Below are 57671 nucleotides of genomic sequence, written 5' to 3'. Positions count from 1 at the left end.
CATCAGTTTGGAGTAAATCTTCAGTATGCGGTTCAGCCTAGTCCAGATGGACTGGCACAGGCATTTATTATTGGAGAAGAATTTATCGGTGATGAACCGGTAGCAATGGTTCTTGGTGACAATATTTTTGCAGGCCATGGGTTAAAGAAGAGATTAAAGGCTGCGGTTGAAAATGCAGAAACAGGAAAGGGTGCGACAGTATTTGGTTACTATGTAGATGATCCGGAACGTTTCGGAATCGTAGAGTTTGATAAAAATGGAAAGGCTATTTCTATCGAGGAGAAGCCAGAACATCCAAAGAGTAATTACTGTGTAACTGGTCTGTATTTCTATGATAACCGTGTTGTAGAGTATGCAAAGAACTTAAAACCAAGTGCCAGAGGCGAACTTGAGATTACAGATTTAAACCGTATCTATTTAGAAGATAACAGCTTAAATGTAGAACTTCTTGGACAGGGATTCACATGGTTAGATACTGGAACACACGAATCTTTAGTGGATGCAACGAACTTTATCAAGACAGTAGAGCAGCATCAGCACAGAAAGATTGCCTGCTTAGAAGAAATTGCCTACTTAAATGGATGGATCTCTAAAGAGAAAGTTCTGAAAGTTTATGAAGTCTTAAAGAAAAACCAGTATGGACAATATCTGAAAGACGTACTGGATGGAAAATACCAGGAACATTTGTATTAAGAAAGAGGGCAGAAGAATGACAATTATCGTGACCGGAGGAGCCGGATTTATTGGAAGTAACTTTGTATTTCATATGTTAGATAAATATCCTGACTATAGAATTGTATGCGTGGACAAGCTTACATATGCAGGAAACTTATCTACTTTAGCACCAGTAATGGATAACCCGAATTTCCGTTTCTGCAAGATTGATATCTGTGATAGAGAAGCAATCTATAAATTATTTGAAGAAGAACATCCAGACATGGTTGTAAACTTTGCAGCAGAGTCTCATGTAGACCGTTCTATCGAGAATCCAGAGATTTTCTTAGACACAAATATTAAAGGAACTGCTGTTATGATGGATGCTTGCCGTAAATACGGTATCCAGAGATACCATCAGGTAAGTACTGACGAAGTTTATGGAGATCTTCCATTAGACAGACCAGACTTATTCTTTACAGAGGAGACACCAATCCACACAAGTTCTCCATACAGCAGCTCCAAGGCAGCAGCAGACTTATTAGTTCTTGCTTATCACAGAACTTACGGACTGCCTGTAACTATCAGTCGCTGTTCTAATAACTATGGTCCATACCATTTCCCAGAGAAGTTAATTCCGTTAATGATCGCCAATGCTTTAGTAGATAAGCCATTACCTGTTTATGGCGAAGGATTAAATGTTCGTGACTGGTTATATGTCGAAGATCATTGTCGTGCGATTGACTTAATCATTCATAACGGACGTGTTGGAGAAGTTTATAATGTCGGCGGTCATAATGAAATGAAGAACATCGACATTGTAAAGATTATCTGTAAAGAACTTGGAAAGCCAGAAAGTCTGATTACTCATGTAACAGACCGTAAAGGTCATGATATGCGTTACGCTATCGACCCAACAAAGATTCACAACGAATTAGGTTGGTTACCAGAAACAAAATTTGAAGACGGAATCAAAAAGACAATTCAGTGGTATTTAGATAACAAGGAATGGTGGGAGACAATCATTTCCGGTGAATATCAGAACTACTACGAGAAAATGTACGGAAACAGATAAGAATATTAGGAGCGATAAGAAATGAAAGTATTTGTAACAGGCGTGGCAGGCCAGCTTGGTCATGATGTCATGAATGAATTAAGTAAAAGAGGTTATGAAGGAATCGGCTCTGACATCGCTCCAGAATATTCTGGAGTGCAGGACGGAAGTGCCGTTACAACAATGCCTTATGTTTCTTTAGACATTACAGATAAAGAAGCAGTAGAAAAAGTTCTCACAGAACAGAAACCAGATGTTGTTGTCCACTGTGCAGCATGGACGGCAGTAGACCTCGCAGAAGATGATGATAAAGTAGAAAAAGTTCGTGCTATCAATGCTGGTGGAACAGAAAACATCGCTAAAGTCTGCAAAAAACTTGACTCCAAAATGGTTTACATTTCTACAGACTATGTGTTTGACGGACAGGGTACAGAACCGTGGTTACCAGACTGTACTGACTACAAACCATTAAACGTCTACGGTCAGACAAAGTTAGAAGGTGAGCAGGCAGTAAGCGGTAACCTCGATAAATATTTCATTGTCCGCATTGCATGGGTATTTGGAGTAAATGGAAAGAACTTCATCAAAACAATGCTTAACGTAGGAAAAACACACGATACCGTTCGTGTCGTATCCGACCAGATTGGAACACCAACCTACACTTACGATTTAGCAAGACTTCTCGTAGACATGATTGAAACCGATAAATACGGTTACTATCACGCAACCAACGAAGGCGGCTATATTTCCTGGTATGATTTCACCTGTGAGATTTTCAAACAGGCAGGATATACCACAAACGTAGTACCTGTGACCACAGAAGAATATGGCTTATCCAAAGCAGCCCGCCCATTCAACAGCAGACTCGATAAATCCAAACTTGTAGAAGCAGGATTTACCCCATTACCAACATGGCAGGATGCATTGAGCAGATATTTACAAGAGATTGAATACTAAAGATTTGAAATAAAAAAAGGAAGTAATAAAAAATGGGACAAATAAAAGTGACAAAGGCTCCAATCGAGGGATTATATGTAATTGAGCCTACCGTTCATGGAGATGATCGTGGATATTTTATGGAGACTTACAATCTTAATGATATGAAAGAAGCAGGTCTTGATATGAATTTTGTACAGGACAATCAAAGTATGAGTACAAAAGGTGTGTTACGAGGACTTCATTTTCAGAAACAGTATCCACAGGGAAAGCTTGTGCGAGCAATAAAAGGTCGTGTCTTTGATGTGGCTGTAGATCTTCGCTCTGATAGCAAAACTTATGGTCAGTGGTATGGAGTAGAACTTACTGAAGAAAATAAAAAACAGTTTTACATTTCAGAAGGATTTGCTCATGGATTTTTAGTATTAAGCGACACGGCAGAATTCTGTTATAAATGTACAGATTTTTATCATCCGGGTGATGAAGGTGGTCTTGCATGGAATGATCCAGAAATTGGAATAGAATGGCCGGATTTAGTGGGAAGATATAATGGAACGTCATCTGCAGAAGGATATATGCTGAAAGATGGAACAAAACTAAATTTATCGGACAAAGATCAGAAATGGGTTGGATTAAAAGATACGTTTAAATTTTAAGAACTAATATATGTGAGGAAGAAATTTATGATTATTACAAAGACACCTTTTAGAATGTCATTTTTTGGCGGTGGAACTGATATGCCATCATTTTTTCAGGAAAATGGAGGCTCTGTATTGTCAACAACATTTGATAAATATTGTTATGTAAATGTGAGACATTTACCACGCTTTTTTGATTATTCCACAGAGCTTTCTTATTCAAAAACAGAGAGAGTTACAGATGTTGAAGATATTCAGCATCCGGCAATTAGAAATGCAATGAAGTTTTTGGATATGCATGAAATTCGTTTAACATATGAAGCAGATTTACCGGCTCGTTCTGGCTTAGGAACGAGTAGCTCTTTTGCAGTTGGTATGTTGAATGCTTTTTACGCATTAAAAGGGAAGTATGCTGATAAGAAAAAACTTGCAGATGAAGCAATTTATTTGGAGAGAGAATTGTGCCAGGAAGCTGGCGGTTGGCAAGACCAGATAGCAGCATCATTTGGAGGTTTTAATCGTATTAACTTTACAGATGAAGGCTATGAAGTACTTCCTTTAATTATTTCTCCAGAGAGAAAAAAACAGCTTAATCAAAACTTGATGATGTTCTTTACTGGATTCACACGTTTTTCATCAGATGTTCAGAAAGCAAATGCAGCAGGAAAAGTAGACAAGACAGCACAGCTTAAAGAAATGCTTTCTTTAGTAGATGATGCGGAAAAGGTATTAACAGATAAAACAGTCGATTTAGATGAATTTGGACGCATGTTAGATCATACATGGAAATTAAAAAGACAAACTGGAAATGCAGTTTCTACAAGCAATATAGATATTCTGTATGAAAAAGGAATCAAAGCTGGCGCATTAGGAGGAAAATTACTTGGTGCAGGCGGAGGCGGTTTCTTAGTTTTTTATGTACAACCAGAAAAACAAGCAGAAGTTAGAGAAGCAATGAAGGAATTGATGTATATTCCATTTTCTTTTGAAGATGGAGGAACAAGAGTTATCCATTATACTCCAGAATCATATGAACCATTAGTGTAAGGAGAAACATAACATGAAAGTTGTAATTATGGCTGGCGGAAAGGGAACAAGAATTTCTTCAGTTGCCAGTGACATTCCAAAACCTATGATAAAAATTGAAGGCAAACCTGTTTTGGAACATGAGATTGAATGCTTACGAGATCAGGGTTTCAAAGACATTATTCTTACCGTAAGTCATCTGGGTAATATAATAATGGACTATTTTGGTGATGGAAGCAGTATTTCTCCGGTAACAGGTAAGAGTTTTGGTGTAAACATTGAGTATTATTTTGAAAAAGAACCTTTAGGAAATGCTGGTGCTTTATTTAAAATCAAAGACAAGTTGACAGAAGACTTTCTTCTTTTAAATGCTGATGCAATGTTTGATGTGGATTTTAACAGATTTGTTGAATTCCATAAATCTCATGGTGGAATGGTTACGTTATTTACACATCCTAATAGTCATCCGTATGATAGTGGTCTGATTATAGCAGATGAAAATGGGACTGTACAGAAGTGGCTGGCAAAAGAAGATGAGAGACCAACTTATTATAAAAACAGAGTCAATGCTGGTCTTCATGTAATTTCACCAGAAATTTTGAAACAAGAAATTGACACTCCTAAAATTGATTTGGATAGACAGCTTTTAAAACCTTTATCTGGAACTGGTAAGATGTTTTGTTATGATAGCCCTGAATATGTAAAAGATATGGGAACACCAGATAGATACTATGCAGTGTGTGAAGATTTTAAAGCCGGAAATGTTCAGGGAAAAAACTTAAAAAATAAACAGAAGGCTATTTTTCTTGATAGAGATGGAACAATTAACAAATATGTTGGATTTTTGAGAAATATAGATGAGTTTGAATTACTTGATGGTGTATCGGAAGCAATTAAAAAAATAAATGAATCGGGATATTTGACGGTTGTAGTGACAAATCAACCAGTGATTGCTCGTGGGGAAGTAAGTTTTGAGGAATTGGAGAAAATCCACAACAAAATGGAAACTTTATTAGGCAAAGATGGTGCGTATATAGATGGATTATATTATTGCCCACATCATCCACACAAAGGATATGAAGGTGAAAGGCCTGAATTAAAGGTAGAGTGTGAATGTAGAAAACCGAAGCCTGGTATGCTGATAAAAGCAGCAGAAGATTTTAACATAGATTTAGAGAAATCTTGGATGATAGGTGATGGTGAAAATGATGTTCTGGCAGGAAAAAATGCTGGATGTAAAACAGTATTAATTGGTAGTCAAGATTATCAACAGGATTATACTGTTTCATCATTAAAAGAGTTTGTAGATAAAATGTTGTAATTGGAAAAAGGAGTTTTAAAGCAATGAGAAAACTAGAAGAAAGATTACAGAAACACATTGATTTATTAGTAGAAAGATACCCTGTATTAAAGAGTATTGAACAGTCTATTATTGACGCATATTTAGTTATGGAAGAATGTTATGAAAACGGTGGGAAACTGTTGATTGCAGGAAATGGAGGGTCAGCAGCGGATTCAGAGCATATAGCTGGTGAATTAATGAAAAGATTTAAAACTCCTCGTCCGGTAAAAAAAGAATTTGCAGATAAACTTATTGAGATTGATCCAGAGAGAGGATCACAACTTGCAAATAATCTGGAGTGTTCGCTGATGGCGATTCCATTAGTAGCACATGAAGCGTTAACTACAGCATATATTAATGATGTTGATGGTTTAGGTGTATTTGCACAGCAGTTATTTGGATTTGGAAAAGAAGGAGATGTATTCTTAGGAATTTCCACATCTGGAAATAGTAAAAATGTGTTGCCTGCTACTGTAGTTGCACGTGCATTAGGAATTAAAGTTGTTGGACTTACGGGAGAAAAAGGTGGCGAATTAGCCAAGGTAGCGGATGTGGCTGTGAAAGCTCCAGCAACAGAAACATATATGGTTCAAGAATTACATTTGCCAATTTATCATTGTTGGTGTCTTATGCTTGAAGATAAATTTTTTGGAGCGTAAACAAAATGAATAAAACAAAAAAAATATTATTTGTTATGCCGAGGTTGCCATTTCCGGCAACTTCGGGTAGAAAAACTTCCTTATATCATTATTGCCGGATATTATCTGAAGAATTGGGATATAGACTAATAGTTGCAGCTTTTCTTGAAAAAGGAGATGACCCTCAATTAAGACCAGAATTTATTGATAGACTGGAAATATTGCCAAAACCATCAGCAACGACAAAGATTAAAAATATTTTTGTGGATTCTGTATTATTGAAGAAAAAGCCAATGCAGGTTTCATTATATTGGAATCCAAATGCTAAGGTTGTGATTGATAAAATAGTGAAGGAAGAACAACCGGATATAATTATTGGTGATATGGTCAGAAGTACAGAATATATTAAGAATTATCCGATATACCGTATTGCAGATTTAGATGATCGTATTTCATTACGTTATCAACGACAGCTTGATTATGATATTTCAGGTATAAATCCATATGGAGCTTTTTTAAATACTGTTCCTGAAATTATTCAGAAGATTATGTTATGGAAACCATTGAAGGTTTATGTGGTAAAAAATGAAATTAAATTGCTAAAAAAATATGAGTTGGAAATTGCAAAGCAGTGTGATAAGACTGTTTTAGTGGCTCAAAAAGAGGTTGATGCACTTAATAAAGAATTACATGAAGATAAAGCATACGCTATTCCTATTGGGGTAGATGTTAATTATTTTTCGTACAGAGAAAATTTTTCTGAAGAAAATTATATCGGTTTTTTAGGGGCAATGAGTGTAGCACATAATGAAAATGCAGTTAGACATTTTATTGCGGATATTTTACCGCAAATAGTAAAGGAAAGACCAGAGGCTAAGTTTTTAGTTATAGGTGGTGGAGCTTCAGAAGATTTGAGAAAACTTGAATCAGATCATGTACATTTTACTGGAAGAGTAGATGATGTACGAGATTATCTGGAAAAATGTAAGGTATTTGTATGTCCCATGACGTTTGGTAGTGGAATTAAAACAAAAAATCTTGAGGCTATGGCAATGGGAATAGCGACTATTACAACAACAATAGGTGCAGAAAATATCGATGCAGAGAATATGCAAGAGTGGATTATGGTTGATAATAGTGATGAGTTTGCAGAATCGGTTGTAAAGCTATTAGAAGATGATGCTTTTAGACATTATATCGGTGAAAGTGGGAATAAATTTATAAATCAAAATTATACATGGAATGTAACGAAAAATAAATTTGACAAATTGTTAAAAACGATAAAATAACGTTAATCATAAAGTAAAGCATGAAAGGAATTACATATTTGGGAAGCAAGGGTATGTATAGAAATATGAAAATAGGAATATGGGGATATTATGGTTTTGATAACCTTGGAGATGATTTGATTCTTGATACAATGTTATCATGGATTCGTGACATAGATAAAACAGCAGAAGTAAGTGTATTTATAAAAAAAGATCAGGAGGAACAGATACTAAAAAAAAATAATATAAAAAGACAAGAAAAAAGAACAATATCAGCGGCATTGAAATTTGCGTGGAATGAGGCTGATCTGTTTATTATAGGAGGTGGAGGAATTTTTCCCTCATGGACAGCCTCAAGACTAATGTTTTATTCAATGATTGCATTTATAATGAAAATCAAAAAAAAGAAGTGTATATGTCTTGGCGTTGGGGTTGAAGAAAAAAATCTCTTGAGAAAAAGTAACCGTTTTTGGCTGGAAATTTTAACTCGAATGGTAGATAGTTTTACAATTAGAGAATTAAAATTAAGAGAAGATGATGAAATCAAGCCTATTAAAAGTGAAAAATACATTCAGCCAACAGCGGATATTGTGTTTTCACGTTTTGTAAAAAAATTACAGAAAGAGAATAAAAGATTCAATATTTTTTTGGCGGATATATTTGATATATTTCCAGATTTGGATAAAGAAGTATTTGAAAAAGAAATTGTTGAAATTGTCCAACAAATCATTAGTATGGGGTATGAAGTATATTTGATTCCATTTACAAACACAAAAGATCAAAAATTTGATGATATGATTTGCGGCAAAGTGAATTCTAAACATTGTCATAGTATAGAATATTCGAAAGATATAGATAAAATTACTGATGAAATTGCTAAGGGTCAATTTTCTTTATGTATGAGATTTCATGCTATTGTGCTGTCAACAATATATGATATTCCGATGTGTTCAATATCGTATGGTGATAAGAGTAGTAAATTAATGGCTCGCATAAACATGAAAGAATATAATATTGATTTTGGTGATAATAATGGAATCCAAAAAAAATATATTAATTTAGATTCAAAAAACGTGATGAAAAAAATATGTATGATGATTAAAGATGAAAAAGAGATTCGTGAAAAGTTAGTAAAACAAAGTGATATATTAAAAAAAGAATCTTTAGAAAACTATTATATTTTAAAAGAATATATGGAGTAATGATTTATGAAAGTATTGATAGATGATGGACTGAGAATACAATTAGGAACAGGCATTGGAAATTATTGTCTGTATTTATATAAATCTTTAAAAAATAGAGGATGTAATGTTGAATTGAGTGATTATAAGGCAACATCTAAAAATCGAAAGTTAAAAAGATTACAATATATGAGATACATAAATAGTTCTCAATTTAGAAGAAAAATAGAAGGGTATGATATTGTTCATTTCGCAGGGCAATTTTTACCTATGAAAAAAGTAAAAGGTGTAAAATATGTGGTTACGGTTCATGATTTAACATCTTTTATTCATCCGGAAACAATGTCTTTTTTTACGGCATTAACATCAAGATTAAAAATAAAAAGAATTATGAAAAATGCTGATGCTATAGTAACTGTTTCAAATTCTGTCAAAAAAGAAATGACAGAATATTTTCCAAGATATTCACAAAAAGTAACGCCAATATATCCGGGAAATTATGATAATATAAAGAAAATAGATAATATGGATCAATTTGATAATGAAAATTTGAAAAATGTGGAAAATAATCCGTTTTTCTTATTTGTTGGAACGATTGAAAAAAGAAAAAATGTAGGTTTAATAATTGACTCTTTTATAAAGTTAAAAGAAAAAACAAAAGAGGCACATAATTATAAGTTAGTGCTTGCAGGTAGGCCAGGTTTTGGATATGAAGAATTTTTTAAAGTAGCACAAGAATCTAAATTCTCACAGGATATTATATTTACAGGGTATACATCAAATGATGATTGTAGCCGATTATATTGTAGGGCAGCAGCATATATTTTTCCTACAGTATATGAGGGATTTGGTTCAACACAATTAGAATGTATGTATTGTCATACACCAATTATTTTAAGTGACATTCCAACAAATCGTGAAATATCAAAAAATTATGGCCTTTTCTTTTCTTTAGAAAGTATAGATTCGTTGGTTGAACAGATGATGGTGATTGTAAATGGAAAATATGATTATGAGAAACACAATAGGTTAGCAGACGAATATTTAAAGAATTTTGATTGGGATGATATAGCGGATGAATATGTCAAGTTATACGAGGAGATAGAAAATAAAAAATGAAAGAAAAATCGGTATTTATAATTCTTCTGAATTATAAAGGATATGAAGATACAACAGCGTGTATAAACAGTCTTAGAAAAGTTAGTTATCAAAATTATCATATTATTGTAGTCGATAATTGTTCTGATGATGGATCTTATGAGAGATTAAAAGAAGAAAATCCAGATTGCATAGTAAAGTTGGCTGAAGAAAATAATGGATTTTCGGCAGGAAATAATATAGGTATTCGTTATGCTATGGATCATGGAGCAGATTATATTATGTTGTTAAATAACGATACAGAAGTTAAGCCTGATTTCTTGGAAAAGATGGTAAATGTTGCAGATGATAACATAGTAGTAACGCCATCCATTTACTTTTATTCAGAACCCAATGAGATATGGTATGCGGATGGAAGAATAAATTATTCAAGATGTACAGTGAGTAATGGAAATGACAAAGAAAGTAAATACTGTAATTATGCATCGGGCTGTTGTCTATTGATGCCACGAAAGGTTATTGGAAAAGTAGGATACTGGGCAGAAGAATATTTTATGTATTATGAGGATATGGATTATTCAATTAGAATACTCCAAAATGGATTCAAGATTTTTTATAATAAGGATGCTGTTGTATATCATAAAGTAGGTAGAACAGCAGGGAGAAAGTCAGAACTTAGCATTTATTATAATGTCAGAAATCGTTTTTACATAATGAAGAAGTATAATTTTGAAAAAAGATGTTGGATATATACTTTATTTACGAGAATTGTTCGTGGAATAGAGGGAATAATAAAAAATTCCAATGAGGCTATTACATTTCAAGCTCTGTTAGATTATAAGAAAGGATACATGGGAAAAAGAAAGGAAATCTAAAATGCAATTGATGGTAAAAAAAAGCACCATAGAAAAAAATATTCAAAATATTTTTATAATTTTTATGCTAATAATGAGTGTTTTAGTAACATTTTACGACGGAAGCTTAAATATGATATTTTACTATACTATTCTGGGTATATGTTGTTACTTTTTCATGTTTAAGAATCATTGTACGATAAAAAAGAAAATTTATCCAATATTACTATATGGTATGCTAACAATCGGAAGTACCTTTTTTAACGGATTTATTGGAAGTGATTATGCACTTGTCCAAATGCTTTGGAGGACATTAAGAATTTTTTGTACAATTTTAGTTGGGTATTATTATTCAGAATATTCAGATGAGAAAAGCCGAAAAAAAATGTATTATATTATTTATATTTTAATACTGATTTCTGTTGCATATGGATTTTATCAAAATATTGCAGGAATTGGTTGGGGTTATAATAGTAGGATGGATTCTTTTTTTGGACATCCAATAACATATGGAAGTATACTAATATTTGGGTTTTGGATGACGCTGTATTTGTTTAAATCTGTATTGGTAAGGGGAGTATTTAATATATATATTATTATGGGACTACTTTCTACTAGAAGTAGATCTGCATGGATAGCGTTAGCTTTGATGGTGGTATTATTTCTTATTAAAAGTAGTTCTGATAAACTTGATAAGAAAAAAATCTTTTTTTTAATATTTTGTATTGCTGCTGGGATTGTTTTCACATTTACACCACAGTTTGAAACAATTTATGAGTTTATTTTTTCAAGATTTTCTGGAACAATGGAAAGTGCATCAGCTACACAAAGACTAGGAAGTTATGCGTATATTTTTATGCGTTTAATAGGTGGAAATCCAATTCATATATTTTTTGGATATGGTGAAGGAGCAGCTAACAGTGTAATGGAAATGACAACGATTACCTTAGCATCCTTTGCAACAACAGATTGCCAATATTTAACGATCTTATATAATTATGGATTACTTGGACTGTTAATGATAATTTTATTTGCAATTAAAATTGTTAAAAATTATTTTAAAACTGCTTGTGATCCTGAACAGGAAATGCTAATTCTTTCAATATTAGGTGGCGGTTATGTTACAGCTATTTTTTATGATATATATGGATGGTTAAGTATATCAACATTATTAATGTTATTTATTGGCATATATTATGGAAAGGAAAAGTAAGTATATGAAATCCAAATATATATTGAAAAAAATTAAGAAAGAAATTATATTGTCGAGATTAAATGCGGAATGGAAAAAAGAAAACAAACATAATCATACTTCTATAGGGAAAATATGTAATTTGGATTGCATTACTGTTGAAAAAGAAAGCTATGGAGTATTAAATGTTAATAATTTTGATCATGATCCATCAAATATGGTTGGACTGGAAATTGGGAATTATTGTTCAATAGCTGATGATGTTAATTTTTTATTGGCAGGCGAACATAATATGAGTTATATATCAACGTTTCCGTTTATGAGATATACACCAGACCAAAAAGTATTAAGTGACAGTTTATCGAAAGGAAAAATAATTATAGAAGATGATGTTTGGATTGGCTATGGTGCTACAATATTATCGGGAGTTACAGTTGGTCAGGGGGCAGTTATTGCCACCAGAGCAGTAGTAACCAAAAACGTTCCAGAGTATGCCATAGTTGGCGGAGTACCAGCCAAAGTTATTAAATACAGATTTAGTCCAGAAATGATTAAAGTGATGCGTAATATAGATTATTCTAAAATAGATTTTAGTGTGGTAAAAAATAATCCGGATTTATTCAATTATTCAATTGAAGAGACACCTGTAAATGAAATAAAAGAAAGATTAATTAAAATGGGAGTTTACAAGGATACCGATGAATAATAGTAAGAAAACAATAACAAGCATTATAGGAGTGACTTTAAGTAATTGTACGACCATATTATCTGGTATTGTAATAGGTTTCCTTATACCTAAAATATTGAGCGTAGATAGTTATGGATTGTATAAAACATTTACTTTGTATACAACATATATTGGATTTTTTAGTCTGGGAATTATTGATGGAATTGTTCTTGATTATGGTGGTTACAATTTTGAACAATTGAATAAAGAAAAGTTCCGGAGCTTTTTCAAATGGTATATGTTTGTACATTTTATTGGATTTATTGTACTGGCAATAATTAGCTTTTTCCTAAAAAATGGTGATTTTAAATTTATTATTTTGTTATTAGGAATAGATATGATAGCGGTGAATGTAACGGGGTATTATCAACAAATATCACAATTTACGCAGCGGTTTCGTGAATATTCTATTAGAAAAGTATTACAATCGGCGAGTAACATAGTTATTGTTTTACTTATGTTTGGATATTATTATACTCAAAAAAGCGAAATTGGATATCAGATTTACGTCTTTGCATTGGTGTTGGTAAATGTATTATTGACCGTATGGTATGTATATACATATCGAAGTATTTCCTTTGGAAAATCAGAAAGGATGAGTGATATGAGAGGAGAAGTCATTCATCTTATAAAAATAGGTTTTCCATTATTATTTGCAAATCTATGTGCTACGCTGATTTTAACATTAGACAGACAGTTCGTAAATATTTTATTTGATACTTCAACATATGCTGTATATGCTTTTGCCTATAACATGCTTTCACTGGTTACAGTAGCAACATCTGCTATAGCAACAGTTCTTTATCCTACATTAAAAAGATCTACAAAGGAAAGTATGGTTGAGAATTATCCAAGACTTATAGCACTTATGCTTTTATTAGTATTTGCTGCAAATGCAGTATATTTTCCTTTATGCTGGTTTGTAAAATGGTTTTTACCTAAATATAACGATTCCTTAGTGATTTTTAGAATAATATTTCCAGGACTTGCAATAAGTTCCGCTGTGACGGTTGTAATGCACAACTATTATAAAGTATTGGGAAAAAATCTACGTTATTTTTTTAAGAGCTTAATTGTATTGGGAATATCAGCTTTAGCAAATGGAATTGCGTATGTCACTTTTAAGACACCGGCATCTATATCAGTTGCATCCATAATTACAATGGTTATATGGTATGTATTTATAGAACAATACTTTGTTAAAGAAATAGGATATAGAAGATGGAAAAATCTTATATATTTATTATTTATGATTACGATTTTTTATGCATCAAGTGCGATTTCAAATATATGGTTAGGATTTTTGATTTACATTGTTGTGTATAGTGCGGTTACATATTTACTTTTTAAAAATGTTATAATTTCAAGTCTAAGAAAAGTATTTGAAAGGAAGGTATGATACTGGAACAATAAGAAGGGAATGAGAAAATATTTTATCAATGATTTTGTTAAACATGAAGGAGCCATTATCTTATGTTCCTTTGTGTTTAACCTTGGCAATGTTGGGACTTATGCCTATTAGTATTGTGCTATGGAAAAATAAGAAATTAACATTATGTAGTATTATATGGTGGTATTGTATGCTGGCATATGTATTAATAGTAATTATGATAACTATTTTTTCCAGAGAGCCAGGTTCAAGAAAAGGTATAGATTTACAACTTTTTGCTACATGGGGAGCTTCTACGCAAGCAAAAGCGTATGTTATAGAAAATATTTTTATGTTTATACCATTTGGCATGTTAAGAGCCATTAGAAAAAAGAAAAATTCCAAAACGAAAGAAATATTCATATATATAACGGCATCTTGTCTTATAGAAGGAATCCAGTTAATTACTGGTAGAGGATATTGCCAGTTAGATGATGTTATTATGAATATTCTTGGAGGAATATTGGGATATATTTTTATAAAATTTTTGAATACTATTTGGAGAAAAATGTGTGAAAGGAACTAAAATTAATGGAAGCTTTATATTGGTTAGGGGGACAATTCCAAAACCTGCTTGATCCGGGAACTGCACTGGGGGCTTTTTTAATAAGTTGTTTGGCGGGGTGGACATGCTCTTTTATAGCTGGTGCAAAGTGGAAAGAACATACGATGAAAAAGAATAAAATTACCAGTGGTGAAATTAAAGGCTCAATTCATCAGGATATGCATACTCAAGCACAGGGAGATTCAAGTGTTATACGGAAGACTTCAAAAAAGAATGAGATTAATGTTAAAAAGGTTGATGGTGATGTTTGGCAGGATTCAGAAAAATAAAAAGAAGAATAATATTTCTGCAGACATAGTTAATGGGAACATCATACAGGATTCATCTGTAGAAAATAATTATATAACGATTAATGATCCAGCGATTGCAATTCGTAATATAGGAAAAAATTCTGAAAAATTGACAAAATGTTTTGAGAGCATAAGAGCATCATTAGCTTCACAGCATAAATTATATCCGTATTATGAAACTGGAATCCAGGAAATCAATGGTAAAAATTTTTTATATAGTAGACCACTTGTTCCAGAAGCTAAAACAAAATATCCAAATCGGATAAAGGGAAGATTTAAAATTGCGGATGAAGAAGTAGCTGGAAAATACTCGTTGAAAGAAATGGCACGAAGAGCATATATTTCGCAAAAGCCTGTTGAGTTAGAACCAGTTGAAATGATAAAAATGCTTGGTGAGGAAATAGATCCATATCAAGATGGCTTTTTAGAAGAAGTAAAAAATACTAATTTCAGATTAGTGCCTGAAAAATTACCGGAAGCAATTTCGTGTATATTAAAGGTAGATGGCTCTGACTTGGAATATGATGTGATGATGAAGATTCAACCAGTTGATCCAGATAAACATATTTTATGTATCGCAAATGAAAATGACAATGATGGTTTGAAAATTATAATCGTATACAGTTTAGTGGATAGAAAAATATCACTTACTTATAGATTGAGTTTTGGTACATGGAGTGATGTGAGAAAATTTACGCTATTCCAGATGACTGCATTAAAAGGCTCAGTAATAAAAATAGAAACAAAGGAAGAAAAAGAAGAATTATTCAAAGCAACATTGCAAGAACCGCTTAGTTCAGAAAGTATTGAAGAGTTAAAAGGAGATTTGGAGTTAATAAAAAATGTAATTTTGGTAGAATCAGAATTTGGAGTATCATTCAGTATTTCTGATGGCTTTGATAATGATGATCAGGAGATGCTTTATTTTCTGGCTAATAGTATTAGGAAAATTCCACAGGAAATGCAATGGACTTCATATAATGCAGAGGCAAGATTGACTCCTGCAACAGAAGTAGATACAAAAGATTTATTTAAGCCAGAGTTTTCTATTAAGTATACAGAAATTGTTAATATCAAAATTCAACAGTTATGGATTAAAGACATTAAAATCAGTAATGAATTGAAATGTTGTAGATTTGCGAATCCAGATCAAGCGTACAAAGATTTTATAGCAGCACAGCAGTCAGAGGATAAACGAATCAAGATTGATTTAGTGCCAGCAGATAAAGAGAGAAAGGCATCACGAATAGCTGTATTTGAATAATGAAACAACCTTTACTTCAGACATTTATATGGAAATTATTGAATTGTGTGAATAGAAAATATGTTCCGGAAATTCTGAAATTTACAGTTGTTTCCAGAGTAGCTTATATGAAAGAAAAGATATACATAATCTCCAGAAATATTATATTATATGTGATTGGATTGACATGGTGATGCGGATTAAGTGAATATTTTGAAGAAAACGTGAATGGAATAGTGAAAATATTTGTTAAATTCACCCTAAAATAATAAATAGATTGAACTTAGAATATATGGGATGTATAATTATAGAAAATGAGGAAGGAAAACTGTAATGGCAGAAAAACTAAATATAGATGAACAGATAGAGGAAGCTAGGTTGTCATTGGAAAGAGTTAATAACTGGATTAATAGTTGCGATTCTAAAGCTAGTATAATATTAGCTTTAATAGGTGTATTATTGACTATTATCTTTACTAGCGATAGCTTAAGTGCTATGGGGGAACTATTTAATAAGTTATTTTTAGAGAATAAGATTAGCACATGGTTATATTTGTGTTTTTTTACTGTATCAATTGGTATTTTAGTATATGGTATTGTTCATTTAGTGTTTGTTTTGATTGCAAGAGTAGAAATAAAGAGTAGTAAAGAAAAGAACTCCATATTATTTTTTGAAAGTATTGGGGAAAGAAAAACATTTGAATTATTTCGAGAAGATATTATGAAAATGAACAAAAAATCTTATTTAGATGATTACCTTTCTCAAATTTATGTAAACTCTAAAATTGCCAGTAAAAAATATAAAAATTATAATACAGGACTTAGGTGGACCTGTGTTGGTTTGATTCTATTTGTAATAATACTTCTAATTGGATTAAATTTATATTGAGAAAAAGTGAATTTAGGGAGGGGACTAGAGTGAATATGCGATCAGAGATAAAGTTTCTAGAGAAATGCACTTTTGAACAAATTGAACAGATTACAAATTGTTTACAGGAACAATTTCCTGTGTCATCCAGGTGGGAAATACAGAAGATAAAAACTCGTGATATAATACCTTTATGTAAAAATGTATATACTGAACGATTGAAATTTGCACGAAAAAGTATAGATAATTGTAAAAAATATAATATTCCTTTATTTTATCCATACATGATTACATATGCTGATGGAAGTCAACACATAATTGTACCACCTATTATAGAAAATCGTGGAGGAAAATTTTATTTGGGTGATGGGATGCATAGAATATATAGCCTAATAAAATTTGATATAGAATTTGTTTATGCGATAATTGTACACGATTGTTGTTTACCTTTGCCAGGAATTCCACAAAAATGGAGTAAGATTAGGACTCAACAGCTTCAATTACCAGGTCATTTAAATTTTGAAAATTTTTGCAGGGAAGGTCTTACAGGATATTCCAGGTTTTGTAATAGTGATGTTTTTTGGAAATATACGGAGGATGAAAAGTGGACTATGGAGAAATTTTAGAAGAATTAATTTCATGTAAAGAAATAATCGCTATTGCACTTGGAGGTTCGAGGTCAAGAGGAGAAAATACACCTAATTCAGATTATGATTTGTTTTGTGTTGTATGTGATAAAAAATTTGAATTATTTCGGAGAGAGTTTGCAAGTTTTCTTGAGAAAATTTCATGTGTAAAATATGCGGCTGAAGTTTTTTATTTAGAAAATTGGGGATATTTGTTTAAAGCGATAGATTCAGATGGAATTATATATGATATTTCTATTATATCTAAAGCAAGAATACAAGAAATGGGTATACGTTCAACTAATAAAATCATAAAGGATACTGACAATGTATATCAACATTTTGTAGAGCAAGCAAATGATAATGATTTTTTGGTAAGCAAACTGGAAAAAGAGCGACTTAAAGATTATGGAACTCTTTATGGGTTTGAGAGAAAGAGATTTTCGCAGGCAATTTCAAAAGAAGATTATTGGTATGCTGTTCGCTGTCTGGAACGTATGAAAAATTATTTGATTCGGTGTGTAAGAATTGAAAAAGAAGATTTTTCCAAATCTCAGAGTTGCCCAGAAAAGGGATATTTAGATGTAAATGATTGTTTAAAAGAAATATATATAATAGATGGAAAAATAAACACCTTAGTTTTTACAGCAGAAAAATTGGACAAACTTTTTCAAAAGATTATTATGAATGTAGATATACGAAAAAGGAGTCAGTTACATGTCGAAAGTTGAGCAAAAACTTCTTTTTATTAATATGGAGTACAGTCAAGCAGAAATTAATGAACCAATTAATGTTGATGTTTTAGCACAGTATTTTCCTAAAAAATTATTTAATAAAAATAATACTTTTTTTATATACAGAGATATTGATGATAAGAATTATTTTGAAATAGAACAATACGACATTATATTAATTTCAAGCAAGATTTCTTCGTTTAATGAATTACAGAAGATATTAGAGCTTTGTAAAAATAAAATTGTTATTTTAGGGGGAATATTGGCAATATGTGCTGCTGATAAGTTAGCTTATATTTATCGGAATGTTATATTTAATACGGGTGAAGGAGAAATAAATCTTGAAATTTTATTAAGACTGGCATATTCAGTCGAATCAATAAAGGAATTAAAAAAAATAATAAAACAGCAGGAAATCCCGAACATTACTTTCTGGGATGAAAATGAAAAGGCAGTATATTTCACTAGGAAAGAAGTATGTGATCTAAAGACTCAAGGTTGTCCCCGCCATTATAAAGTTTCGGAAATTATAAAGCAAAATGGATTAGTTCGTATGGAAACTAGTAGAGGTTGTCCATGGAATAAATGCTCATTTTGCATTATGCCTTGGAAATATTGTAATGTAAAGTGGCGTATGTTTTCATATTCAAAGATTGAAGAGGAAATAGATTTATTAATTAAATCAGGGGCAAAACAAATAATTTTTACGGATGAAGACTTCATTGGAAATTATGATCATATTATAACGTTGTGTTCTATAATTGAGAAAATTAGTCGCAAATATAAAAATAAGGTATTTTTTGGAGGTAGTACAAGTGTTTTAACTTTACTAGGGCTTGGTGAAGATTTGGATTTTTGTTTAGCAAGAATGAAAGAAGTCGGAATTTTCTTGTTATTTATAGGTATAGAATCTGGAAGTGATAGTCAGCTATTGCGTTTTAACAAAGGTGTATCATCAAAAGAAAATGAAAAAATAATATATGAGCTTCAGAAATATAGATTTCAAATTGATGTTGGATTTATTATGTTTGATGCGGATACAACTATGAAGGAATTAGAAGAAAATCTTGATTTTATCGAAAGAACAGGATTAATTAATTCAATATCTAGGTTTGCTAAAAAACTTCGTATTACTCCACATACAAGATTTTTTCAAGAATATAAAAGGCGAAATTTAATAACATCTGATTTAGACATTGATGAATTATTTTATGTATATAAGTTTACAGATCCACTAATTAATCTGATAAGTGATTATATAGAAAAAATGGATTCTGAAATTTTGAAAGAATCATATCACTTGCAGTATATTTTACGTTCGACCAATACTTTGGAACAAAAAGAAATGGCTCAAAAAAGATTAGCTTTTTTGCGTAGCTGTAGCTATAATTTTTTAAGGACATGTATTAATGAGTATAAGGAGAAAAAGAAAATATCACCAGAAACAATATTAACAATATATAATGAATGCCTGGAAAGAGAGGGACAATATGAGTGTGATTGATATTAAAGGTGAAAAATGCTGCATTTTGGATGATTATACAAGTGATGATTCAGTCCCTTTTGAAGCAGCAGAATATTGGTATTTGGATTTATTTATTATTATTTTAGATGATATGGATGGAGTTTTTTCTTCTGCAAAACAAAAGTATATGGTACTTGAATATCCGAGCTATACAGAAGTAACTATAAATAATACAATAAATGATTGTATTTGGTCAGTACCATATATGGCATATTTGTTTCAGAAAAACGGGACAAAAAGATATAAGTCGATAAAATCAATAGTAAAATTTTATAATGAACAAATAGAGTCACATAAAGAGTTATTAGATGAATTAGAAAATTATCGCTTTTATCACATGGGAATTTCTGATTATGAAAAGAAAGAAGGGAGACATTATATAGAATATAAAATATCTGCACGACAACCTGACAAGTGGAAATGCTATTATATTCAAGAACACTATATTACACAGATTGATTCATTGGGACTTTTAAATTTAGCTGATCCGGAAGGGTTACATAGTTATAGATATTATCCATTAAATTCTAAATATGATATTAGAAACGATGAGATATATTTTGATAACAAACATTTATCGTCGAATGTCGTATATTTGATAAAGTCATCATATAATAAGTTGATGCAATATTCAAATGCTATTACTAATAAATATTTAAAATATAAATTGCAAGGATTAATCTTCAAAATTGATATTGTTGGATTTACGAAATTATATAATAAAATAGCTGATCAAATGAAAAGTTTTGATGAATCCGGAAAAGAAATTGCCATACATTTTGTAGCAGGGTTATCAAGTATTTTTGAAAATAGAATGAGAGAATTTGGAGTTTATCAATATACTATTGAGGGCGATGGAATTACAGGCGTTTTACCATTTGAAAATAGAAATGAAATAGCATTGATCTTAGAATGTATAACGGAGATAAAAAAAGATATAGATGGATTAGCTGAAAAAGTAGGAGAAAGCATATGCTTAAGAGTAGCTTTAACATCAGGGGAATATTTTTATGGTAAGTTAGCTGGGCTGAGTTCTTCGAAGCAAGTATCAGGTGAAATATTTATTACACTTAGTCGAATGGATCAATTTTTACAGGAATACATAGGTACTAATAAGGAATTTTTAAAAACAGGGATAATTATTTGCTTGAATGAACAGCTATATTTAGATAATATAAAGATATTACAAGACATGAAATATACCAAAGTGCATTCAAAAGAAAAATACAGGGAAACTATAATAAAGTCAAAGCTTATATATAAGGAGGATTAATTATGCAGAACTTTAAAATTTTAAAAACACCGGATTTCTTGGAAAAAAAGATTCCTGCAGAGTGTGTTCCACATCGTTTTGCTATAGCAACTAATATATTGCTCTGTACACCAGATAAAGGATTGCTTTTATTTAATTATGAACCTCAAAAATGGAATCAATGGTATCCTTATTTTTCTTCGGTTAATGATGTATATGATTTTAAGGGAGAAACATATCAAGAAATAGTGGAGGAATTTTACAAAGAAATTATACCAAGAGAAAACGTTCAAAATCGTGTCTGCAAAGCGGAAGATAATTTTTTGAAATTATTAGAAATCCCAAATGGTGAAGTTAAATTAGAGGAATCTCCAATTAAACCTGAAATATGGTTAAAATATTCGAAAACACAGAATATCTGGACTTTTTATTATATTGAATTTTTACAGGTAAAAGGTATTTCTAAAATTGATTTGGAAGTATTGGATAAGAATGTGGTTGATTTTATGCCACTAAATGAAGTAGTTGTATCGTCGGTATTAGAAAGCGGCAAATTCAAGGGGATTGATGTGGTTGATAATACGTTAGATATTATAAAGGATAAAGAAACTTTGAAAAAAATATTAAATTTATCAATTGTAATATAAATAACTTTGTATAGTAAGCGCAAAATAATTCGACGGATTGTGTTGCCCTAAAAATGAATCCATAATAATCATTAGAAAATGCAAGCATTTCACTTTATCTTCTCTTGCCAGAAATGATAGATGCGAGCATTTTACTCTATCCGATTTATGGAGGTGTGCTCATGAGAAGCAAAAGAATACCTGCCAAAGAACAATACCGTCTCATCATGGAATGCCGTCAAAGTGGATTGACAGATCATCAATGGTGTGTGGAACACGACATCAAACCGGGGACTTTTTACAACTGGGTAAAAAGGCTGCGTCAGAAAGGTTGTGTGGATTTGCCAGCGTCAACCGGACGCAGCTATCGTGCACCGGAAAGCCAGGAAGTTGTCAGAGTGGATTTTCATGATACTGACCCGCTCCCATATGAACAGCCATTCAATGTGATTCCGGTAGCTACGGAAAGAAATAACCTTTCCGTAGCAGAGCCAATGAAGCTGTCTGTAGGAAGCTTCCATCTAACAATACCAAATGGAACAGATCCTCAGCTTCTGGCTCAAACGCTCCGCATTGTGAAGGAGTTGGAATGTTAGGGGATATCACAGCCGCCGATGAAATCTATATCGTAACAGGCAGAACGGATATGCGGAAATCCATTGACGGGCTGTGTGCTATTGTAGAAGAACAACTCCATATGGATCCAAGGCGAAGCGCCCTGTATCTTTTCTGTGGAAAACGTTGTGACAGGATCAAAGCTTTGCTCTGGGAGTCTGACGGATTTGTGCTGCTGTATAAACGCATGGAAGTCCAGGGCAGGTTCCGCTGGCCCAGAAATCAGCTGGAAGTAAAGCAACTGACCTGGCAGCAATTCGACTGGCTCATGTCCGGTCTTGAAATCGAACAGCCAAAGGCATTCAAACCTACGCAATGATCGTGTAAAAACTCTATGCCAACCAACAAAAATGGAGAGCTTTCCACACCCTGTATCATGTCTGCAATCCCTTGTAAATACTGGATTTTCTGCTTCTTTTTCATTGCTTTTTATGGTATAATAAGAGCAATGAAAAAGGAGCAGAAGACATATGGCCGATAATTCAAAAGATTCAAAAATCCTTGCGTACAAGGACATGATCAACCAACTGAATAAGACGATTTCCGCACAGACAGAACTGATCCAGTCTTTACAAAAAACATTGGAAGCAGACCGTCTGGAAAAAGAAAACCTTCGTCAGCAGATTGAATATCTCACGAAGAAACTCTTTGGTACTTCCAGTGAAAAACGGAAAGATATCGATGGTCAGCTGAATCTTTTTGATGAAGCCGAGCAGGAGGCAGATCCGACATGGAAACAGGAACTTCCTGATGACATCACTGTTCCGGAACATAAGCGAAAAGCACGACGGACACATGCAGATCTCTTTAAAAATGTCCCTTCCTGCGACGAGATCATTTCTCTTCCGGAGGAGGAGCGGAACTGTCCAACCTGCGGAACACAGATGGAATGTATTGGGAAAGAATTCGTCCGCCATGAATTCCGGTTTACCCCTGCCAAAGGGAAAGTAGTAAATATCTATCGTGAAACCTATAAATGCCCGGAGTGTGCCATATCAGAGGAACACCCGGATGATCAGACATTTGTCAAAGCGCCTGTCCAGGAACCATTGATCCCAGAAAGTTATGCATCGGAATCCGTTGTAGGATGGGCAATGCACCAGAAGTACCAGAATGGTCTGCCATTAAACCGGCAGGAATCGGAATGGAAGCAGCTGGGTGTCCCATTAAGCCGGGCTACGCTTGCTAACTGGATCATTTACTGTGCCGAGAATTACCTCTGTCATGTTTATGATTATTTTCACCGTCAGTTACGGATGCGTAAATATCTGATGGCAGATGAAACCCGGGTTCAGGTACTGAATGAGCCGGAGCGCAATCCTGAAACAGGTTCCTGGATGTGGCTCTTCCGCAGTGGAGAAGATGGGCTTCCGCCGATCCTGCTCTATCATTACACAGAGACAAGGGCAAAGTTCCATGCGGCATCTTTCCTGCAGGGGTTCCGTGGATATCTGGAGACCGATGGATACCAGGGTTATAACGATCTGCCGGATATCAAACGCTGCTCTTGCTGGGCACATGTGAGACGTTATTTCACAGATGCCATACCGAAAGGGAAAGAGTATGATTACAGCCTTCCGGCGGTGCAGGGAGTACAATTCTGCTCCAAGCTGTTTGATTGTGAGCGGTACTCAAAAGCAAAAAATCATACTGCGGAGCAGAGAAAACAGTTCCGTCTTGAAAAGGAGAAGCCGATACTGGAGGCATTCTGGAATTGGCTGGATCAACAGCGTCCAAATAAGGGAACCCGTTTGGCGAAAGCGGTGAACTATGCCCAAAATCGGAAAGACACCCTGATGACCTATCTGGAAGACGGTCATTGCAGTTTATCCAATAATCTTAGCGAGAATGCAATCAGACCATTCACTGTTGGCCGGAAAAACTGGCTGTTCAGTGCCAGTCCGAAGGGAGCTGCCTCTAGCGCTATTGTGTATACAATGGTTGAGATGGCAAAAGCGAATGACCTGAATACCTACAAATATCTGACATACCTCTTATCACAGCGGCCAGACGCTAAAATGTCAGATGAACAGCTGGAACAGCTTGCCCCATGGAGCGAGACTGCGAAAGCGAACTGTCAAAACTAAACATAGCGCAAAACGCTTGCATCTATCATTTTGGTGCAAGCGTGATTCATGGGCAGCGTAGCAATATTTTGCGCTTACTATATAATGGCTAGGGATTTTATTTAGCTAGTAAAATTGGGATTATAGAAATATTTTGTGAAAAGAGGAGAAAAGGAATGGAGTCGCTTTATATTGTAATGCCAGCTTATAATGAAGAAAAGAATATAAAAAAAGTAGTAAAGCAATGGTATGCAGTTTTAGATGGAAAAGCAGAAAATTCAAAATTGGTGATTGCAGATAGCGGGAGTACAGATAGAACTCATGAAATTTTGATAGAATTACAGAAAGAATATCCTAAAATTGAAATTTTAGAAGATACAGAACAATATCATGGTCCTAAGCTAATTGCTCTTTATGATTATGCGATAAAAAATAAATGTGACTATATATTTCAGACAGACTCTGATGGTCAAACAAATCCCGATGAGTTTGCTGCCTTTTGGAATATGAGAAAAGAATACAGTGGTGTGTTTGGAAATAGAACAGTAAGAGGAGACGGGAAGGACAGAGCTTTTGTAGAGAAAGTAGTTTGTTTCTTGCTAAGGATGTATTTTGGAGTGAAGGTTCCAGATGCAAATGCTCCATTTCGTTTAATGAAAACAGATGTTGTTAAAAAATATCTCTATAAAATACCATATAATTACAATTTGCCTAACATTATGCTGGTTACATATTATGCTTATTGCGGCGAAAAATTATTTTTTCATGAAATATCTTTTCAATCACGTCAGGCAGGTGTAAACTCAATTAATATTCCTAAAATAGTTAAGATTGGCTGGAAAGCTTTAGGGGATTTTCATAGTTTTAGGAAGGAAATGAAAAATGAATTTAAAAGAAAAAATTGAGGAATATAAAGACGTTCTTCCTTATTTATTTTTTGGAGTGTGCACAACGCTTGTAAATGTAATAGGATATTGGATTTGTGCATATTTATTGAAATTTGGATTGATGCCTAGTACAATTATAGCGTGGTTTTTAGCGGTGTTATTTGCTTATATTACAAATCGTAAATGGGTATTTAAAAGTAATGCGCAAAGCAGAAGCGAAATCGGAAGAGAGGCATGTTATTTCTTTCTTTGTCGATTAACGACAGGAGTTGTGGACTGGGGAAGCATGTTCCTATTTGTTAGTATTCTGCATTTAAGTGATATTTTCAGTAAATTTGTTGCAAATATTATTGTAATACTGTTGAATTATATTGCGAGTAAATGGGTTATATTTAAAAAAAGGGAAAAGAAATAGTGATGGAAAAGACGAAAAAGAAAAGAAGCTTGATAAGCAGCAATCAAGAAAATATTATAGCGTTTTTAGTATCAACTGTAATAGCTTTTTTTTTCTTGTTAAAGAGTTGGCAGCATCCATGGTTAAACGTGGAGACAGGAACTGACTCAAGTGTATTTAAAACGATAGCGATGATGATGGAAAAAGGCTATATGCCATACAGAGACTCGTTTGACCATAAAGGACCTCTTTTATATATATTGAATTGGATAGGGGGTAAAATTTCAAGTTATGGTGGAATATGGGTAATTGAGCTGATATTTTTGGCAGTTACGATTTTTATGATTTATAAAATTGCAAGATTGTCATGTAAAGGCAATTTTGCAATGATTGTAATGCTTGTTTCTCTTTCTTTGCTGTTTGGATATTTTGATGGTGGAAATTTAACAGAAGAATATGCAATGCCATTTTTAACCATTGGAATTTTTATTTTTATCGATTATCTAAAGAATAAAAAGATATCAATGATGAGATTAATCCTTTCGGGGCTTTCTTGCGGAGTAGTTTTGTTATTACGTCCCAATATGATTGCAGTGTGGTTGACTTTTTGTATTACGATATTTGTTATACATATATGGAATAAGAACTGGAAAGAATTAGGAAGCATGATAATAGGATTTTCTATAGGTGTTTTGCTGATTGTTTTACCAATTCTTATATGGCTCGCAGTTCATCATAGTTTGGTTCCATTTTGGGAAGATTATATTGTGTTTAATACACAATACACATCTGAAGAAGGAAATAGAGCGTTGTTTTCCGCAAAATGGGATTCTTTTTTGAGCTTTTTTAATACTTCTGTATGTATGATAGCTTTTTTCAGTATGCTGTATCATTGCAAAGAAAAAAATAGAATTTTAAACAGAACGTATTTGGCATATATGATTTTTAATTTGTTACTTATATGTATGTCCGGAATGGTTTATTCTCACTATGGAATGATAATTGTTCCGATGGTATCGTATCCTTTAAGCTTGATTTTTTCAGATATAGAAGATATTGAAATTAACAGTATTTCTAAAGCAATCAGCATACTTGTATCTATATATGTGTTAAGTACCATGATACTGCCGGATTGGATTGAAACGGTGAAAGGATTGCCGAATACTTTTGAAAATAGAAAAGATTGTAATATTTCGGATACAGCAATGACAGTTGCGAAGATTATAGAAGAAAATACTGAGGATAGTGAGAAAATTTCAGTATATGGAAATTGGAATTTTATTTATATTCTTACAAATCGAAGTCATGCAACCAGGTATTCTTATCAATTTCCAATTTCGGAAGTAAAACCGGAAATAATGGAAGAATATATAGAACAAATGGAAGAAGAGCAACCACCCATTGTTGTGGTACAAGCTGAATGTAAAGATGATACAATTAGTAGCTTTTTGGAGGATAATCAATATGAATTGATTTGGTCTGAAAATAAAGAAACAATGGATGAAGCACTTGTTTATATGAAATAAAATGAAGGGAACTATGGAGAAATCTGTAGTTCCTTTTTGTATAGAAATAAAATGGATTAAAAAACTCTAGTATTAAAATAGAAAATATGCTATGATGGGTAACAGAGAATACAAGATATAGTATAGGATGAAATTAAAGGAGCAAGGAAATGAAGAATTATATCAGTCAGGTTATGAAGGAATTTCCTGAAGCAGAATATAATGTCTGTAAATTGGAACAGGGATATGAGCGTTTGAAAAGAGACGATATGACAGAAGAGGATATTTTACAGGCGCTGACAAAGGCTGCTGTAGAGCTGACGCAGGAAACGGAGCCCAAATGGGAATATATTGGTGCCCGTTTTTTATATATGAAATTTGAGAAACAATTAAGAGTGGAATTAGAAATAAGAGGGATAAAAGATTTTTATGAGAAAATTCAATATCTTACCCAAGAAGGGCTATACGGTAGTTACATTTTAGAGCATTATTCAAAAGAGGAAATTCTGGAAGCGGAAGGTTATATCAAAGCAGAGCGCAATGGTTTGTTTAATTATTCCGGATTGGATTTACTTCTCAATCGTTACGTTATTCAGACCCATGATCACATTAAATTGGAGACACCTCAGGAAATGTATATGGGAATTGCACTTCATCTGGCAATGAAAGAAAAAAAGGATAAAATGAAGTGGGTGAAGAAGTTCTATGATATGCTCAGTAAGCAGGAAGTAACCATGGCAACGCCTACCTTGTCAAATGCCAGAAAGCCATACCATCAGCTTTCCAGTTGCTTTATTGATGTAGTTCCTGACAGCTTAGAGGGGATTTACAGAAGCATTGACAGTTTTGCAAAAGTAAGTAAGTTCGGTGGCGGAATGGGAATGTATTTTGGAAAGGTGAGGGCAACAGGCAGTACCATTCGAGGCTTTGAAGGAGCAGCAGGTGGCATTATCCGCTGGATACGCCTTGTCAACGATACGGCGGTAGCAGTAGACCAGTTAGGTGTAAGGCAGGGAGCGGCAGCAGTATATTTAGACGTATGGCACAGAGATTTACCGGAATTTTTACAGCTTCGTACCAATAACGGTGATGAGAGAATGAAGGCTCACGATATTTTTCCGGCAGTGTGTTATCCTGATTTATTCTGGAAAATGGCGAAGAAAGATTTAAATCAAAATTGGTATTTAATGTGTCCTCATGAAATTTTTATGGTGAAGGGATGGCGTTTGGAAGACTGCTACGGAGAAGAATGGGAAGAAAAATACAAACAGTGCATAGAAGACAAGAGAATTAAAAAACGCTGTATTAGCATTAAGGAAATTGTACGTATGGTTTTAAAATCAGCTGCGGAAACGGGAACACCTTTTACTTTTAACAGGGATACGGTAAATCATGCTAATCCCAATGGGCATAAAGGGATGATTTATTGTTCTAATCTGTGTACAGAGATAGCCCAGAATATGCAGGAGGTGGAAAGTGTTTCCACAGAAATTCAGACAAAAGACGGTGAGACCGTAGTGGTTACGACTACGAAACCGGGTGATTTTGTGGTGTGCAATCTGGCAAGCCTTTCTCTGGGACATCTTCCCGTAGATGATAAGGAGTACATGAAAGATATTGTAGGGACAGCAGTAAGAGCGCTGGATAATGTAATTGATTTGAACTTTTATCCTGTTCCCTATGCGCAACTTACCAATCAAAAATACAGAGGGATTGGTCTTGGAGTGAGCGGATATCATCATCTTTTGGCAAAGAAAAATATCCTTTGGGAAAGTCAGGAGCATTTAAAATTTGCAGATGAATTGTTTGAGATGATAAACTATTTTGCTGTTTCGGCAAGCGCAGATTTGGCAGAAGAAAAAGGTGCTTATCGCCTTTTTGAAGGCAGTGACTGGCATACCGGTGCGTATTTTGAAAAGCGAAATTATGTGTCAAAAGAGTGGAAAGAATTGGAATACAGGGTAAGAAATACAGGAATGAGAAACGGCTATCTTTTAGCAGCAGCCCCTACCAGCAGTACCAGTATTCTGGCAGGAACTACGGCAGGTCTTGATCCCGTTATGAAGAAGTTTTTTATGGAAGAAAAGAAAGGAAGTATGCTCCCCAGAGTAGCTCCGGATTTGTCTGTGGATACTTATTATTACTATCAGAATGCACACAATATCGAACAGAAATTTAGCGTGAAAGCCTGCGGTATCAGACAGAGACATATCGATCAGGCACAGAGCTTAAACCTCTATATTACCAATAATTATACACTGCGACAGCTTTTTAATCTGTATGTAGAAGCATGGGAAGCAGGAGTGAAAACCATTTATTATGTGAGAAGTAAATCCCTTGAAGTAGAAGAATGTGAAAGCTGTGCTTCATAGGAAGAAGGAGAAGAAGATGACAGAATTAAAGAAAAAATCGCTGTTTAATCCCAACGGAGAGACAGATGTACGTTTTCGCAGGATGATTGGCGGAGATACTACAAACCTAAATGATTTCAACAATATGCGGTATGGATGGGTGAAGGATTGGTATCGTCAGGCAATGAATAATTTCTGGATACCGGAGGAAATCAATCTTTCTCAGGACAGAAAAGACTATGGAGAGCTTTCCGAAAAAGAGCGTCAGGCTTACGATAAAATTTTAAGCTTTTTGGTGTTTTTGGACTCCATTCAGTCTGCAAATCTGCCTTGTATTGGGGAATATATTACGGCAAATGAAATAAATTTATGTCTCTCCATTCAGACTTTTCAAGAGTGTGTACACAGCCAGAGTTATAGCTATATGCTGGATACAATTTGCAGTCCGGAAAAGCGCAATGAGATTTTATATCAGTGGAAAACAGATGAAAGATTGTTAAAGAGAAATACTTTTATCGGCGAATTATATAACGAATTTCAGACAAAAAAAGACAGTTTTACATTGCTGAAGGTTATGATGGCGAATTATATTTTAGAGGGCATTTACTTTTACAGTGGTTTTATGTTCTTCTATAATTTGAGCAGAAATGGGAAAATGCCCGGTTCTGCGCAGGAAATTCGTTATATTAACAGAGATGAAAATACCCATTTGTGGCTGTTTCGAAATATGATTTTACAGTTAAAAGAGGAAGAAGCGGAGCTTTTTACAAAAGAAAATATACAGGTTTTAAAGGCAATGCTGATAGAAGGTGTGGAACAGGAAATTGCGTGGGGACATTATGTTCTGGGAGACGATATCCCCGGAATTTCAAAGGAAATGATTACAGAATATATAAAATATCTGGGAAATTTACGTTTCACGGGACTGGGTTTTGAAGCGGTGTATCCGGGATATGAAAAAGAGCCGGAAAGTATGAAGTGGGTGAGTTATTATTCTAATGCAAATATGGTAAAAACAGACTTTTTTGAGGCGAAAAGTACCGCTTATGCAAAAAGCACTGCTCTTTTAGATGATTTATAGGAGAAAATATTGACTTTATACTGTGCTTAATACTATTCTATTAAATATGTATGGAGACAGGAGGACAGTGATTAAGTGGAAAAACAGGAAATTCTGGCAATTTACGGAACAGAATATAAAGAAATGACAAAAACTCTTTTAAAGGAAGCTGATTTGGAGGGGCGGATATTAAAAAAAGAGCGGAAAATAGGAATAAAACCAAATTTGGTAGCGCCTTCAGAAGCTTCCTACGGAGCGACTACCCACAGTGAAATTGTGGCAGGAATTATAGAATATTTGCAGGAGCGAGGATTTTCAAATCTGGTCATATTAGAAAGCTCATGGGTAGGAGATAAGACCGCAGAGGCAGCAGAAGTCTGTGGTTATTATGAACTTTCAGAAAGATATCATGTGCCTTTTATTGATTTACAAAAAGATACTTATAAAACATATCCTTGCCAGGGAATGAAACTGAAAATCTGTGACGAGGTAAAAAGCTTAGACTTTTTGATTAATGTGCCGGTGATGAAAGGGCATTGTCAGACAAAGATTACCTGTGCACTGAAAAATTTAAAGGGGTTGATACCAAACTGCGAAAAGAGGCATTTTCATGCCATGGGACTTCATGAGCCCATTGCTCATCTGGCAGCGGAAATTGCACCGGATTTTACAGTGGTCGACAGCATTTGCGGAGATTGGGATTTTGAAGACGGAGGAAATCCGGTGGAGCTAAACCGTATTCTGGCTGTGGCAGATCCGGTGCTTTGCGATGCTTATGTATGTCATTTTATGGGGTATGAGGTGGAAGAAGTACCGTATATAAAAATGGCAGAAGCCTTGGGGGCAGGGGACGCAGGTTGGGAGCATGCACAGCTTCGTGAGCTGAATACGCCAAGACAGGGAGAATATATTCCGAAAACGAGAAAAGTCGTAGAGGTTTGTGATGCAGTAGAGGAAGTAGAGTCTTGCAGCGCCTGCTATGGTTATCTTCTTCCGGCTCTTTGGAGACTGAAAGAAGAAGGGCTTTTGGAAAAGCTGAAGGATAAAATCTGCATTGGACAGGGATACCACGGAAAAGAGGGGAAACTGGGAGTAGGGAACTGCACAAGAGGATTTCGGAATTATGTGAAAGGGTGCCCGCCCACAGAAGAGGAGATTTATGAGTTTTTGAAAAATTATATAATTTTCATGCAAAATGTCTGAAAAGAATATTGACACCCTATATGGTATCACATATACTATAAGCAGGAGGTATGAAAATGTCAAAATGGGATAAATTAATATCACGTATATGTAATTTATCAAGAAATCTTCGATTTGAGGAGCTAAAAAAAGTATTGGAAGCTTATGGGTACGTGATGTATGCACCAAGAGGAGGAAGCAGTCACTATACGTTTAGAAAAAAGGGATGTCAGCCAATTACCATACCAAAACATGAGCCAATTAAAAAAGTTTATGTAGAAATGGTTAGGCAAGTTGTAGAGAGTGAGGAAAGGAATAATGAAGAAGCTGAATGATTATATGGCGATGTCATATCGAATGGAAATTGTAGAAGATAAAGAAGAAGGCGGTTTTGTAGTTTCTTATCCAGATTTACCGGGCTGTATTACCTGCGGAGAAACCATAGAAAGTGCAGTAACGAATGCACAGAAGGCAAAAGAAGAATGGATGATAGCAGCATTTGAGGAAGGAATTGAAATTCATGAACCGGACAGCTTAGAAGATTATTCCGGTCAATTTAAACTGAGGATACCTCGTAGTTTACACAGAGCATTAGCAGAACACTCTCAAAGAGAGGGAGTCAGTATGAACCAGTATTGTGTATATCTATTATCAAAAAATGATGCTGTATATAAGAAATAAAACAGGACAGTCGCTTTACGATTGAATAATCGTGAAGCGACTGTCCTGTTTAAAAAACATTTTTTATTAAACGGTAATCCATCCCATTGCTTCTGATACGGCAAATACCAAAATCAGAATTAAGCAAATAGGAGCAATCCATTTCAGCATAATATTATAGAATTTCTTAAACTTAAATGCTCCGTTTAACTCTACCTCATCAGAAACTACTTTAGAACCAATAAAGTGTCCGATACAGATACAGGTCAGGATTGCAACGATTGGCATCAATACACTGTTGCTCAGGAAATCAAAGAAATCCAGAAGACCAAGACCGATAATCTTGATAAAGCTCAAAGGTCCGAAGCCTAAGGAAACAATAGCGCCTAATACCAGTACATAAATGGTAACCGTGATTGTTGCTTTTTTTCTGCTCCATCCAAGCTTATCTCTTATAATAGAAACGTTTGTTTCTAAAAGAGAGATAGAAGATGTCAAAGCTGCAAATAATACCAGAAGGAAGAACACAGTTCCGATTACACCGCCTAGAGTCATATCTTCAAAAACCTTAGGAAGTGTAACAAACATTAAGGAAGGTCCTTTGCCCAGTGCTGCTTCGTCACCGCCTGAAAATACAAAAACAGAAGGAATAATCATCAAACCTGCCAGAAAAGCAATCGCAGTATCGAAGATTTCAATCTGTCTTACAGATTTTTCCAGATTGCAGTCCTTCTTCATATAAGAACCGTAGGTAATCATAATTCCCATTGCAAGGGACATGGAATAGAATAACTGTCCCATAGCTGCAAGCACCGTAGTAGCGGAGAATTTAGAAAAATCAGGAAGCAGATAATATTTTACACCCTCCATAGCGCCTGGGCGTGTAATACAAAAGACGGAAACGCCTACAATCAGTACGACTAAAAGTGGCATCATAATACGGCTTGCTTTTTCAATTCCCTTTTCCACACCAAAGATAACTACAACAGCAGTAATGATAACATATAATGCAAACCAGAATACAGGAGAAGCGGTCTGGCTGATAAATCCGTTAAAATATTCATCACCGGCAGCAGCAGCAACATCACCTGTCAGGAAAGTTACAAAGTATTTTATAACCCAGCCGCCGATTACACAGTAGTAAGGTGTAATAACAAAAGGAACAACACATGCCAGATAACCTACAAATTTAAAACGTTTATCAAGAGCTTTAAAAGCACCCACGGCACTTAAACCTGTCTTACGTCCAATGGCGATTTCTGTTATCATAAGAGTGAAGCCAAGAGTTACCGCAAGAATTAAATATACTAGCAGGAAGATACCTCCTCCGTATTTTGCAGCAAGATAGGGAAAACGCCAGAGATTGCCGAGACCTACAGCTGAACCTGCGGCAGCAAGGACAAATCCCATTTTGTTTGAAAAAGATCCTCTTTTTTTGTCCATAAACATCACCTCTTAAATTTTATTATAGTCAATGTCACTTTAAAGTGGTACACTGACTGGAATATATAGCCCTTATTATGCCACTGAATTGTAAAAAAAACAAGAATTTTCTTAAAAAAATTAAAAAAACATAAAAATTATAAAATATACTTGACGAAGATATGTATATATGGTAGACTACATAAGTCTGAAGAAGAAAAAGAAAGCAGAGTATCCACTCTCACCCTAGCACAAATGAGTGACTACGGTTTATATGAAGATAATGAGGCGCAAGGCGTTTTCTTATGCGGATAAACAGTGGATAGTTTGTAGAACTATCCTTTTTTATTATATATTAGGAAACTGCTCTGTCAATTCTTATTCTTTCTTTAATTAAGTTCAAACAGCTTATGGCTGTTAACGGTTTATCAATATTATGGAGGTGCACTACTATTAGCGATTTAATGATTAACGAACAAATCAGAGATAAAGAGGTCCGTCTTATAGGCGCAGAGGGAGAGCAGCTGGGAATTATGTCTGCCAGAGAAGCGCAGAAACATGCGGCGGAGGCAGGATTAGACCTTGTGAAAATTGCTCCTACAGCAAAACCACCGGTTTGTAAAATTATCGATTATGGTAAGTATAAGTACGAATTAGCCAGAAAAGAAAAGGAAGCTAAGAAGAAACAGAAAACCATAGAAATCAAAGAAGTGCGTTTATCCCCGAATATTGAGGAAAACGATTTGAACACGAAAGTCAACAATGCCAGAAAGTTCCTGACAAAAGGAAATAAGGTAAAAGTTACTCTGCGTTTCCGCGGGAGAGAGATGGCACACATGCAAAGCAGCAAATATATCTTAGAGAAATTTGCTGAAATCCTATCTGATGTTGCTGTTGTAGAAAAAGCACCAAAGGTAGAAGGAAGAAGCATGACTATGTTTTTGACGGAAAAACGTTAATAAGAAAAAGAGTTTAAGGAGGACATAAACATGCCAAAAATGAAAACAACTAAAGCAGCTGCAAAGCGCTTCAAATCAACAGGTACAGGTAAATTAAAAAGAAATAAAGCTTATAAGAGCCATATCTTAACAAAGAAATCTCAGAAAAGAAAGAGAAATCTTAGAAAAGCAGCTATCACAGATGCAACTAATGTAAAGAACATGAAAAAAATCTTACCTTACATCTAATCGTTTGTGTGTAAGTATGTGTTTAATATAGGAGGAAATTAAGAATGGCAAGAATTAAAGGCGGATTAAACGCTAAGAAAAGACATAATAGAGTATTGAAACTGGCTAAAGGTTACAGAGGAGCTCGTTCCAAACAGTATAGAGTAGCAAAACAGTCTGTAATGAGAGCTTTAACAAGTTCTTACGCAGGCAGAAAACAGAGAAAACGTCAGTTCAGACAGTTATGGATTGCACGTATCAACGCTGCTGCAAGAATGAACGGATTATCTTACAGCAAATTTATGTATGGTTTAAAATTAGCTAACGTTGATTTAAACAGAAAAGTATTAGCTGATATGGCTATCAACGATGCTGCCGGATTTGCTACATTAGCAGAATTAGCAAAATCTAAATTAGCTTAATGAAATTTTCAGACCCCGTAAATCCTTTATTTACGGGGTTTTTCCATGTCTAAAATCAAGAAAAATGGTGTTGATTTTGGAACGTAATATACAAGCAATATACATATAATATACAAATTATACATCTGGAATTTCTATTTTTTGCAATTCTGCTAATAACTCAGACGGTAGCTTATGGGTATATGTTCCTTTGGTTATGTCAGATACGGAATGTCCCATGATGAGCTTTATATAATAGTCATTTAAGTTATACCTATCTGCCAGAGTTGCAAAGGTATGTCTGGTATCGTGCGGTGTGTGATCAATTTGCAATTCTTCTATCAGGTTCTTCCAGATGGTATTTCTAAACAGTGTATAGTAGTAAGCGCCACCTTTCGTGTTGGGGAATAGATATTTATTTCCCTTCCTGTAATATCTCTTAAAGAATGGTAGGATAGCATCATGGATCGGAACGACTCGGTCCTTTCCGGCATCTGTTTTCATTCCACAGATAACATACTGTTCTTCAAAATTAATATTTTTATTTTCAATGTTCAAAAATTCTGATGCTCGAAGTCCTGTATAAATCATAATCAGGATAATATCTACATACAGAATATCTTTCTTTTTCCAAAGCATTTCTACTTCATCTTCTGTGAAAGGTTTATGTATCTTTTCTTTTGTTTCTGTATAATCCCAGTCACATAGATTTGCAACGTTTACATCTACATACTTTCTTTTTATGGCATACTCATATACCTGTGACAGGACAGTTTTTATCAGGACAACCGTAGAATTTGATTTTGAAGACACACCATCTGCTATTTTCTGGATATCATCTGTCTGGATATTTTTAATTTTCCTGTCTTTGATGTCCGTAAAACGACTGTATGCAAGATTATAATTTCTTAAAGTACTGGAAGAAGGCGGTCTTTTTCTGGCTTTTTTATATTCAAACCAAGCTTCGTACACCTCCTTAAATGTAGGTTCTTTTACAAGGCTTGTATGCTCTTTTACAGGCATTCCGGAGTTGTAGTTGGCCAGAAACATATTTGCTTCTTTAGACTTTTCGAAATAGCCCAGATACTTGAATTGCTGCCTAAAACGTCCGTTCACTTCTTTGTATCCGTTGGTTACTCTTACTGCATAGGGTTTGCGCCGGTTCTTGCCTAGATAGACAACAGAGCCATAGCCGTTGGGATTACGCATAAAATCATCTCCTTTTCAATTTTGGGTATAAAAATAACAGCCATCGAAAATATGTTCCGATTGCAAGGCTGTTCCGAAGATGATACAATATATTTGCTAAAAACTCTTGTATATCTTCGGATATATATTAAGCCGTTCCTGTTGGTAGCAGGGGCGGTTTTTTTTAGTCTAAAAGTTCTGCAATTGTAATAGCAAGGTTCTGATAAATTCCTACTGTGATAGGCATAGCAAAAGGTATAATTATAGGAGCAGCATCTTCTTCGTATCGATATACAGTAGTTCTTTCCTTTGCTGGATCAACAATCCAGTATTCCCGTACTCCGAAATCAGAATAAAGAGCATTTTTTGTAGAATAATCCACTTTACGGCTGCTGGGTGAAACAATTTCAATCACAAAATCCGGAGCACCATTGCAACCCTTGTCAGTAAGCTTGTTTTTGTCACAAATAACACTAATATCCGGTTCTACATAGTTTTGAGTGTCTTCTCCCAGAAATACGGCAAATGGGGCAGGATAGACTTCACAAGAGCCATACTGAGATTTTATATATTCCCTTAATGTTCCGGATAGTTCCATTACAAGTTTCTGGTGGATACGGCTTGGCGGAGCCATGTTGTAAATTTTTCCATTAATCAGCTCTGCACGCTCCCCATCCGGCAGAGAGTAGATATCTTCCAGTGTATAGGTGTTTGCTTTAGGTAATGGCATAGTAACAACTCCTTTCATAGCTATTATAGGCTGATACAATTTGACAAATACATTTTTTTGACATATAATATACTTAACAAGGGAGCTGGAAGGTGACTGCACTTCACCCGTCCCGGCGAATAAGTTTTAAACTATTAAGGAATAGCCGTCTACTTTTCTCAGGAGCAGGACGGCTATTTCTTATGTGTATAATTCAGAATTGCAACAATCAGTAAAGCAACGCTTACGATTAGACTTAATTCTTCGTATGTACTCATAATAATCACCGCCTTCCGTAAGGTCTCGGAATAGGTGAGAGCACGTCCCCCAGCTGCCCAGGTAAGTATATTATATTATCAAGGTGTTTGCCCCTGTGTTGACAGGGGCGAGGTTATATTCTATTTAAAATCATTTATTCTTAAGCAATTTTCAAAAGCGAGTTCTTGAAGTGTTTTGTACAATGGCTGCACATTGAATTTTTTAGGGAACTCTAACTTGTGAGAAATATATTGTACATCATGTGCTTTAAGATTAGCAGTCTTTATGTATGTGAATGTAAGTTCGCTATCATCAAAACCAAATCCAGCAGTTTCCATTGTCACATCAACAATAGAAAACAAGTTGATTGACTCAATACGCATTTTTGCTCCGGTTGCCCCTTGCTTATCAGAGAAGATAATTCTCTTATTTGTAAAAACCAAAGCATCTCGAATAAGTTTGAACCCCATTTCGATGTTTTCTCCGTCCATAAGATACATTCCAAATTCCTGCTGCAATTGTTCGGGTGAAACTTGACTATAATTTCCAAGTCCTCCTTGCACAAGACTTCCTCCTGCCGCACCTGCGACAGCTTTTGCTCCATTTAGCATATCTTTCATTCCGAATGCTATAATATTACCCTCCTGTTGTTTATTTTTTATTAAAACGCCAGTGGCGATTTAATTCATTTTTACTTTTCCTAAAACTTTTCCGATACACTGAATTTTTTCATTGCCTGGTATAATGTCATATTTCTCATTATGGGAAATTAAGCCTTTTTCTCCAGCTTCCTTTATGAAACATTCATTATTCAGAATAAAGACACCTACTTCCCCGTTTTCTATGATCTGTCTTTTCTGCACATAGACTAAATCCCCATCTTTATAAGTGGGCTCCATGCTATCGCCATTAACACCAATAATAAAATCAGCACCAGGAAGATATGGAGCTTCGATTGTATCTGTTGGGATATCATCAAAATAGAAACCGTTTCCAGCGGAAGCTATCTTGTGCATATAGATATAGAGGCGGACTATGGTATTATTTCCTTTTTCCACAATAATCGGATTTTCTTCTAAGTAAGATATATGGTCTTGCTGCTTTTTGATTAGTTCCATGCGTTCATATTCTCTGTCTAAAATCATGTTAATGGTTTGCTGACCAAACAAATCAAGAGCTTGGTATTTTTTTATAAACAATTTATCTTTTGGAGATAATTCATCAGAAAAAGAATTCATTAAATAATTAGGTGTTATTTCTAAAACACCGCAAAGAAGTTCTATGGTATCTGGATCAGGTTTATTCTTATCATTCTCCCAATCGCTAATAGAATTATGTGCAGCACCAATTTTTTCTGCTAACTGTTTTTGAGTGTATTTTTTTGATTTTCTAGCAATTTTTATTTTTTCTCCGAATGATGGCATTTTTTCACCTCCTGTTAGTTGAAGTATAACATTGAATTTCGATTTTGTAAATAAAACAATTTCGATAAAGTCGAAAAATAATGTTGACATTTCGAAACAAACGATATATTATAATAATAACTTCGAACAAATCGAAAATAGGTGATGAATTTGAATGTTGGTTTGAAGATAAAAGAATATTTGAAAAGAAATGGGATTTCCCAGACTTACATAAGTAGAGAAAACGGAATAGAACTTCCGAAATTAAATTTGGCTTTGAATGGAAAAAGGAGATTTACATTTGAAGAATATACAATTATTTGTGGGGCTTTAAAGGTAAATACTGATAAATTCTTGAAGCCAAGGCTGCCAGAGGAAAGAGGGGAATAAGAAAGCGGGGTGAGAGAAATGTGGATATCAAAAAGAAAATGGAATGAACTGAATTCCCGTGTACGTATCAGTTTCTTATGCTGTTGATAAAAAATACGGAGAAAATGTAGGTAATTCCTATAATAAATATCTGATTACAGATCTGCTCAGAGAAGAACTGGGATATGAAGGTGTGGTTTGTACGGATTGGGGAATTACCCATGATATTGGAAAAACAGAAGAAGAATTTGCAGGGAAATGCTGGGGCGTAGAACATTTGACAGAGGCGGAGAGACACCTGAAAGCTCTTGAGGCAGGTGTTGATCAGTTTGGAGGAAATAATGACGTGAAACCTGTGCTGGAAGCTTATAAGATGGCATGTGAAAAATATGGAAAAGAAGTGACAGATGCCAGATTTAGACGTTCTGCGTATCGACTGCTTCTCAATATTTTTCGTACAGGACTTTTTGAAAATCCATATCTTGATTTGGAAAAATCTCTGAACATAGTGGGATGTCCGGAGTTTGTAGAAAAAGGATATCAGTCACAGCTGAAATCAATTACGATGTTGAAAAACAGGGAGCATGTACTTCCATTAGAAAAAGGAATGAGAGTGTATGTACCGGAAAGACATTTGAAATCTTATCTGGATTTTATGAGTCATCCTACCGGGGAAAAGACGGTTACACCGGCCGGAAAGAAGGCAGCAGCAGATTATTTTACTGTCGTAGAAACACCAGAAGAAGCAGAGGCAGCACTTTGCTTTATAGAATCTCCGATTTCTGTAGGGTATGATCCGGAAGACAGAAAGAGTGGAGGAAATGGTTATGTTCCGGTAACTCTTCAGTATCGCCCATATCAGGCAGTATGCGCCAGACAGAAAAGTATTGCAGGAGGGGATCCACTGGAAAAATCAGAGAATCGCAGTTATAAGAATAAATGGAACCAGGCAGCAAATGAAGAGGACCTTGATCTTGTGATAAATATGCGAAAGGCTATGGGAGATAAACCGGTTATAGTAATTGTTTCTATAAAAAATCCTATGGTTATGTCAGAGTTTGAGCCTTATGCAGATGCAATCCTTGCAGAATATGGTGTTATGCCAAAGGCAGTTTTGGACGTTATCACCGGAAAGTTTGAACCGAGAGGGCTTTTACCTATTCAAATTCCAACGAATATGGAAACAGTAGAATGCCAGAAAGAGGATGTGGCATTAGATATGGAATGTTATCAGGACAGCGAAGGACATGTGTATGACTTTGGATATGGATTGAATTTCGCAGGTGTTATATCGGATTTCAGAACAAGAAGATATAAAAAGTAGGACAGCGAAAGGATAAATAAAAATGAAAAAGAAATATGAAGAACGTTTACTGCAGCTTTTAAAGGAAAAAGAGGAAAATACAGAGTATTATGAAGCGCCGCTTCTTGTCAAAAATCTTCCTGATTGTGAAGAAAAAGGAGCTATGGACCCGCGTCTGTATAATGACATGAAAAAGCAAATGAAGATTTTTGCATTTATGCCGGCAAGATTTATGAAAATGGATACTTCAGAAAAGGGAATTGCAAAATTAAGAAAAATGTTCAATGGAGTAAAAAGTATTCCCTGTGTAGAAGGAGAAATAAAAATTCAGGAGAAAAAAGTAAAAGCAGAGGACGGGTACGAAATTCCTGTAAGAATTTATAAGAAACAAGGAGCACTAGAACAAAACCTGCCGATTTTATACTATATACATGGAGGCGGCTTCTTTGGCGGTTCCTGTGATGTGGTAGAAGAATCTGTGAAGATGCTTGTGGATAAAACAGGGATTTGTGCCGTATCTGTGGATTACAGACTGGCACCGGAACACCCATATCCTGTCGGACATCAGGATTGTTTTTCTGTTTTAAAATGGATTTATGAAAATGCAGAGCAGTTTGGCGGAGACAGAAATCATGTGTTTGTGGCAGGAGACAGTGCAGGAGGAAACCTTGCTCAGTATTGTGCGACACGTGATAGAGAAGAAAAAATTAATTTATTGAAGGGACAGCTTCTTCTTTATCCAACTTTGAATATGGCAGGAATAGAAGACGAATATTTCAAGCCGGGCATGGAAAATTTTGAAATGGCACCAAAACAAAAACGTGGACTTACTAAAATGATAGGTATGTTTTCAGGAATGACAGCAGGACTGGAGCCAATTCTTGGAACAAAGGATATAAAAAATGATTATCTAAATCCTTATACAAAAGAGGCAAAGAATAATCCACCTACATTTCTGGCGGTAGGTGAGCATGATTTTCTTAAACTGGAAACTCTGGGCTATGGGCTGAAACTTCATAATGCAGGAGTAGAAACAAAAATGGTGCTTTATAAAGGATTTGGTCATGCGTTTTTTGATAATACCGGAGTATATCCTCAGTGCGAAGATTGTATAGAGGAAATGGGAAAATTTATTTTAGAACATTGTGAGAGATAAGAAGTAAATAAAAGGGTACTTGCTCATATTGATGGCAGTGATTATAATAAAAGAAAAAATGAGGAGGTATATCATGTATCGTATTTTAATTGTAGAAGACGACATAGATATTGCCTGTGCAATAAAGAAACATTTGGAAGCCTGGAATTTACAGGCACGCTATATAGAAAATTTTGCAGATGTTATGACGGAATTTTCATCCTATAATCCTCATCTTGTTCTTATGGATATATCACTGCCATTTTTTAATGGATATTACTGGTGCCAGGAAATCAGGAAAATCTCTCAAATTCCTGTTTTATTTATTTCCTCTGCATCGGATAATATGAATATTGTGATGGCTATCCAGATGGGTGGAGATGATTTTGTGGCAAAACCTTTTGATTTATCGGTGTTGACTGCAAAGATACAGGCATTGCTTAGAAGAAGTTATGATTATACAGGACAGGTTTCTGTTTTGGAGCATAAAGGCGCTTTTTTAAATACAGCAGAGGCGGTTCTTTTTTATCAGGACGAAAAAATCGAACTGACAAAAAATGAATACCGGATTTTGCAGACCTTGATGGAGAATAAAGGAAAAATTGTAAGCAGGGAACGTCTTATGGAAAAACTGTGGGAAAATGACAGCTTTGTAGATGAAAATACATTAAGTGTCAATGTAAATCGTTTGCGGAAAAAGCTGGCTCAGGCAGGACTTTCTGATTTTATTACCACAAAGGTGGGAATGGGATATACGATTGCCATTTAGAGTTTAAGGAGAAAATTATGGAAATATTCAAGATATATATAAGGAAACAAGGGGGAAAAATTCTCTTTTATCTGTTGTTTTCTACTGTTTTTTTCTTCCTTTTCCAAATGTATCAAATACCTCTACATGCAGCTTTTTATGCGGTTTCCGTGGGAGGCGTCTTTGGAATAGCGGTTTTGATTTTTCAATTTATGAAATTCCGTCAGAAATATATTCAGCTGGAAAGAGCCGTAAATCAGAAAGAATTTTTGTTAGAAAATTTACCAAAGGCAGAAGACGGACTGGAAGAAGAATATGAGAAAATTCTGGAACATTTGTATAAGAATATACAAGATATGGAAAATGTACATAATGAAAAAGAGCAGGATATGTTGGAATATTATACTTTATGGGTGCATCAGATTAAGACTCCCATTGCTTCTATGTATTTAAAGCTGCAGTCTGAGGACAGTGAGTTTTCCAGAGAAATCGGAACAGATTTGATGCGAATTGAGCAGTATGTGGAAATGGTGCTCTGCTATCTGCGCCTTGACAGCAGTGAAAGAGATTATGTTTTTCGGGAATATTCCTTAGACAGTATTATAAAACAGGCAGTACGCAGGTTTGCACCGCAGTTTATCCGTAAAAAGATAAAATTAGAATATGAAACTACCAATGCAATTATTCTGACAGATGAGAAATGGCTGCTGTTTGTGATTGAACAGCTTTTGTCCAATTCTTTAAAGTATACAAAGCCGGGAGGATGTATTTCCTTACAGTGGAAGCCACAGCAGATTTTGGTAGTGAAAGATACGGGAATTGGAATTGCCAAAGAAGATTTGCCCAGAATTTTTGAAAAGGGTTACACGGGATATAACGGAAGAGAAGATAAAAAAGCAAGTGGCATAGGCTTGTATTTATGTAAAAGGATTTGTGAAAAGCTGGGATATGGAATTCGGGCTGAGTCTGAAATTCATAAAGGCACAGAGATTATCTTGGATTTAAAGAGAAAAAAACTGGAAATAGAATAACAATCTTTCAAAAATGTAAGATGAAACAGGGAAATGTAAGCAGAAGTTATGGCGAAGCATTTCCCTTTTTTGATACAATACGTTTGAACAAAGCAAGGAGGAAAACGCAATGGCAATTTTAGAAGTAAAGAATTTAAAGAAAATATATACGACACGATTTGGAGGAAATCAGGTAGAAGCCCTTCGAAATGTGAATTTTAGTGCAGAAGAAGGAGAATACACTGCGATTATGGGCGAGTCAGGTTCCGGAAAAACAACTCTTTTAAATATTCTGGCAGCTCTTGATAAACCTACCAAGGGAACGGTATGGCTGGATGGAAAAGACATGTCTAAAATAAAGGAGGCAGAACTTTCTACTTTCCGCAGAGAAAATCTGGGTTTTGTATTTCAGGAATTTAATCTTTTAGATACATTTTCCATTAAAGACAATATTTTTCTACCGCTGGTATTAAGCGGAAAAGGACACAAAGAGATGGAATATAGATTAGCGCCTATTGCAGAAAAGCTGGGCATTACAGCAATTTTAGAAAAGTATCCTTATGAGGTTTCGGGAGGTCAGAAGCAGAGAGCAGCAGTGGCCCGTGCGCTGATTACCAATCCGAAGCTTATTTTGGCAGATGAGCCTACGGGAGCTTTAGACTCCAAATCCACAGATGAACTTTTAGAGCTGTTTTCCGCAGTAAATGAGGAGGGGCAGACAATTTTAATGGTAACCCATTCTGTAAAAGCGGCAAGTCATGCAAAACGTGTTCTTTTTATCAAGGATGGTGAGGTGTTCCATCAGATTTACAGAGGAAATAATACGAGACAGCAGATGTACGAAAAGATTTCCAATGCCCTTACTGTTCTGGCAGGAGGAGGTGTGACAGAGTGAAAACCGGATTTTACCCTAAACTTGCGTGGACGGGAATAAAGAAAAATAAAAAAATTTATGTGCCTTACATGCTGGCTTGTGCGGGCATGATTATGATGTTTTATATGATTTGTTTTTTGAGTACCAGTGAAATTGTAAGAGGAATGAAAGGCGGAGAAACCATGCAGATGACTTTGTCCTTTGGTTGTCTGGTTATCAGTGTTTTTGCTTTGATTTTCCTGTTTTATACGAATTCCTTTTTGATGAAAAGAAGATATAAGGAATTTGGCCTTTACCATATTTTAGGTATGGGGAAGAAAAATGTAGCTTATGTTATGATATGGGAATGTATTCAGATAACAGGAATTACACTTGTTTTCGGTATTGGCTGCGGTATTTTCTTCTCAAAATTAGGAGAACTTGCCATGATAAAAATGCTGGGAGGGAAAGCGGATTTTCATTTTACGATTTCTGTATCATCTGTAAAAGATACAATAACTATTTTTCTTCCGATTTTTCTTTTGATTTTATTTAAATGTCTGTTTCAGATTTTCAGAATGAAACCGGTGGAATTGTTAAAAAGCGAACAGGTGGGGGAAAAACCACCAAAGGCGAATTGGATCTTAGCTGTGCTTGGCATTGTTATTTTAGCAGGAGCCTATGTCATTGCCCTGTCTATTGAAGAACCTATGCAGGTAATTGGTATGTTTTTCGTAGCTGTAATTATGGTAATCGGAGCTACTTATCTGTTGTTTCAGGCAGGCTCTGTGGTATTATGCAAAATTTTGAAAAACAATAAACATTATTATTATAAGCCCAATCATTTTATCTCTGTTTCTTCTATGATGTTCCGCATGAAAAGAAATGGGGAGGGACTTGCCTCCATCTGTATTTTATCTACTATGGTTCTGGTTATGGTATCTGCTGTTTCCTGTCTTTACATGGGGGCAGAAGACTTTTTGAATTCTCGTTATCCTCAGAAACTGGTGGTAGATGTGCAGACGGAAGATAGCGAAAAAGTAGAAGAATTTTATGATGTTGTTTCAGATGTTTTGAAAGAACAGCAGATAGAGAAAAAAGATGAATTATTTTATACTTATCTGGGAGCAGCCGCTTATTTAGATGGAAAAGAATTGGCTATGAGTCCAGAGCGTGTGGAGAGTTATGGAACAGATGTGTATAAGCATATCAGGCAGTTATTTTTTATTCCCGTAGAAGATTATAATCGTATTATGGATAAGCAGGAAACTTTGGAAGGAAATGAAATTCTTCTCTATAGCACAAAGATGGCCTATGATTATAAAACACTAGCTCTGGAAAATGGAAGGGAGTGGAAGATAAAGAAAGTTGTGCCCAAATTTGTGGACAATGGAATCGATGTAATGCAGACAATTTCTTCTATGTTTATTTTTGTGAAAGATAAGGAAGTGCTTTCCGAAATCAGACAGGAATGTGAGCAGTTAAGCGGTATGGAAACAGCTATGAATAATTATCGCGGCATTAATTTGAAAGCAGATGCAGATAAACAAATCGAAGCAGCACAGGAGCTTCAGAAACGTGGGGCAGAGTTTGAACAGCAGAATGAAAATCTCCATGTTCTGGTAGAGAGCAGGGAAATGGAAAGAGGAAACTTCTACTCACTTTATGGCGGAATGTTTATACTGGGTATTCTTCTTGGAATTGTGTTTATTGTAGGAATGGTTCTCATTATGTATTATAAACAGGTAACAGAAGGATACGAAGACCAGCAGAGATTTGAAATTCTTCAAAAAGTAGGGATGAGCCGGAAGGCAATACGAAAAAGTATCAATTCTCAGGTGCTTACCGTATTTTTTATGCCTCTGATTGCAGCAGGTATTCATACGGCATTTGCTTATCCTATGATGAGTAAAATTATTGTATTGTTTGGAATTAATAATCAGAAATTACTTCTTTCGGTGACAGCAGCATGCTATATTATTTTTACACTTTTCTATGTGACCATGTATCTGGTAACTTCCAGAGCTTACTATGGTATTGTAAGCAATAAAAAGGAGGATTAACCCCTGGATAGGGTTCCATTTTTGCGCAGTATTGATAAAAAGTGTCTATAACGCTTTGTAATTGAAGAGAAAAAGAAAAGAAAAAAATTAAAAAATATATCCCCTGGGGTGGCTTGTCCCGGGGGATTTTTCTATATATAATGAGGAAGCTAAAACACGAAGAAAAAATTAGGAGGATGAATTCCATGAAAAGGAGAATGAAGGTATTAACTGCCTTATTATGTGTTTCTGCTATGGTTACAGGCTGTGGTGCTTCCGGAAATTCCGGAACAGAAGCTGCGAAGGCAGATACACAGAAGGAAGGAACAAAAGAAGCTGGAAAGGATACAGACAGCAAGGAAAAAACAGAGGTGACGATTGGATTTTCCAGTGAAGGTGACTCTTTTGACCCTTGTACAGGATTTGGATATACAGGTTCTCCTATCTATTCTACTCTTGTAAAAATAAATGGAGATGAGCAGATTGAGAATGATCTGGCTACAGAATATACCACCAGTGAAGATGCCCTTACCTGGACTTTTAAAATCAGAGATGATGTAAAATTTACAAATGGTGAGCCATTAAAAGCATCTGATATTGCATTCACTTTTAATACAACAAAAGAAAAAGCTACCTATATGGACTTAACTATGCTGGAGAGTTGTAAAGCGTTAGATGACACAACTGTAGAATTTAAACTTTCTAAGCCATGTGTAACCTTTATCTATACAGTTGCACAGATGGGAATTGTACCGGAAAAAGCATACAGCGATAAATTCGGTTTAGAAGCAGACCAGATTATTGGTTCCGGCCCTTATAAAATGGTTCAGTGGGATAAAGGACAGCAGTTTATTTTAGAAGCAAATGAAGATTATTATGGTGAACAACCGGAAATTAAAAGAGCAGTCTTTTTAATTCAGGATGAAGACGCCAGATTTGTAGCTGCAAAAGCAGGAGAAGTGGATATTGCATTAACTTCTGCAACACTTGCCACAACAGAGATTGACGGTATGCATGTGGAACAGGTAGAGTCTGTAGATAACCGTGGGATTACAATGCCTACTGTACCTGATGAAGGAAAAAAGACAGAAGACGGATATAAAATTGGAAATAACATTACTTCTGACGTCAATGTAAGAAAGGCTATGTGCTATGGAATTGACCGAGATAAAATTATTGATGAAGCATTAAATGGATTTGCTAAGCCTGCGTATTCTGAATGTGATGGTATGCCATGGTGGAATGAAGAAGATGTAATCGAAACAGATGTGGATTATGCAGTAGAACTTTTAGAGCAGTCCGGCTGGAAAGACACAGATGGAGATGGTATTCGTGATAAAGACGGAGAAAAGCTGGCTTTTAACTTGATGTACTTTGCAGGTGATTCCATGCGTCAGGCAGTTGCTATGTCTGTGGCAAATCAGGCAAAAGAAAACATGGGCTTTGAAATCAATGTAGAGGGTGTAAGTGAAGATGAAACTATTAAGAGAATGTTCTCTGAACCAATGATTATGGGATGGGGGTCTGAGAGTCCAATGACCTCTTATATGCTGTTCCACAGCAGTAATGCGGGGAAAACAGACTGGTATAATCCTGAATTTTATACAAATCCTACCACAGATGAATATCTGGATAAGGCAATGACTTCTCTTACCATTGAAGACTCTTATGAGTGGTGGCAGAAAGCACAGTGGGATGGCACAACAGGTACTTCCATGAAGGGAGAAGCGCCTTGGGCATTCTATGTGAATATGACACACCTGTATTATGTAAAAGATGGTTTAAATATCGGAAACCAGAGAATTCACGCACATGGTGCAGCATGGCCGTTGATTGCAAATCTTGCAGAATGGACATGGGAATAGAAATAGCATAAAAACAGAAAAAGAGTTGTTGCATTAGGGAAATAATGCGGCAACTCTAATTGTGGTTATAGAGAGTATAGGAGAAAACAAATGAAGAGTAAGTATTATCTGAAGCTTACGGGAAAGTATCTTCTGCGAATGGTTACCCTGCTGATAGCAGTGAGTATCATAAGCTTTATACTGGTAAGTCTTTCACCGGTAGACCCGGTGCAGCAGTATGTAGGTTCTGTTCCCAATGTAAGCGTAGAACAAAGAGCAAAAATAGCAGAATACTGGGGGCTCAATGACCCTCCTGTGGAACGCTTTCTGGCATGGGGAAAATCCCTGCTTCACGGAGATTTTGGCGTATCCTTGATTTATCGAAGACCTGTTCTGGATGTAATCAAAGAGAAGTTTGCAACCTCCTTGGCATTGATGATGACGGCATGGGTATTTTCCGGCATTATCGGCTTTGCCATTGGATGTGCCATGGGAATTTTTAACGGAAAATGGATAGATAAAATTTTAAAGAAGGTCTGTCTGATTATGTGTTCCATTCCCACCTTCTGGATTGGAATTGTCTTTCTGATGCTGTTTTCCGTACAGCTTGGCTGGTTTCCCATGGGCATGAGTGTACCAAAAGGTGTTCCGGCAGATCAGGTTACGATTTTGCAGAGAATTCACCATTTGATATTGCCGGCATTAACTTTAAGTTTTCTCTCTTTTGCCAATGTGGCGCTGCATACAAGAGAAAAACTGGTAGATGTTTTGGAAAGTGATTATGTATTATTTGCAAAAGCAAGAGGAGAGTCCAAGTGGAGTATTTTAAAAAGACACGGCCTTAGAAATATTATGCTTCCTGCCATCACCATGCAGTTTGGCTCTTTCAGTGAGCTTTTCGGAGGTTCTGTTTTGGCGGAAACAGTGTTCTCTTATCCGGGACTTGGTGCGGCTGCATCTGCGGCAGGTATGGGCTCAGATATTCCTTTATTGCTGGGAATTACGTTGTTTAGTACCTTATTTGTTTTTGTAGGAAATATGCTGGCGAATATTATATATGGAATTGTAGACCCGCAAATCAGGGAGGGATATAGAAATGAATAGCAAAATTTTAAACAGACGAAAAAAGACCATTCTTTTTGCCATTCTGATTTTTGCGGTATTGCTTGGTGTTTATTTGTCAGGTACATTTTTAAGCGATGAGCTGATACAGGCGGACTTTTCACAGAAAGGCTTAGCGCCGTCTTTAAAACATCCTTTTGGAACGGATATGCTGGGAAGGGACATGCTGGTAAGAACCATAAAAGGCTTATCTGTAAGTATTGTCGTTGGCGTAGTTGCATCCAGCGTCAGCGCTGTGATTGCTTTAATTGTAGGAGTAATCGCAGCCACAGGAAAATCATGGCTGGACCATTTGATGAACTGGCTCATTGATTTAGTTATGGGAATTCCTCATACAGTGCTTTTGATTTTAATTTCTTTTGCCTGTGGAAGAGGATTAAAGGGCGTTTTAATTGGCGTGGCGGTTACCCACTGGACAGGCTTGGCACGTATTATCCGAAGCGAAGTCCTTCAAATTCGTTCTCAGCAGTACATAGAGGTTTCTAAAAAGCTGGGACATTCCAGTTGGTGGATTACCGTACATCATATTTTACCGCACATGGTACCGCAGTTTTTAATTGGGTTAATTTTAATGTTCCCTCATGCCATTATGCACGAGTCAGGTTTGACTTTCTTAGGTTTCGGGCTTTCTCCGGAACAGCCGGCAATCGGAATTATTCTTTCTGAGTCCATGAAATATATTTCAGCAGGTATGTGGTGGCTGGCATTTTTCCCTGGACTGATGCTGGTGATTATTGTTTTATTATTTGACCGTCTGGGAGAAAATCTGAAGAAGATTATTGACCCGTACAGCGCTCATGAATAGGAGTAAGAGATGAAAAAAGAACCGATTTTATCAGTAAAGGATTTGTCCGTATCCTTTCAGATGTATGATAATGGACTTGAAAAATATGATTTAAAAGTAATTTCCAATCTGACCTTAGATGTACGGCCGGGAGAAATTGTAGCTATTGCGGGCTCCAGCGGTTCCGGTAAGAGTCTGCTGGCCCATGCGGTTATGGGACTTTTGCCGGAAAACGCTTCCATAAGCGGAGAGATTTCTTATAAGGGGAAAGTGCTCAGTCAAAAAGAAAAAGAAGCTTTGCGTGGAAAAGAAATGGCGCTGGTGCCTCAGTCTGTCTCTTATCTGGACCCGCTTATGAAGGTGGGAACACAGGTACGTGGAAGAAAGGCAGATAAGGAAATCATAAAAGCTCAAAGAGAGATTTTCCGGAGATTTCATTTAGATGAAAAAACAGAACAGTTATATCCTTTTCAGCTTTCAGGAGGAATGGCGAGAAGAGTTTTAGTTTCTACGGCAGTATTAAGCGGGGCAGAGGTGATTATTGCAGATGAGCCTACGCCGGGACTGGATTTGGAAATGGCATTGGAGGCTCTGAAAATATTCAGGGAGCTTGCCGATGAAGGAAAAGCAGTTATTTTAATTACCCATGACATTGATTTGGCGTTTCATATTGCAGACAGAATTGCAGTATTTTATGCAGGAACTACGGTGGAGATGGCAGATGCAAAGGACTTTCTTGAAGGAGTAGATGCCCTTCGTCATCCGTATTCTAAGGCGCTGTGGAAAGCTCTTCCGCAAAATGGCTTTGAACCAATTCCCGGTTTTCAGCCTTATGCAAAATATTTGCCAAAAGGGTGTCTGTTTTCACCCAGATGTCCTCATAAGACAAAAGAATGTGAAGAAAATATTCCCATGAGAGAGGTACGTGGGGGATATGTGAGGTGTATACATGCAGATTGAAGCAAAGAATATAAGCTTTCGGTATAGTGATAATCAGCCGTGGATTTTACATGACGTAAGTCTGAAAATAGAAGAGGGGGAGAGGGTAGGCTTAATCGGACCAAGCGGATATGGAAAAAGCACGCTGGTAAAAATTATGTCCGGATATTTAAGACCTACCAAGGGAGAAGTTTTGCTGGACGGAAAGCCTTTGCCGAAAAAAGGAGTATCTCCTGTTCAGTTGATTTACCAGCATCCGGAAAAAGCTATCAATCCCCGCTGGAAGATGAAAAAAGTGCTTCAGGAGTCGGGAATGTTCCGTGAAGAAGTGATGAAGGCGCTGGGAATTGAGAAGGACTGGCTGGAGCGTTATCCGAGAGAGCTTTCAGGCGGAGAGCTTCAGCGGTTTTGTGTTGCCCGTTCCTTATTTTCCGGTACACATTTTCTTTTTGCAGATGAAATGAGTACCATGTTGGATGTGATTACACAGGCACAGATTTGGAATTTAATGTTAAAAGAAGTAGAGGAGAGAAGGCTGGGACTTTTAATGGTTACCCATAATGCAGAGCTGGCAAAAAAAATCTGCACCAGAACAATCAATCTGGCGGAAATCAATAAAAGGGAGGATATCTGAAAATGTATGTAAATATTGTACTGTTTGATGATTTTGAAACCTTGGATGCCTTTGGACCGGCAGAAGTTTTCGGAAAGCTTCCGGAGGAATTTCATATCCGTTATCTTTCTGTCTCCGGAGATGTAATCAATAGTGTACATGGAGTAAAAGTGTGGACAGACTTTCTTGTACCGGAGGAAATTGACGGGATTTTAATTATTCCCGGAGGAAAAGGCGCAAGAAGGCTTTTATGGAAAGATGAAAGAGCATTAAATATTATAAAGAGAGCAGCAGAAAACGCCGATTATTGTTTGATGATTGGAAATGGTTCTGCAATTCTGGCACAGACAGGGCTTTTGTACCGCAGGAGAATTGCGGATTTTCCCATGGATACTAACTGGAACAGAATGTTTACTGCCGGTATAGAGAGAATAGAAGGGGCAAAGGTAGCCATTGACGGCAAGTTTTATTCCTGCGGAAATACCGTATTGGGTATGGATACTGCTCTTTGGGTGATTACAGACATTTTGGATATTGCCGCCGCAGAGAAGGCGGCGAAGGAGCTGGGATACCAGTGGAACGAAAACGCAGACGAGGATATTTATTGTTAGTATGCAGCCCCGCCTTTTAGGAGAAAAATATGGAAGATAAAAAACAGACCACGTATGACAAAGCAATGGTGAACCGTCTGGCAAGGGCAACGGGGCATTTAAAAATGGTGAAACAGATGGTGGAAGACGGCAGAGACTGCAGTGAGGTGCTTATCCAGTTGGCAGCAGTAAAATCCGCAGTCAATGGCGCAGGAAAAGAGGTTTTAAAGCAGTATATGGAAGAATGTCTGGAAGAAGAACTGGAGTTTCAGGATAAAGAAGGGCTTGGAAAACTGAAAAAAGGGATTGACAGCTTTATTAAATAAAATTATCATTTTGTGAACCGCTCGTGTGCGGAGATTGTGCTGTTGTACAATCTTTTTTAAAAATGCCCCCCGGGGAGGCTTGTAAAGGTCGGATAAGTAGTATATGATAAAGATACAGTTACTGTTACAGGTTACTGAATTACTGCATGAATATGCAGATGCCGTATACATCCTCCGCAAAAAATGTTATACGGCACAAAGCAATGTCGAATCCTCATAGACAAAGAAACAGAGACATATCGATGGCAGGGTATGGACTCTGTTTTTTTGTTTAATGAAAAGATAGTTGATATAAGACATTTTTCAAAAGGGAAGAAGTTATTTGCAGCCTATGACGCAAAAAGAAGCTGCCGAAAAGTTACAGGTGCATCCTTCCACGGTCAGTCGTGCAGTACAGGGAAAATATTTGCAGTGTGCTTGGGGAATGTTTCCACTTTCCTTTTTCTTTTCATCGGGAACAGAGAAAAGTACGGAGTATGTGAAAGAATGTTTAAAAGATGTTATAGAGAATGAGGATAAGAAAAATCCATACAGCGACAGGGCTTTGGCAGAGAAATTGCAGGAAATGGGTATTGACATTTCCCGCAGAACCATTGCCAAATACAGAAATTCCATGAACATCAGTGAAGCTCTTGGAAGAAAAGTGTATTAAATATGAATACCGTATTTGTGGATACGATATTGCAGACTTTGTCTGCGGATACCAAGGGCATCGGCAGTTTTTGTAATATTGTATCCAAAATGCTCTAAAGCAGAACACAGAATTTTATGTTCATATTCGTCCATCATGTTTTGCAGAGATGTATCTTGAAAAGAGACAGAAGTATCGGGAACTTGTTTCAGAGTTTCCGGTGCTTTTTTTGTCTTTAGAAGATAAGAAGGCAAATGCTCCAAAAGAATGGTATTTCCATCAGAGATATTGCGGACATAATCTAATACATGAAATAATTCCCTTACATTTCCCGGCCAGTTATAATGATAGAAAAGTTCCATGACTTCAGGACTGAGTTCTGTGGAACTGTGCACGTATTGAAACACAGTAGAACGAAGATGATATTGAATAAGTTCTTCTAAGTCTTCCTTGTGATTTCTAAGGGGAGGCAGTTCAATCATAACGGTGGAAAGACGGTAAAAAAGGTCTTTTCGCAATTCGTTTTCTTTAATGCAAAGGAAAGGATCTTTATTACAGGAAGAAATAATACGCACGTCCATGGAAATATCCTTTTGCCCTCCTACTCTGCGGAAAGAATTTTCCTGAAGGGCTCGCAGAATTTTCGACTGCATAGCAAGGCTCATGGAGTTCATTTCATCTAAGAATAGAGTTCCCCCTTCTGCTTCTTCAAAATATCCGGTTTTATTTTCACTTCCTGTAAAACTGCCTTTTTGTGTTCCGAATAAAAGACTTTCAATGAGAGTTTCCGGAATGGCAGCACAATTTAATGCTACGAATTTTTTGTTCTTTCTGGGGCTGCAACGGTGAATACTTTGAGCAAAAATTTCTTTTCCGGTTCCTGTTTCACCTACCAGAAGAACAGAATTGTTCTGAGAAGCAATTTTTCTGGCTATGCGAACTGCTTTTTGTAAACCTTCTCCGTGTCCGATGATATGGTCAAAGGTATAACCGGAAAATCGGGTAGGAGGAGTATTAGGCTGGAAATCCCGCAGCGCTTTTTCAGATTGTGCCATTTTTTCTTTATTGCAGTTAATCATTTCCTGTGTCTGTTCAAATACAATGGCTCCGATTACCTCATTATCTTTGGAAACAGGATAAGAAGTATTTACAGAGGCAATAGAAACACCGGCAGAAGTAGAAAAATTATCTACCCGGTTAATCACAGGTGCCTTGGTACGCAAAGCGGTCATAGTGGTGCTGATTTGTTCATCAAGGGCAAATAAATCCAAAAGATGGCGGCCTCTGATATCAAGCGCAGGGGGAATATGGGAGAGATTACGGCTTGCCTGATTGAAAAACAGAGCATATCCATTTTCGTCATAAATCTGAACCCCATCCGTAATTAAATTTAAAGCTTGAATTAACAAATCTTCCAAATGGTTTTGTTTGGTTAAAAAATAATAAAAACCCTGATTTGAGGCATCCATTCTTTTGTAGGAAAAAGAGTCTCCGTCCCAGATAAATTCACCGTTTATATCTTCTTCTGCAACAGGGAAAACAGAAGTAATATGCCTTTGATAAGAAATCCAGTTTTTAAATAAGGGCGCATAAGTATTTTCTATCTGAATATTTCCGTACTGTACATGAAGAAACTGATAGTGTTCATTGACTGTAAAACAGATATCATAAAAAGCTTTCATAGGAAAACACTCCTTTTGTAATTTATTGGTGCGTATTGTTTTGATTATTATATCAGCAGAGAATAAGAAAGACAAGAAAAGTGCCAAATAAATTTGCATAATGCAAAACAATTTGGCGTTTATAAAACATCTTGGAAAAAGAAAATCATGGAAAAGCGCTGTTTATTGGTTGGCACGGAAATTGCATATTAGTATGGTAGAAAACAAAAGAAAGGAGCGAGCCGATTTTTAATCGGACAGAGAAAAGTATGGAAGGAAACAAAACAAACAAAAAGCCCATACGCTGGAATGTGTTCATTCCTTGCTTTCTGGTAGTAGGGGGCGCAGCGATTTTAGGTATTGTAAACAACGAATGGCTGACCAAAGTGACAAAGGGGATTTTTTCATGGTCTTTGGACTCTTTTGGATGGCTGTATCAGGTGGTTGCCATGGTAACCTTGGTGGTAGTGGCATTGCTGGCTTTTTCAAAGACAGGTAATATTCGTTTTGGAGGGAAAGACGCCAAGGCGGAATATTCTTTCGGTTCATGGTTTGCCATGACACTTACCGGAGGTATTGCAACAGGATTGATTACTTATGGTGTAAATGAAGTTTTAATTTATTTTGGAAATATTTACGGTGAATTGGATGGATATGGAGTAAAAGCACTGTCTGATGAAGCGGCGCAGTTTGCTATGGGACGCAGCTTCTACAACTGGACCTTTGTTCCGTATGCCATGTACGCACTTTCAGGAGTAATCATTGCGTATATGTATTTCAATAGGAAAAAAGAGCTTTCTGTTTCTGCATCTTTAATTCCTCTTTTCGGAGAGGGGGTTACAAAAGGCTTTTGGAAAGCGCTTATTGACGTTTTGTCTGTACTTGCCATTGCACTTGGACTGGCATCTTCTCTTGGTGCAGGACTTGCTCTTATCGGAACAGGACTTTCTTCTGCTTACGGTATCAAACAAGGACCGATTGTATGGTTTGTTTTAACGGCAATCATTACAGCCACTTTTACGGTTGCATCTGTAACGGGCATTGATAAAGGTATTAAGTGGCTGGCAGGACTGACTTCTAAGATTTTTTATGTACTTTTGATTGTATTGTTTTTAATTGGTCCGACATTGTATATTCTTAATATGGCAAATGTGGGCTTAGGATACTGGCTAGACCGTTTCTGGACATGGGGATTTGATCCGGGAACCGTAGGAGGCGAAGCTTTAGTTACATGGTGGACCATGTATGACTGGGCTATCTGGATTGCCTATGCTCCATTAATGGGTATCTTCTTTGCAATTATTGCTTATGGAAGAACGGTTCGTCAGTTTTTGGTAATCAACTGGATTTTACCGGCATCTTTTGGTTTTGTATGGTTCTCAGTATGGGGTGGAACTGCTTTGAAATGGCAGACAAGCGGAAAAGCAGATATTATTGCCACTATTCAGGAAGAAGGTGCAGTAGCCGGAATTTGGGAATTCTTAAAACATGTGCCTTTAGGTGCAATTATTATTCCGGTAATTATTGTGGCGCTTATCGCTGCTTTTTCTACCACGGCTGATACCATGTCTACAACTATTGCTGCTTTATGTACAAAAGGGGCAAAACACGATGAAGAACCGGCAATCTGGCAGAAAATTGTATGGGGCGTATCCATTGGACTTATTGCATGTATTATGGTTGCCTTCGGAGGCGGTGAACAAGGTGTTGACGGTGTAAAATATCTGGCTGCCTGTGGTGGTTTTGCGGTTCTTACTATTTTTATTTTACAGGTTGCTTCTGCAATAAAACTGTTTTTCTTAGATAAGGAAACGAAGAAAGATATTATGTAGCAGGAGGTTACAAATGGAGAACAGTAAAAACATAAAAAAGGTAGAGCTGGGTAATCCCATTCATCTGGAAGAATTTGTAGCGGTCGCACGATATGGGGCAGAGGTTACTTTCTCTGAAGAATACTGCCAACGTGTAAAGAGAAGCCGCAAGTTAGTGGAAAAATGGGTAGATGAAGAAAGAGTTATGTATGGTGTTACCACAGGTTTTGGCGCTCTTTGCACAAAAGCAATCGGAAAAGAAGAAACAGCACAATTACAGGAGAATATTATTTTAACTCATGCGGTTTCTGTGGGCGAACCCTTGAAAGAAGAAGGGGTTCGTGGAATTATGCTTATGGTTTTACAGAACTTAGGTCGTGGGAATAGCGGTGTGCGTCTGGAAGTTTTAGAACAGTATAAAGAGTTTTTAAATAAGGGTGTTATTCCAAAAGTGCCGGAGTCAGGAAGCGTAGGCTATCTGGCTTTGGAGGCACATACGGCTTTGGTACTGCTGGGAAAAGGAGAGGCATGGTATCAGGGAGAATTACTCTCAGGAGAAGAAGCCCTAAAAAGAGCGGGTATGAAGCCTATGGAATTAAGCTCCAAAGAAGGTTTGGCTCTTGTTTCCGGAACAACATCTCCCACAGCCCTCGGAGCGCTGGCGTTATATGATATGTTGCAGGCTGCCAAGACAGCAGACATTATCGGTGCATTGACGGTTGAAACTTTGAAAGGTGTGATGAATGCTTTTGATGAGAGAGTAATGAAGGTCCGCCCTCATGGGGAGCAGGGTAAGGTAGCAGAAAACATAAGAAAAATCCTGAAAAGTTCCAAAGTAATAAAGAAATATCAGGGAAG

General features: G+C 35.9%; 60 protein-coding genes (2 of these 60 running past the window's edge). 54 read left to right on the top strand and 6 right to left on the bottom strand.

The genetic code is table 11. From position 1 onward, the window contains the following. The 34 genes from rfbA to BQ7352_RS13805 all read left to right on the top strand — a co-directional run. A protein-coding gene (gene rfbA, locus BQ7352_RS13970; RefSeq protein ID WP_072449770.1) for a glucose-1-phosphate thymidylyltransferase RfbA crosses the window boundary here: on the top strand, nt 1–693 show its 3' portion. Its footprint begins 204 nt before the window's first position; only the last 693 of its 897 coding nucleotides appear in the window; the start codon falls outside the window, past its left edge; its stop codon occupies nt 691–693. 16 nt (nt 694–709) lie between these two features. After that, nucleotides 710–1729 carry a dTDP-glucose 4,6-dehydratase gene (gene rfbB, locus BQ7352_RS13965; protein WP_072449876.1) on the top strand — a complete coding sequence of 340 codons (1020 nt, stop codon included), beginning with the start codon at nt 710–712 and terminating at the stop codon, nt 1727–1729. A gap of 21 nt (nt 1730–1750) precedes the next feature. Continuing rightward, the gene (rfbD, locus tag BQ7352_RS13960) at nt 1751–2665 is read left to right on the top strand and encodes a dTDP-4-dehydrorhamnose reductase (RefSeq protein ID WP_072449769.1); all 915 of its coding nucleotides are present in this window, start codon (nt 1751–1753) and stop codon (nt 2663–2665) included. Nucleotides 2666–2697: 32 nt separating this feature from the next. Then, on the top strand, nt 2698–3300 hold the full coding sequence (gene rfbC / locus BQ7352_RS13955) for a dTDP-4-dehydrorhamnose 3,5-epimerase (protein WP_072449768.1): 603 nt from the start codon (nt 2698–2700) through the stop codon (nt 3298–3300). A 27-nt stretch (nt 3301–3327) separates the two neighbouring features. Continuing rightward, nucleotides 3328–4329, top strand: a complete 1002-nt coding sequence (locus BQ7352_RS13950; protein ID WP_072449767.1) for a GHMP family kinase ATP-binding protein — start codon at nt 3328–3330, stop codon at nt 4327–4329. 13 nt (nt 4330–4342) lie between these two features. Next, nucleotides 4343–5629 (top strand): D-glycero-beta-D-manno-heptose 1,7-bisphosphate 7-phosphatase, encoded by a 1287-nt coding sequence (gene gmhB, locus BQ7352_RS13945; protein ID WP_072449766.1) that lies wholly within the window; start codon nt 4343–4345, stop codon nt 5627–5629. 23 nt (nt 5630–5652) lie between these two features. Beyond that, entirely contained in the window at nt 5653–6309 is a 657-nt protein-coding gene (locus BQ7352_RS13940; RefSeq protein ID WP_072449765.1) for a D-sedoheptulose-7-phosphate isomerase, read from the top strand. A 5-nt stretch (nt 6310–6314) separates the two neighbouring features. Next, nucleotides 6315–7577: a glycosyltransferase family 4 protein gene (locus BQ7352_RS13935; RefSeq protein WP_072449764.1), complete on the top strand. Its 1263-nt coding sequence runs from the start codon at nt 6315–6317 to the stop codon at nt 7575–7577. Nucleotides 7578–7630: 53 nt separating this feature from the next. Then, nucleotides 7631–8758: a polysaccharide pyruvyl transferase family protein gene (locus BQ7352_RS13930; protein WP_072449763.1), complete on the top strand. Its 1128-nt coding sequence runs from the start codon at nt 7631–7633 to the stop codon at nt 8756–8758. Nucleotides 8759–8764: 6 nt separating this feature from the next. Beyond that, a complete protein-coding gene (locus BQ7352_RS13925) occupies nt 8765–9856 on the top strand; it encodes a glycosyltransferase family 4 protein (RefSeq protein ID WP_072449762.1) in 1092 nt (363 codons plus the stop codon). After that, complete coding sequence (locus BQ7352_RS13920) at nt 9853–10710, top strand: glycosyltransferase family 2 protein (protein WP_072449761.1); 858 nt, start codon at nt 9853–9855, stop codon at nt 10708–10710. Before BQ7352_RS13925 ends, BQ7352_RS13920 begins: the two co-directional genes overlap by 4 nt. A 1-nt stretch (nt 10711) precedes the next feature. Continuing rightward, nucleotides 10712–11902 carry an O-antigen ligase family protein gene (locus BQ7352_RS13915; protein ID WP_072449760.1) on the top strand — a complete coding sequence of 397 codons (1191 nt, stop codon included), beginning with the start codon at nt 10712–10714 and terminating at the stop codon, nt 11900–11902. A 4-nt stretch (nt 11903–11906) separates the two neighbouring features. After that, nucleotides 11907–12587, top strand: a complete 681-nt coding sequence (locus tag BQ7352_RS13910) for a CatB-related O-acetyltransferase (protein ID WP_143143404.1) — start codon at nt 11907–11909, stop codon at nt 12585–12587. After that, nucleotides 12580–14007, top strand: coding sequence for a lipopolysaccharide biosynthesis protein (locus BQ7352_RS13905; protein ID WP_072449759.1), 1428 nt, complete (start codon nt 12580–12582; stop codon nt 14005–14007). The genes BQ7352_RS13910 and BQ7352_RS13905 overlap by 8 nt, the downstream gene beginning before the upstream one ends. A gap of 181 nt (nt 14008–14188) precedes the next feature. Then, nucleotides 14189–14563, top strand: a complete 375-nt coding sequence (locus tag BQ7352_RS13900) for a VanZ family protein (protein ID WP_159430650.1) — start codon at nt 14189–14191, stop codon at nt 14561–14563. 5 nt (nt 14564–14568) lie between these two features. Further along, nucleotides 14569–14871, top strand: coding sequence for a hypothetical protein (locus BQ7352_RS13895; RefSeq protein WP_072449757.1), 303 nt, complete (start codon nt 14569–14571; stop codon nt 14869–14871). Further along, on the top strand, nt 14789–16156 hold the full coding sequence (locus tag BQ7352_RS13890; RefSeq protein ID WP_159430649.1) for a hypothetical protein: 1368 nt from the start codon (nt 14789–14791) through the stop codon (nt 16154–16156). The genes BQ7352_RS13895 and BQ7352_RS13890 overlap by 83 nt, the downstream gene beginning before the upstream one ends. Before the next feature lie 312 nt (nt 16157–16468). Beyond that, on the top strand, nt 16469–17023 hold the full coding sequence (locus tag BQ7352_RS13885; protein ID WP_072449755.1) for a Pycsar system effector family protein: 555 nt from the start codon (nt 16469–16471) through the stop codon (nt 17021–17023). 29 nt (nt 17024–17052) lie between these two features. Continuing rightward, entirely contained in the window at nt 17053–17628 is a 576-nt protein-coding gene (locus BQ7352_RS13880; protein WP_072449754.1) for a hypothetical protein, read from the top strand. Then, entirely contained in the window at nt 17607–18359 is a 753-nt protein-coding gene (locus BQ7352_RS13875) for a nucleotidyltransferase domain-containing protein (RefSeq protein WP_072449753.1), read from the top strand. The genes BQ7352_RS13880 and BQ7352_RS13875 overlap by 22 nt, the downstream gene beginning before the upstream one ends. Beyond that, on the top strand, nt 18346–19866 hold the full coding sequence (locus tag BQ7352_RS13870) for a B12-binding domain-containing radical SAM protein (RefSeq protein ID WP_072449752.1): 1521 nt from the start codon (nt 18346–18348) through the stop codon (nt 19864–19866). Before BQ7352_RS13875 ends, BQ7352_RS13870 begins: the two co-directional genes overlap by 14 nt. Further along, complete coding sequence (locus BQ7352_RS13865; RefSeq protein ID WP_072449751.1) at nt 19853–21160, top strand: nucleotidyl cyclase domain-containing protein; 1308 nt, start codon at nt 19853–19855, stop codon at nt 21158–21160. Before BQ7352_RS13870 ends, BQ7352_RS13865 begins: the two co-directional genes overlap by 14 nt. Before the next feature lie 2 nt (nt 21161–21162). Next, nucleotides 21163–21786 carry a hypothetical protein gene (locus BQ7352_RS13860; protein WP_072449750.1) on the top strand — a complete coding sequence of 208 codons (624 nt, stop codon included), beginning with the start codon at nt 21163–21165 and terminating at the stop codon, nt 21784–21786. 161 nt (nt 21787–21947) lie between these two features. Next, complete coding sequence (gene tnpA / locus BQ7352_RS13855; RefSeq protein WP_200791357.1) at nt 21948–22361, top strand: IS66 family insertion sequence element accessory protein TnpA; 414 nt, start codon at nt 21948–21950, stop codon at nt 22359–22361. Continuing rightward, entirely contained in the window at nt 22355–22699 is a 345-nt protein-coding gene (tnpB, locus tag BQ7352_RS13850) for an IS66 family insertion sequence element accessory protein TnpB (RefSeq protein WP_003023173.1), read from the top strand. The genes tnpA and tnpB overlap by 7 nt, the downstream gene beginning before the upstream one ends. 151 nt (nt 22700–22850) lie before the next feature. Further along, complete coding sequence (locus tag BQ7352_RS13845; RefSeq protein ID WP_072449749.1) at nt 22851–24467, top strand: IS66-like element ISRgn2 family transposase; 1617 nt, start codon at nt 22851–22853, stop codon at nt 24465–24467. 176 nt (nt 24468–24643) lie between these two features. Next, on the top strand, nt 24644–25351 hold the full coding sequence (locus tag BQ7352_RS13840; protein WP_242948599.1) for a glycosyltransferase family 2 protein: 708 nt from the start codon (nt 24644–24646) through the stop codon (nt 25349–25351). After that, nucleotides 25329–25748 (top strand): GtrA family protein, encoded by a 420-nt coding sequence (locus BQ7352_RS13835; RefSeq protein ID WP_072449747.1) that lies wholly within the window; start codon nt 25329–25331, stop codon nt 25746–25748. The genes BQ7352_RS13840 and BQ7352_RS13835 overlap by 23 nt, the downstream gene beginning before the upstream one ends. 2 nt (nt 25749–25750) lie before the next feature. Next, nucleotides 25751–27253: an ArnT family glycosyltransferase gene (locus BQ7352_RS13830; RefSeq protein ID WP_072449746.1), complete on the top strand. Its 1503-nt coding sequence runs from the start codon at nt 25751–25753 to the stop codon at nt 27251–27253. A gap of 149 nt (nt 27254–27402) precedes the next feature. Further along, on the top strand, nt 27403–29604 hold the full coding sequence (locus BQ7352_RS13825; RefSeq protein WP_072449745.1) for a ribonucleoside-diphosphate reductase subunit alpha: 2202 nt from the start codon (nt 27403–27405) through the stop codon (nt 29602–29604). 16 nt (nt 29605–29620) lie between these two features. Beyond that, complete coding sequence (locus BQ7352_RS13820) at nt 29621–30664, top strand: ribonucleotide-diphosphate reductase subunit beta (protein ID WP_072449744.1); 1044 nt, start codon at nt 29621–29623, stop codon at nt 30662–30664. Between the two features lie 75 nt (nt 30665–30739). Continuing rightward, the gene (locus BQ7352_RS13815; RefSeq protein WP_072449743.1) at nt 30740–31846 is read left to right on the top strand and encodes a DUF362 domain-containing protein; all 1107 of its coding nucleotides are present in this window, start codon (nt 30740–30742) and stop codon (nt 31844–31846) included. Between the two features lie 56 nt (nt 31847–31902). Further along, a complete protein-coding gene (locus BQ7352_RS13810) occupies nt 31903–32160 on the top strand; it encodes a type II toxin-antitoxin system HicA family toxin (RefSeq protein ID WP_072449742.1) in 258 nt (85 codons plus the stop codon). After that, nucleotides 32144–32506 (top strand): type II toxin-antitoxin system HicB family antitoxin, encoded by a 363-nt coding sequence (locus tag BQ7352_RS13805; RefSeq protein ID WP_072449741.1) that lies wholly within the window; start codon nt 32144–32146, stop codon nt 32504–32506. The genes BQ7352_RS13810 and BQ7352_RS13805 overlap by 17 nt, the downstream gene beginning before the upstream one ends. Nucleotides 32507–32572: 66 nt before the next feature. On the opposite strand, the gene BQ7352_RS13800 is transcribed toward BQ7352_RS13805, so the two are convergent. Next, the gene (locus tag BQ7352_RS13800; RefSeq protein ID WP_072449740.1) at nt 32573–33928 is read right to left on the bottom strand and encodes a sodium-dependent transporter; all 1356 of its coding nucleotides are present in this window, start codon (nt 33926–33928) and stop codon (nt 32573–32575) included. Nucleotides 33929–34371: 443 nt separating this feature from the next. Here BQ7352_RS13800 and infC point away from each other — a divergent pair, with 443 nt between their 5' ends. Genes infC through rplT form a run of 3 tightly spaced genes read left to right on the top strand, consistent with a single transcriptional unit; the run spans nt 34372 to nt 35495 of the window. Beyond that, the gene (infC, locus tag BQ7352_RS13795; protein ID WP_072449739.1) at nt 34372–34866 is read left to right on the top strand and encodes a translation initiation factor IF-3; all 495 of its coding nucleotides are present in this window, start codon (nt 34372–34374) and stop codon (nt 34864–34866) included. 30 nt (nt 34867–34896) lie between these two features. Beyond that, nucleotides 34897–35094, top strand: a complete 198-nt coding sequence (gene rpmI, locus BQ7352_RS13790) for a 50S ribosomal protein L35 (protein WP_004223312.1) — start codon at nt 34897–34899, stop codon at nt 35092–35094. Nucleotides 35095–35138: 44 nt separating this feature from the next. After that, nucleotides 35139–35495 (top strand): 50S ribosomal protein L20, encoded by a 357-nt coding sequence (gene rplT, locus BQ7352_RS13785; protein WP_004223310.1) that lies wholly within the window; start codon nt 35139–35141, stop codon nt 35493–35495. Nucleotides 35496–35612: 117 nt separating this feature from the next. On the opposite strand, the gene BQ7352_RS13780 is transcribed toward rplT, so the two are convergent. The 4 genes from BQ7352_RS13780 to BQ7352_RS13765 form a co-directional block, all read right to left on the bottom strand. Then, nucleotides 35613–36683, bottom strand: coding sequence for a tyrosine-type recombinase/integrase (locus tag BQ7352_RS13780; RefSeq protein WP_072449738.1), 1071 nt, complete (start codon nt 36681–36683; stop codon nt 35613–35615). A 163-nt stretch (nt 36684–36846) separates the two neighbouring features. Next, complete coding sequence (locus BQ7352_RS13775) at nt 36847–37392, bottom strand: Uma2 family endonuclease (protein WP_072449737.1); 546 nt, start codon at nt 37390–37392, stop codon at nt 36847–36849. Between the two features lie 377 nt (nt 37393–37769). Beyond that, nucleotides 37770–38249, bottom strand: coding sequence for a PH domain-containing protein (locus BQ7352_RS13770; RefSeq protein WP_242948598.1), 480 nt, complete (start codon nt 38247–38249; stop codon nt 37770–37772). Nucleotides 38250–38309: 60 nt separating this feature from the next. Beyond that, nucleotides 38310–39143, bottom strand: a complete 834-nt coding sequence (locus BQ7352_RS13765; RefSeq protein WP_083429915.1) for an XRE family transcriptional regulator — start codon at nt 39141–39143, stop codon at nt 38310–38312. A gap of 72 nt (nt 39144–39215) precedes the next feature. Here BQ7352_RS13765 and BQ7352_RS13760 point away from each other — a divergent pair, with 72 nt between their 5' ends. The 15 genes from BQ7352_RS13760 (at nt 39216) to BQ7352_RS13690 (ending at nt 53362) form a co-directional block, all read left to right on the top strand. Next, entirely contained in the window at nt 39216–39422 is a 207-nt protein-coding gene (locus BQ7352_RS13760; protein ID WP_143143403.1) for a helix-turn-helix domain-containing protein, read from the top strand. Nucleotides 39423–39480: 58 nt separating this feature from the next. Further along, nucleotides 39481–40725 (top strand): glycoside hydrolase family 3 C-terminal domain-containing protein, encoded by a 1245-nt coding sequence (locus BQ7352_RS13755; RefSeq protein ID WP_242948597.1) that lies wholly within the window; start codon nt 39481–39483, stop codon nt 40723–40725. Between the two features lie 22 nt (nt 40726–40747). After that, complete coding sequence (locus tag BQ7352_RS13750; protein WP_072449734.1) at nt 40748–41860, top strand: alpha/beta hydrolase; 1113 nt, start codon at nt 40748–40750, stop codon at nt 41858–41860. A 73-nt stretch (nt 41861–41933) separates the two neighbouring features. Then, on the top strand, nt 41934–42608 hold the full coding sequence (locus BQ7352_RS13745) for a response regulator transcription factor (protein ID WP_072449733.1): 675 nt from the start codon (nt 41934–41936) through the stop codon (nt 42606–42608). 17 nt (nt 42609–42625) lie between these two features. After that, complete coding sequence (locus BQ7352_RS13740; protein WP_072449732.1) at nt 42626–43618, top strand: sensor histidine kinase; 993 nt, start codon at nt 42626–42628, stop codon at nt 43616–43618. 109 nt (nt 43619–43727) lie between these two features. Then, nucleotides 43728–44492 (top strand): ABC transporter ATP-binding protein, encoded by a 765-nt coding sequence (locus tag BQ7352_RS13735; RefSeq protein ID WP_072449731.1) that lies wholly within the window; start codon nt 43728–43730, stop codon nt 44490–44492. Beyond that, nucleotides 44489–46513, top strand: coding sequence for an ABC transporter permease (locus BQ7352_RS13730; protein WP_072449730.1), 2025 nt, complete (start codon nt 44489–44491; stop codon nt 46511–46513). Before BQ7352_RS13735 ends, BQ7352_RS13730 begins: the two co-directional genes overlap by 4 nt. A gap of 185 nt (nt 46514–46698) precedes the next feature. After that, the gene (locus BQ7352_RS13725; protein ID WP_072449729.1) at nt 46699–48357 is read left to right on the top strand and encodes an ABC transporter substrate-binding protein; all 1659 of its coding nucleotides are present in this window, start codon (nt 46699–46701) and stop codon (nt 48355–48357) included. Nucleotides 48358–48447: 90 nt separating this feature from the next. Next, nucleotides 48448–49440 carry an ABC transporter permease gene (locus BQ7352_RS13720; protein WP_004223285.1) on the top strand — a complete coding sequence of 331 codons (993 nt, stop codon included), beginning with the start codon at nt 48448–48450 and terminating at the stop codon, nt 49438–49440. Beyond that, nucleotides 49433–50263 (top strand): ABC transporter permease, encoded by an 831-nt coding sequence (locus BQ7352_RS13715; RefSeq protein WP_072449728.1) that lies wholly within the window; start codon nt 49433–49435, stop codon nt 50261–50263. The genes BQ7352_RS13720 and BQ7352_RS13715 overlap by 8 nt, the downstream gene beginning before the upstream one ends. Nucleotides 50264–50272: 9 nt before the next feature. Then, a complete protein-coding gene (locus tag BQ7352_RS13710) occupies nt 50273–51202 on the top strand; it encodes an ABC transporter ATP-binding protein (protein WP_072449727.1) in 930 nt (309 codons plus the stop codon). Beyond that, the gene (locus BQ7352_RS13705; protein WP_072449726.1) at nt 51192–51815 is read left to right on the top strand and encodes an ABC transporter ATP-binding protein; all 624 of its coding nucleotides are present in this window, start codon (nt 51192–51194) and stop codon (nt 51813–51815) included. Before BQ7352_RS13710 ends, BQ7352_RS13705 begins: the two co-directional genes overlap by 11 nt. Nucleotides 51816–51817: 2 nt before the next feature. Next, nucleotides 51818–52405 carry a DJ-1/PfpI family protein gene (locus tag BQ7352_RS13700; protein WP_072449725.1) on the top strand — a complete coding sequence of 196 codons (588 nt, stop codon included), beginning with the start codon at nt 51818–51820 and terminating at the stop codon, nt 52403–52405. 29 nt (nt 52406–52434) lie between these two features. Continuing rightward, a complete protein-coding gene (locus BQ7352_RS13695; RefSeq protein WP_072449724.1) occupies nt 52435–52710 on the top strand; it encodes a metal-sensing transcriptional repressor in 276 nt (91 codons plus the stop codon). Between the two features lie 298 nt (nt 52711–53008). Beyond that, nucleotides 53009–53362: an RNA polymerase factor sigma-54 gene (locus BQ7352_RS13690; RefSeq protein ID WP_256381166.1), complete on the top strand. Its 354-nt coding sequence runs from the start codon at nt 53009–53011 to the stop codon at nt 53360–53362. Here the strand turns inward: BQ7352_RS13690 and BQ7352_RS13685 are convergent. After that, nucleotides 53359–55023: a sigma-54 interaction domain-containing protein gene (locus tag BQ7352_RS13685; RefSeq protein ID WP_072449723.1), complete on the bottom strand. Its 1665-nt coding sequence runs from the start codon at nt 55021–55023 to the stop codon at nt 53359–53361. The two genes, BQ7352_RS13690 and BQ7352_RS13685, sit on opposite strands and share 4 nt — an antisense overlap. A gap of 248 nt (nt 55024–55271) precedes the next feature. Here BQ7352_RS13685 and BQ7352_RS13680 point away from each other — a divergent pair, with 248 nt between their 5' ends. Further along, nucleotides 55272–56834 (top strand): BCCT family transporter, encoded by a 1563-nt coding sequence (locus tag BQ7352_RS13680; RefSeq protein WP_072449722.1) that lies wholly within the window; start codon nt 55272–55274, stop codon nt 56832–56834. A 13-nt stretch (nt 56835–56847) separates the two neighbouring features. Further along, nucleotides 56848–57671 carry the 5' portion of an HAL/PAL/TAL family ammonia-lyase gene (locus tag BQ7352_RS13675; protein WP_072449721.1) on the top strand. 718 nt of this gene lie beyond the right edge of the window, so only the first 824 of its 1542 coding nucleotides appear in the window; its start codon is at nt 56848–56850; the stop codon falls past the right edge of the window.

It is taken from the genome of Blautia sp. Marseille-P3201T, from assembly GCF_900120295.1.
GTDB lineage: Bacteria > Bacillota > Clostridia > Lachnospirales > Lachnospiraceae > Blautia.
This window is presented reverse-complemented; position numbering and strand designations above follow the sequence as displayed.

Bases quoted from the DNA above. Each gene is read 5' to 3' on its own strand.
- BQ7352_RS13685 (WP_072449723.1), bottom strand. From the start codon at position 55,023: ATGAAAGCTTTTTATGATATCTGTTTTACAGTCAATGAACACTATCAG.
- BQ7352_RS13725 (WP_072449729.1), top strand. From the start codon at position 46,699: ATGAAAAGGAGAATGAAGGTATTAACTGCCTTATTATGTGTTTCTGCT.
- BQ7352_RS13800 (WP_072449740.1), bottom strand. From the start codon at position 33,928: ATGGACAAAAAAAGAGGATCTTTTTCAAACAAAATGGGATTTGTCCTT.
- BQ7352_RS13915 (WP_072449760.1), top strand. From the start codon at position 10,712: ATGCAATTGATGGTAAAAAAAAGCACCATAGAAAAAAATATTCAAAAT.
- BQ7352_RS13925 (WP_072449762.1), top strand. From the start codon at position 8,765: ATGAAAGTATTGATAGATGATGGACTGAGAATACAATTAGGAACAGGC.
- BQ7352_RS13860 (WP_072449750.1), top strand. From the start codon at position 21,163: ATGCAGAACTTTAAAATTTTAAAAACACCGGATTTCTTGGAAAAAAAG.
- BQ7352_RS13940 (WP_072449765.1), top strand. From the start codon at position 5,653: ATGAGAAAACTAGAAGAAAGATTACAGAAACACATTGATTTATTAGTA.
- BQ7352_RS13910 (WP_143143404.1), top strand. From the start codon at position 11,907: ATGAAATCCAAATATATATTGAAAAAAATTAAGAAAGAAATTATATTG.
- BQ7352_RS13735 (WP_072449731.1), top strand. From the start codon at position 43,728: ATGGCAATTTTAGAAGTAAAGAATTTAAAGAAAATATATACGACACGA.
- BQ7352_RS13695 (WP_072449724.1), top strand. From the start codon at position 52,435: ATGGAAGATAAAAAACAGACCACGTATGACAAAGCAATGGTGAACCGT.
- tnpA (WP_200791357.1), top strand. From the start codon at position 21,948: ATGAGAAGCAAAAGAATACCTGCCAAAGAACAATACCGTCTCATCATG.
- BQ7352_RS13700 (WP_072449725.1), top strand. From the start codon at position 51,818: ATGTATGTAAATATTGTACTGTTTGATGATTTTGAAACCTTGGATGCC.
- BQ7352_RS13830 (WP_072449746.1), top strand. From the start codon at position 25,751: ATGGAAAAGACGAAAAAGAAAAGAAGCTTGATAAGCAGCAATCAAGAA.
- tnpB (WP_003023173.1), top strand. From the start codon at position 22,355: ATGTTAGGGGATATCACAGCCGCCGATGAAATCTATATCGTAACAGGC.
- rplT (WP_004223310.1), top strand. From the start codon at position 35,139: ATGGCAAGAATTAAAGGCGGATTAAACGCTAAGAAAAGACATAATAGA.
- BQ7352_RS13680 (WP_072449722.1), top strand. From the start codon at position 55,272: ATGGAAGGAAACAAAACAAACAAAAAGCCCATACGCTGGAATGTGTTC.
- BQ7352_RS13950 (WP_072449767.1), top strand. From the start codon at position 3,328: ATGATTATTACAAAGACACCTTTTAGAATGTCATTTTTTGGCGGTGGA.
- BQ7352_RS13780 (WP_072449738.1), bottom strand. From the start codon at position 36,683: ATGCGTAATCCCAACGGCTATGGCTCTGTTGTCTATCTAGGCAAGAAC.
- BQ7352_RS13710 (WP_072449727.1), top strand. From the start codon at position 50,273: ATGAAAAAAGAACCGATTTTATCAGTAAAGGATTTGTCCGTATCCTTT.
- BQ7352_RS13920 (WP_072449761.1), top strand. From the start codon at position 9,853: ATGAAAGAAAAATCGGTATTTATAATTCTTCTGAATTATAAAGGATAT.
- rfbB (WP_072449876.1), top strand. From the start codon at position 710: ATGACAATTATCGTGACCGGAGGAGCCGGATTTATTGGAAGTAACTTT.
- BQ7352_RS13845 (WP_072449749.1), top strand. From the start codon at position 22,851: ATGGCCGATAATTCAAAAGATTCAAAAATCCTTGCGTACAAGGACATG.
- BQ7352_RS13840 (WP_242948599.1), top strand. From the start codon at position 24,644: ATGCCAGCTTATAATGAAGAAAAGAATATAAAAAAAGTAGTAAAGCAA.
- BQ7352_RS13930 (WP_072449763.1), top strand. From the start codon at position 7,631: ATGTATAGAAATATGAAAATAGGAATATGGGGATATTATGGTTTTGAT.
- BQ7352_RS13835 (WP_072449747.1), top strand. From the start codon at position 25,329: ATGAATTTAAAAGAAAAAATTGAGGAATATAAAGACGTTCTTCCTTAT.
- BQ7352_RS13905 (WP_072449759.1), top strand. From the start codon at position 12,580: ATGAATAATAGTAAGAAAACAATAACAAGCATTATAGGAGTGACTTTA.
- BQ7352_RS13805 (WP_072449741.1), top strand. From the start codon at position 32,144: ATGAAGAAGCTGAATGATTATATGGCGATGTCATATCGAATGGAAATT.
- BQ7352_RS13745 (WP_072449733.1), top strand. From the start codon at position 41,934: ATGTATCGTATTTTAATTGTAGAAGACGACATAGATATTGCCTGTGCA.
- rpmI (WP_004223312.1), top strand. From the start codon at position 34,897: ATGCCAAAAATGAAAACAACTAAAGCAGCTGCAAAGCGCTTCAAATCA.
- BQ7352_RS13900 (WP_159430650.1), top strand. From the start codon at position 14,189: ATGCTGGCATATGTATTAATAGTAATTATGATAACTATTTTTTCCAGA.
- BQ7352_RS13810 (WP_072449742.1), top strand. From the start codon at position 31,903: ATGTCAAAATGGGATAAATTAATATCACGTATATGTAATTTATCAAGA.
- BQ7352_RS13895 (WP_072449757.1), top strand. From the start codon at position 14,569: ATGGAAGCTTTATATTGGTTAGGGGGACAATTCCAAAACCTGCTTGAT.
- BQ7352_RS13865 (WP_072449751.1), top strand. From the start codon at position 19,853: ATGAGTGTGATTGATATTAAAGGTGAAAAATGCTGCATTTTGGATGAT.
- rfbD (WP_072449769.1), top strand. From the start codon at position 1,751: ATGAAAGTATTTGTAACAGGCGTGGCAGGCCAGCTTGGTCATGATGTC.
- BQ7352_RS13705 (WP_072449726.1), top strand. From the start codon at position 51,192: ATGCAGATTGAAGCAAAGAATATAAGCTTTCGGTATAGTGATAATCAG.
- BQ7352_RS13770 (WP_242948598.1), bottom strand. From the start codon at position 38,249: ATGAAAGATATGCTAAATGGAGCAAAAGCTGTCGCAGGTGCGGCAGGA.
- rfbC (WP_072449768.1), top strand. From the start codon at position 2,698: ATGGGACAAATAAAAGTGACAAAGGCTCCAATCGAGGGATTATATGTA.
- infC (WP_072449739.1), top strand. From the start codon at position 34,372: ATGATTAACGAACAAATCAGAGATAAAGAGGTCCGTCTTATAGGCGCA.
- gmhB (WP_072449766.1), top strand. From the start codon at position 4,343: ATGAAAGTTGTAATTATGGCTGGCGGAAAGGGAACAAGAATTTCTTCA.
- BQ7352_RS13775 (WP_072449737.1), bottom strand. From the start codon at position 37,392: ATGCCATTACCTAAAGCAAACACCTATACACTGGAAGATATCTACTCT.
- BQ7352_RS13825 (WP_072449745.1), top strand. From the start codon at position 27,403: ATGAAGAATTATATCAGTCAGGTTATGAAGGAATTTCCTGAAGCAGAA.
- BQ7352_RS13750 (WP_072449734.1), top strand. From the start codon at position 40,748: ATGAAAAAGAAATATGAAGAACGTTTACTGCAGCTTTTAAAGGAAAAA.
- BQ7352_RS13720 (WP_004223285.1), top strand. From the start codon at position 48,448: ATGAAGAGTAAGTATTATCTGAAGCTTACGGGAAAGTATCTTCTGCGA.
- BQ7352_RS13935 (WP_072449764.1), top strand. From the start codon at position 6,315: ATGAATAAAACAAAAAAAATATTATTTGTTATGCCGAGGTTGCCATTT.
- BQ7352_RS13820 (WP_072449744.1), top strand. From the start codon at position 29,621: ATGACAGAATTAAAGAAAAAATCGCTGTTTAATCCCAACGGAGAGACA.
- BQ7352_RS13885 (WP_072449755.1), top strand. From the start codon at position 16,469: ATGGCAGAAAAACTAAATATAGATGAACAGATAGAGGAAGCTAGGTTG.
- BQ7352_RS13765 (WP_083429915.1), bottom strand. From the start codon at position 39,143: ATGTCAACATTATTTTTCGACTTTATCGAAATTGTTTTATTTACAAAA.
- BQ7352_RS13715 (WP_072449728.1), top strand. From the start codon at position 49,433: ATGAATAGCAAAATTTTAAACAGACGAAAAAAGACCATTCTTTTTGCC.
- BQ7352_RS13870 (WP_072449752.1), top strand. From the start codon at position 18,346: ATGTCGAAAGTTGAGCAAAAACTTCTTTTTATTAATATGGAGTACAGT.
- BQ7352_RS13740 (WP_072449732.1), top strand. From the start codon at position 42,626: ATGGAAATATTCAAGATATATATAAGGAAACAAGGGGGAAAAATTCTC.